The following is a 57,671-nucleotide window of genomic DNA, read 5'->3' as shown; positions in this document are numbered from 1 at the left end:
CAACATATCGTTAAACAGGCTGGGATCTGCGGCTTGATAAAGATTTTCCGCTTCGGCCAGCTGTTGATCGAGATCGGCAAAGTTACTCGCCACTTTCGACTCATCTAATCGACGTTTCAGCGAGGTATACATGGGACCTTGGGTGCCAGAATCCTTTGCTAATTCATCAAGTAATGGGGCTAAATCAGGTTTCTGCTGCTTTAACAGTGTGGTGTATTGTTTTAAGAGGTTAGCGTTACGCAACTGCCCGTCATCGATCATCGTAGTGAGCGTTGCGAGGCGTTGCTGCGTGAGTTGTTGATACTTCGCGATTTTATCCGGTCTCTCATCGCCACAACCCGTCAGCGACAGCATAACGGCTAAAAAGAGGATCGATGTGAGAACACGGGTTAGCATTCCTGCCATGTTTTCTCCAAATGGTAATGAAATAAATCTCAAATACTTGCAGGCAATAATAATCTGCTTGCCCAATATGCCTGCTGCGCAGGTTATAGTACCCTTAAATGCCACAGATAAAAGGGGATACCTTTATTTGTGTGCTACATCAGGTAGCTGCAAGTCTCGTCGAACATAACATGATGTGGCGTCAATCTATATCATTTACGACATAATATGTCGATAGCTAAATTTGTTAGGGATTATTATGACCATGCAAAAAGACAGTAATAAGTCATTGTCTATTCTCGTTAATCAAACCGCTGAGCATAACTGGCTGCGGTTAGAGGAAGTATGGTCCGAAGGACTCGTGCAATTAACACCTGTCCAGCAGCAAGAACTCAAAACGGTTCTAGGGCTCAGTGATTACGTGGCGGCCCAGTTATGCCGACATCCCGAGTGGATTAACAGGCTGTTTGCCGGCGAGTTAAGCCTGATTGAGCGTAAAAACTTTGATCTTGAGTTACACGAAGTGCTGAGTAGCGCCACAACTGAAGAGATGGCGAAAGCCAGCCTGCGACGGTTTCGTAACTACCAAATGGTGCGCTTAGCCTGGCGTGACTTTTTAGACTACGCCAGTTTAGAAGCATCCCTGCTCGATCTGTCGGCGCTTGCCGAAGCGTTAGTGATTTGCGCCCGCGATTGGCTCTATAAAGATATGTGCGCCCAATACGGCACGCCGATGGACAAAGAAGGCAATGCACAGCCATTGCTGATTTTAGGCATGGGCAAGTTAGGCGGCCGCGAGCTCAATTTCTCCTCTGATATCGACTTGATTTTCACTTTCCCTGAGCATGGTGAAACCGTCGGTGGTCGTCGCAGTTTAGACAATCAACAATTTTTTATCCGCATGGGACAAAGGCTAGTGAACTTGCTAGACCAAGTTACCGTCGATGGTTTTGTGTTCCGCGTGGATATGCGTTTGCGCCCCTACGGAGAAAGTGGGCCGCTGGTGGTGAGTTTTAGTGGCCTTGAGGATTATTACCAAGAACAGGGCCGAGATTGGGAACGCTATGCCATGGTCAAGGCGCGTGCGCTCGGACCTTGGAGCCATTTCTCCGATGAATTACACAGCCTGCTCAGACCCTTTGTGTATCGCCGCTATATCGACTTTTCAGCGATTGAATCCCTGCGAAAAATGAAGCAGCTCATCGCCCAAGAAGTGCGTCGCCGTCATTTGACCGACAATATTAAACTCGGCGCGGGCGGTATTCGTGAGGTCGAGTTCGTGGTGCAGAGTTTCCAGTTAATTCGTGGCGGCCGCGAGCCTGCGCTGCGTCAGCAGAGTTTATTCGGCGCTATCGATACGCTCTACAGCTTAGGGCAATTTGAATATTTGGCGGTCGATGAGCTTAAACACAGCTATTTACTGCTGCGCCGAGTGGAGAATTTACTGCAAGCTATAGATGATAAACAAACCCAAACCTTGCCGAATAATCCACTCGATTGGGCGCGATTGTGTCATGTGCTCGATATGGCCAACGAGGTCGATTTACGCACTCACATCGAAGCGGCGATGAGCAAAATTCATCGTCATTTTAAAGCCACCGTGGGCGGTGAAGAAGGCGAAGAAAAGGCTGAACACTGGACAACGCAGCTGTGGCATGTGCAAGATATTGATGATGCCGTCGCGTTATTGGCCGAACAGCAAATCGACGATGACAAGCTGTGCCCTATGCTCAGTAGCTGGCGTGAGACTGTCACTAAGCGTTCCATTGGTCCACGCGGGCGGGAAACCTTAGATAAATTAATGCCAAGATTATTGGAAGAGTTGATTAATCAACAGAGTCCATCGGCTGCCTTTGAGCCCGTGTCTAAGGTGCTGGAGCAGATTTTAACTCGCACCACTTACCTTGAGCTTTTATGTGAAAACCCTGGCGCACGGCAACAGTTAGTGAGCCTGTGCTGCGCCAGCCCTTGGATTGCCGCGCAGTTGGCTAAGTTTCCCATGTTGCTCGATGAGCTTATCGATCCATCGCAGCTTTATGACACAACCTCCATCGATGATTATCCTAGCGAGCTGCGCCAATACATGTTGCGTGTGCCCGAGGATGATATGGAGCAGCAGATGGAAGCGCTGCGACAATTTAAGCTGTCACAACAACTTAAAATCGCCGCCGCCGATGTCACTGGGGTTTTACCTGTGATGCAAGTGAGCGATCACTTAACCTTTTTAGCCGAAGCCATTATAGAACAAGTGGTGATGCAGGCGTGGCAACAGGTTTCCGTGCGTCACGGCGTGCCCGCTCTCCTTGAGGGCAATGACACAGGTTTTGCCGTTGTTGGTTATGGCAAGCTCGGTGGAATCGAATTAGGTTACGGCTCTGATCTCGATTTAGTTTTCCTGTGTGAAAACAAAGCAGATAACAGCCAGACCAATGGTGAACGGCCGATTGAAGTTGGCCATTTCTACCTCAAACTTGCCCAGCGTATTCTGCATTTGTTCTCTACTCGTACCACTTCGGGTGAGTTGTATGAAGTGGATATGCGTTTGCGTCCTTCTGGCGCCTCGGGTTTGATGGTTAGTGAGATAGAACGCTTTAGCGAATACCAAGCTAACGAGGCGTGGACGTGGGAACATCAAGCCTTAGTGCGCTCGCGTTTTGTTTTCGGCGACAATAGCTTAGCGGTCAAATTTAGCCGAATTCGCGCCTCGGTATTGGAAAAACCACGGGATAAAACTGAGCTGCAAAAAGCAGTACGTGAGATGCGTCAGAAGATGCGTGATCACTTGCTCAAAGCCAGCGATGGCATGTTTGATCTAAAACAGAGTCCCGGCGGTATTGCAGATATCGAGTTTATCGCCCAGTACTTAGTGCTGGCTAATGCCCATGAGTATCCTGAGCTGACGATTTGGTCTGACAATGTGCGGATTTTTGGGGTGTTGGCTGAGCTTGAACTCTTACCTATGATGAGTGCCCAGCATTTAACCCAAACCTATTGCTTACTCAGGGATGAAAATCATCGACTGACTCTGCAACAAAAGGCGGGGCAGTTACCTGTGTTAGAGGTTGAGGAACATGCCGAGCGAGTGCTCAATATCTACCGTGCTGTGCTTGAATAGTACAGTCATTTATACAGTCATTTAAAGGGAGTAAGGCTGAAACGAATATCAGCCTTAACACCGCAAGAATGCACAATTTAGGCTAGAGTTTAATGAGAGCAGTTAGCAGAGAGCACCATGCAATTACCTACTATCCCTGAAAACGAGCTGCAACGTTTGGCCACGTTACGCGCACTCAATGTGCTCGACACCGATGCCGAGGAACGTTTCGATCGTATTACTCGGCTCACGCGCAGAATTTTCTCTTTGCCGATTTGTGTTGTGACCTTAGTGGATGCCGAGCGGCAGTGGTTTAAATCTCGCCAAGGATTGGAGGTGACTGAAACACCAAGGGAAATTTCATTTTGTGGCCATGCGATCAATCAAGACGATATTTTTATCGTAAACGACGCCCTCAAAGATCCGCGCTTTAGTGACAATCCTCTGGTGACCGAGCAGCCGCATATTCGCTTCTACGCTGGCTATCCCTTAACCATTCACAGGCAATATCGAGTAGGGACCTTGTGTTTAATCGGCACTGAACCGCGGGAGTTTACGGCTGAAGATATTGAAACCTTGACGGATTTAGGCGAAATGGTGGAGGCGGAATTACTCTCTATCGCGCAAAACACCTTAGATCCTTTGACTACGATTTCGAATCGGCGTGGATTTGAGTTACTGGCCCATCAGGCGCTGGCGAGTTGTCGACGTACCGAATCTGAGGCGGCCTTACTCTTCTTCGATCTCGATTTCTTTAAGGAAGTGAATGACAACTTTGGTCACCTCAAGGGCGACCAAGTGTTATACGATTTTGCCCATATCTTGATGACCGCTTTTAGGGAGTCGGATGTGATTGCAAGGCTTGGCGGTGATGAGTTTGTGGTGCTATTAAGTTTTGTGCATAGAGATACAGTCGATCGCGTGATTGAGCGTTTTAAGCAATTACTTGAGCAATATAATCAACAGCATCCTAAGCAACATAGCTTAGCGACCAGTATTGGTATCGCCCATTGGACGCCAGATTCTGATGTGAGCTTAGAGGATCTGTTAGATTCCGCCGATAAAGCCATGTATCAGGATAAGGCCGCGCACCACAGTGATGCGCCTTAAATGATGTGCACTAAATGATGCGCCTTAAATGATGTGTGCTTAAGCAAGATGAAAAGGGAGACAATAATGTCTCCCTTTTTATTGATTTTTATTCGGCGAACAAGTACTAAACTACACCATTAAGCTGTAATGAGCATGACCCAGTGTTGATATAAAGGTAAGCCAATTAACACATTAACCGGAAACGTAATGCCGAGTGAGGCCAGCATAGCCAGTCCAATATTAGCTTCGGGTATTGCGGCTCGAATGGCCGCAGGCGCTGCGATATAAGATGCACTGGCACTTAATGCTGCTAGCACTAAAATGCTGCCAGAAGGTAAGTCCAACCATAATCCTACGGCGATACCGCACCAAGCCAATACAAAGGGCGTTACGGCGGCGAACACCAATAAGCGCCATTGTTTTAGTGGTAGCGGCAAACACACTTTGGCCGTCACTAAGCCCATTTCTAGTAAAAATAATGCCAGTAAAGTTTTGAATCCGCCTAGTAGCACAGGTGTGAGCGGCGCAAGCCCCGTTGGGCCGTAAAGCCAACCTATCACTACGCCACCCACGAGTAAGACAACGCCGCGGCTGGTTAACGCTTCGTGCAATACGCTCGATTGAGTTTCATTCTTGGGTGATGTTTCAATTGCTTTTTTGGCGCTTAAGTATCTATGTAGCCAGAGCATCACGACGATCGCCGGCAGTTCTAGCAGCACGAGATACAGGGTGGTTTCGGGCCTTAAGATCAGCCCTGATTTTTCCACCATAGCCATCACTACCGCAAAGGTTCCCGCGCTAACGGAGCCGTAATGGGCGGCAATGCTAATAGCATCAGTGTGACCAATGCGAACCAGCCGAGTTAATACTGGGTATAAGGCCAAGGGGATAATAAAGCCTAAAGCAATAACCGCTAACAGCTCAGTGATCACTAAGTTTTGGGTGTGACCGTGGAGCGCCATTCCGCCCTTTAAGCCCAAAGTGAGCATTAACAGTATGGATAGGGTTTCGTAGATCGCGGGGGGGACTTTAAGATCTGACTTCACTAGGCCAGCTAACAAGCCTAAGGCGAAAAAGGCAATGACAATATCGGGCATAAGTATCTCATTAAGTTTGATTTTTAAGCCGTACAAAACAGGCTTAATTGTCGGGTGATCCTGATGGCTGGTGATTTTGGACCTAATTGGTTATATTGAAAAATAAATTGTTTGCCACTTAGGTATAGGTAATTGTCTATGGATAAGCGTTCGTCATCGACTCAGCTTAAATTGCGGCACTTGAGTTTTCGGTTACTGCAGGTGTATGTGCAAGTGGTGCGGTTAGGTAATATTTCCGCAGCGGCAAGGGCCTTGCATTTAACCCAACCCACAGTGTCATTACAGCTTAAAAAGCTGGCCGATGTGTTAGGTGAGCCGTTACTCGAGAGTCGTGATGGCCGTATGTTACCGACCTTGATTGGCAATGAACTCTACCGCGCCGCCTGCGATACCTTGAGTCGTTTTGAGGATTTCGATGCCTTTATGCAGCAGGCCAAAGGTGGCAGCGTCGGGCATATTAATATCGGTATCGTCACTACCGCCAAATACGTGTTACCACGGATTTTAGGGGCTTTTTATCGGCAGTTTCCGCAGGTTAAAGTGACCTTAAACATAGGTAACCGTGCCCATGTGTTGGGCCGATTTGAGCGCCAAGAAGATGATTTATATCTGTTTAGTCATCCTCCTAGTGGCGATAACGTCTTATCTGCGCGGATCATTAAAAATCCGCTGCAATTGATTGCGCCAAAAGATCATTGGGCGGTGGGCCGTGAGCAAGTGAATTTTAACGATCTCAAAAATGAGCGTTTTATCGTGCGCGAGCCAGGTTCTGCCACCCGCTTGATGTTTGAGTCTTGGTGCAGCGGTCAAGGCATCACGCTTAGTGACACTATGCAAATTGAGAGCAATGAGGCGATACGCTTAAGCGTCGCGTCGGGCTTAGGCTTGTCAGTGATTTCGGCGCACACGCTGCAAGAAGGGCGCGAAAAACCGGCTATTTTGCTAGTGATGGGTTTTCCGCTCGAAAGTAACTGGTATCTGGTTGGCCGTAAAGATCGACGCTTGCCCTATGCTGCCATGCAGCTGGTGGACTTTATGGCGGCGCATTTGGCCGAGTGTATCGAGCCCGAATGGGTTGCCGCCGATATCAGTGAACTGGCTATGCACTTTAATCAGGCGCCGCAAACTCGGTCTTAGCTGAGTTCATGTTTTTGATACTGAATGATTTTATTAAGTTAGAGATGTGGTTATAGATTGAGGGTAACGTCTTTTAGCACACCTTGTGCAGTTACCCTCTGGTTCCCTTGTAAAACGAGATTTGACCTCAAATCGAAAAGCGAGGCTTTTGGCCTTAAATCGAGACGACTTTACCTGGTGACTTTATACCTTAAAGCGCGTCAGCAAGTTGTTCAGTTCAACCGCTAACCTTGATAGTTCATGTGCCGATGCACTGGTTTGCTGGGCTCCCGCGGCACTTTGGCTGGCGAGATCGCTAATGTTTACAATGTTTTTATCGACTTCACGGGCGACTTTCGCTTGTTCTTCGGCTGCGCTTGCGATGACCATATTGCTGTTGTTCATCGTACTGATTTGAGTGTTGATCGTGTTCAATGCATCCCCAGCGAGCCTTGCAACAGCGAGTGCTTGCTCCGCTTTTTGACCACTGTGCTGCATCGATAGCACAGCGGTTTCGGTGCCATGCTGGATCTTGTTGATCATGTATTCAATTTCACGGGTCGAAGACTGAGTGCGGTGGGCTAGCGCGCGCACTTCATCGGCAACCACCGCAAAACCACGGCCAGTATCGCCCGCTCGTGCCGCTTCAATGGCTGCGTTGAGGGCCAGTAAATTCGTTTGCTCGGCAATTGCGCGGATCACATCTAAAACTTTACCAATATCGACAGCTTGCATGGCTAAGGTTTGGACAATTTGCGAACTTTGCGTCACATCCTGATTCATATCGATAATGGCGGCGACGGTTTGATCTACCTGTTTTTTACCTAATTCAGTATTGCGGGCGGTTTCTTCTGAGGCCTCTGAAGCGAGGACTGCGGTATTAGCGACTTCATCCACCGCCGAACTCATCTCGGTAATTGCGGTTGCAGCCTGTTGTATTTCATCATTTTGTTGCTGTATGCCGCGGGACGCATCTTCAGTTACTGAATTGAGTTCTTCGGCGGCGGAGGCGAGCTGGTTAGAGGAGTTTGCGATGTGGGATAGGGTATCGCGCAGGTTCTGCTGCATTTTTGCTAGTGCTTGCATCAGTTGACTGGTTTCATCTTCGCCATCGGCACTAATTTTCTGTGTTAAATCACCGCTTGCGACTGTCACTGAAATGTCTACCGCTTCTTTCATTGGCTGCACAATGCTACGGGTTAATAATGTGGCCACGATAAATGCGGCAATCAAGGAGGCTATTATCACTACGCTGTTGAGTAGCTTACTTTCTTCGTAGGCTTGTGCGGTGAGTTCGCCTTGTTTGCTTGCATATTCGGTATTTAAGTCGCCAATGCCGATAAGCGTTTTAGTTATTTTATCAGCTTGTAACGTCATCACTTCATCCATGATCCGTTTAGCTTCAGTCGTGTCATTGGCCTGCAGCTTACTGATCATTTGATCTTGATTCTGTAAATACAGCTCTAAATTATGACTAAAATCCTGATAGAGGGCTTGCTCACCAGGCAAACTAATTAAAGGCTCGTAGGCCTTTTGATCCGTTTCAATGTCCTCGCGAATTTGCCTTAAGGTTTCGAGCCCTTTGTCACGCTCAGCAGCGGAGTCGGCGAGTAACAGACGAAATGTAAATACCCTAGCGCGCATCACGTTAAGATTGATGCTAGAAAGGGTGACGAGTGTAGGTAGGGTATTTTTTTCAATTTCTTCAGAGGAGGCGCGCATAGATGACATAGTTTGCAGCGACATGAGTCCCTGAAGTAACAAGACTAGGCCGAGTAAGCCAAAGGCAGTAATGAGTCGTGAGCCAATCTTAATTTGTCGTAACCACATAAGCTAGTCGTCCCTGTATTTAAATGAGTTCCGTCTAAGGTCGTTCTTACTGCTTTTGAGCTAATACTTTTTAATCACTGCTGTCGAGCCATGAAGCTTGAGCCAAATGGCTGAACTCATGCTTGCTAACGTTAAACTAACTGTTATCGCGCCGAGTCGGAACTGTGAGTTTTTGGTTTAATACACTATAGATTATATTTTCTAACTTTTTCGTTTTGGATTGTAAATTTAGCTGATTAAAAGCGACTGGCTGTAAATTAGTAAGGCTTAAACTAAGTTGTACCGTACCTTAAATATTGGCGTTAGCAAACTGTATTGCCCAATTGAGTGTGATGATGTCTGTGGTTTTATTTCGACTGTCGATTAGAGTCAGGTCAGTTTGAATAAAGGTATGAACGTGATTACTATTTTAATTTTAGATAGTTAAAGTGAATTTTTGCTGGTTTAATCAGGCTCTAATAAAGCAATTTAGGTCGTTAGCTTTATGTTTAATATCTGCATTTAAAGAGAGTATTCAAACCGTTAGTATTCTTTTTGTATAAAACCTTTGTAATCGACTGTTCCTTTAAGCGTTTTTATTTCTTGTGATCAGGATTGTTCGATAATAAATGGATAAATGAGACGTAAACGATTGGTGCTTATTTCTTGTCTCTTTTCTTATCTCTTTTCTTATTTATGCGAAGCGATAAATAATCAATTGTTTTGCGGTAATTCATGCCGGCTCATTTCTATTAATCGGCTGTAGGTACGGCGGAATTCAAAACTGAGTGCACCACCTTGGTAGAGTTCGCTAAGTGGCACGTCGCAGCTGAGATAGAGACTGACATTTTGATCGTACAACTCATCAATTAAGCTGATAAAACGTCGCGCTGGGTCATCGTTGGCGGCGTAGGAGAGTTTGCGCTCGCCCGTGGCAGCGGCTTGGTTTTCACCTGTGCCGTCCTCCGTGCCGCGGGCACGGATCCAGCCTTTCACTTCGCCGCCCAGTTTGGGAACACCGCTCACCATTAAGATCTTAAATCGACTGGCGATTTCGATGTAATCGAGTTGGGATCTCGGGCCGTCACACAGGGCATAAAAGTCGAACCAAGCAACAGCGTTGTCTGTGGGCTCTAAAGCTGCGCGGATCACAGGGATTTCACGGTTGCAGATGGTGAGGCTAGCATTGCTCATTCTGCTACCGCAGATACTAGTCCCACGAATACCAGAATCGCTAATGTCAACAGCGCTCATACTGAGTGTATTTGGCGTTAACCCATTCACTAGCTTGTCAAAAATCTGCTCAAAATCGAGTGTTCCGCTAATGCCGATATTGCGGGAAATCGAGGTACTCATTTCAGCGCTATCAATGCCAATCTCGTTGTTTAATAAAGCATTGATGGCGTGCATCCTGTGGTCTTGGTTGCCATCGAGATGCAGCATTTGCGTGTGCGTTTGCAGCAATTGGATACAAGGTAAAAATCTGTGTCTAGCTAAGCCGTTCTCATATAAGCGCTCAATAGGAATATTAGAGGTCGCGACTAGCACCACACCTTGTTCAAATAGGCACTCAAAGAGCCCTGCGAGTATCATGGCATCGCCAATGTCCGAGACAAAAAACTCATCGAAACACAGCACCTTGCACTCTTTCGCGAGATTTTTAGCAATCAGGGTTAGCGGATCGCGTTTACCCGAATGCTCACGCAGTGCATTGTGTATCCGTGCCATAAAGCGGTGGAAATGCAGTCTTAACTTGCCATCACTTGGCAAACAATCGAAAAACAAATCCATCAGAAAGGTTTTACCCCGACCGACATCACCCCACAGATACAAGCCTTTGATGGATTGTGAATGGGAGAGGCGTGCTGAATAGGCTTGTGGCATCAAGTGTTTAAATAACATATCGAGCGCCAACACCGCCTGTTGCTGCGCCGGATCGTCAACTAGATTGTCGCTCACTTTGGCGCGATACACTTCCAGTGGCGTCATCATTGGCGTTATCGATTGCGAGCTAGCGGAGTTTGAATGAGCCATGTCGGGGTCTCGTTGGCGGTTGTTTTAGGTGTTTGCTGCAGTCAGTGTGTGCTTTAGCTTTGATTAAGTGCGATATCAGTACTCGCCTTTTGAGGCATCATGCTACTCATACTTAGGTACTCGGGAGCCATATTGCAAGATGCTCAGGGTAACATAGTCGCTGGCGTGACTTAAATCCCGCTCTGAGGCTTAGGTCAAATACTAAACGAAACCAGTGCTTTATTCTCGGGGACTTTTACCTTAACATCTTTGTCACAAAAATAATGATATGGAATGAATCCTATGGCTAGCAAAGGCAATGGCATTACTTTTATCAGTGCACAAACCTCGATAGAGGGTGACATCCAGTTAGAGAGCACGGCATTAATTGCGGGTAAATTGCAGGGCAAGATTGGCTCAGCGGGACAAATTAAGATTGAACTTGGCGGCGAGATCTCCGGTGAAGTCAGCTGTGATGAGTTGCGGGTGTGCGGCGTATTTAGTGGTCGAGTCTGTTGTAATAAGTTGATTATTACCAGTTCTGGTGTGGTTGACGGTGAAGTTGCCAGCCATCAGATGGAGATTTACGAAGGCGGCCAGTTTATTGGTCAGCGGATTAAAGGTCCTGAGCTTGATGCCTTGCCTGACATGCTAAAAGCGATCGCCCCAGCGGCTCAACGCTCGGATGCGCACCTATATGCCAGTGAGAGCGGTTCATTAAGAGGCGATAATCGGGCGATTCGCCCTTGGTTGTATGTTGCTGCGGCAACTGTCGTCATCGCCTTGGGCTTTAGTTTTGGACCCGAGCCATTGCGTGAGTGGTTACCTAATGTCAGTGATAGCACGCTTAACACTGAAGTGTCCCCTGTGACTCAGGAGCTAGATGCTGCAAAGGCCGCCAATCCATTACCGACTGAACAAACGACTGCGCCAGATACCGCGAATGCCGACAATACGGCGGCGGTATCCGCAGATCCCGATCCGCTGGCTTTATCGCAGGATTCTGCGATGGAAGATTTACAGCAAATGGAACAAGGTCATGCACAGATGGCGCAGGGTGATAATGGCACCGCGCCCACCAGCGAGAATGCAGGCAATAAGCTCTGATTGCTAAGCGAAAGCTCGAATTTATTAGCTTGAATCAATTAGCTTGAATCAATTAGCTCGAACAAATAAGTACTCGCATCCTTGGGTCGAGCATTTGGTGTTTTTTGTTCGACCACAGTTATTTGCTCATCGTTGCTAATGCTTATCGCCCAATATCTTGCTCAATCCTGCTCAATATCCCTTCAAGTATTGGTCCAAGTTCCTTATGAAGCGCTTAATGGCGCTTTGCTTTTATGGATGGCTTCTATGCTTAATTTAACGTTCTAAGAGTAAATCCGTCCTATTTTTATGCTATTTCACTCATCTGTTAACATTCAGCGCCAGCTAATATTCCTGTCATATTTTCATTGAGTTATCTCTCATTCTTACCCGTTTTGTGCACTTCAAGCCGTTTCCCTTGAGTTAAGTTCATTTTGTTCGTGAACTTTATGATTTTTAGTCACCTTAAGTCCCTTAATGAAGATTAAGTGCGTTAAATATCTTTAACGAAATGTTAACGATACATTTCATCCTCTGGGCGAGGAAGTAGTCCGTCACAGACCTGACACAATTCTAATAACACAGGCATTCCCACAGGGAATGGCAGACTGCAATACAGGAGGCATTGATGCCTAGATTGACCTTACTTGCCGCGGCAACCGCTGTGGCCTTTACTGGTTTTGCGAATGCGCAAGATTTAACGCCACAAGAGCTTCAAGCACAACTCACCCAATTGACTCAAGAAGTTAACCAGCTAAAACAACAGCAGGCAGCGAATGCCACTGCGACTCCATCTAAGCCTAGCGCGCCAGCTTTTGAGATAGGTGGTCGCATTCAACTCGATTACAACCTCTTCAATGGTGCCTATAACGCCGAACATAACGGCAGTAGCGCGCAGGATATTTTCCCCCGCCGAGTCCGTACCTTTGTTGAAGGCGAATTACAGGATTGGGATTACAAGCTGTTGCTTGAATTTGCTGAAAATACCGCTGAAATCGTCATGGCTCGGATGCGTTATTCGGGTTTTGAGAATGGCCCTAAACTGCAATTTGGTAAGTTGCGTGAGGATATCAGCCTTGATGCGCTCACCAGCAGTAATCACATTGCGCTGATCGAACGTTCTAGCCTCGCCGATACTATGTCGCCGTACTTCCGCTGGGGTGTTTCTGCATATCAATATTTCCCCAGCACGGGTTTACGTTACGCCTTGGGTGTTTATAAAAACGATGCCTTTGGTAGCGATGGCAAAGATGAAACCGATGATTTGAATTATGCCCTGAGCTCGCGAGTGACTTGGTCACAGGCCAAAGAACCGGGCCAAGTGTTACATGCGGGCTTGTGGTACTCAGCGCGTCAAATGGGCGGCGATGACTTGTCTGCTAGCTTTGCCCGCGGCGAACTGCGCGAGACGAATACTCGCCTGATTAACTATGTTGCGGGTGGTGAAACGGCGGCGATTGATCGGCTAAATCAAGCGGGTTTAGAGCTGGCATTTCAACATAAGGCTTTGTTACTACAAGGCGAATACGCTCAGCGTAATTTAACGACCCAAGATCCTCTGTCAGTGCTCGATGGTGAGCGTTATCAGGCGTATTACCTGCAGGCGAGTTATTTCTTAACGGGCGAACAGCGTAGCTATTCCAAGGGCAGCGCGGTGTTTTCTCAGCCTAAGGGCGTAACCGATGCATGGGAATTGGCGGCACGTTTTTCTAGCGTGGATGCAAGCTCCGACTTCCAAGGTACTAAAGCTCAGACCTACACCTTAGGCGTGTCTTACTACTTCAATCCAAAAATCAAAGTGATGGCTAACTACATCCATTCTTCCGTCGATGGCGCAGGCACGATTGCCTTAGTCGGCAATGAAGATGTGGGCGATGCCTTCGCTGCCCGTTTGCAATACGTGTTTTAGGAGTAATGAATCATGTTGAAAATGAAATCTTTAGTCATGAGTGCGCTGTTACTGAGTGTCTCTGGCATGGCGAGTGCTGATATCCACTTTATCATCCCTGGCGGTCCAGGCGGTGGTTGGGATACTACGGCGCGCGGCGTCGGTGAAGCCTTAGTGAAGTCGAAAATAGATGGTAATGCCTCTTTTGAGAACCTTTCGGGTGGCGGTGGCGGTCGTGCGATTGCCTCTATGATCAAATCGAAAAACAAACAGGGCGATATTTTACTGGTTAACTCGACTCCGATTGTGCTCCGTGCACTTTCAGGACAAATCCCGTTTAGTTATCGTGATTTAACGCCGGTTGCAGGCATAGTCGCCGATTACGGTGCCTTTGTGGTGCGTAACGATTCACCGTTGAAAACCTGGGACGATGTGTTGGCGGCCTTTAAGGCGGACCCACAAAGATTCAATATCGCTGGCGGCTCGGCGCGCGGCAGTATGGATCACTTAGTTGCGGCGCAAGCGATTGCGGCGGCGGGCTTAGATGGCGGTCGTTTACGTTATGTTCCCTACGATGCGGGTGGTCAAGCTAAGGCTGGCTTACTCTCGGGCGAAGTCGATTTATTGTCGACGGGATTCAGTGAAGCGTTAGAAATTGCAGGCAGTGGTCAAGGGCGGATCCTTGCTATGACGGCACCTGAAATCGTTGCCGAGCATCCAGAGGTTCCGACGATTAAATCTCTCGGTTATGACATGACGTTTACTAACTGGCGCGGCTTTTTTGCGGCACCCGATACGCCTAAAGCCAAAGTTGATGAGTATGTGGCCAAGTTTGCGGCGCTGATTAAGACGCCAGAATGGGAACAAGTGCGTGCCCGTAATGGTTGGATCAATTTGTTTGAACCCCAAGCCGAATTCATTAAGTCATTGGAAGCACAGGAGCAACAGCTTAAAGCCACTATGTTGCAACTGGGCTTTATTAAGTAAGGAGTGACAGATGTTGAATCGTGATCTGATTGGTTCCTTGCTATTTGTCGCCGTGTTTACTGGATATGGCGTGCTGGCATGGCAAATTCCCTTATTGCCGTTTGAAGAATTTGAAGTCGTGACATCTTCCACTATGCCGAAGATTTATGCTGCCATGGGATTGATGTTTAGTCTGTTCTCTCTGGTTGCCGTCTTGCTAAAAGGAAACACGGTTCAACAGCGGGGGGCGCTGCTGACTAAAGCCGCCTTACAACAAACCGCGGCGCTGATTGTGCTGATGGTCTTGTATGCCGCCGGACTCGAACCGTTGGGGTTTGTTGTCGCTACCTTATTGTTTTTGGTCGCTGGATTTTGGTTGATGGGAGAGCGCCGCTTTAAGATTTTGCTGCTCGCCTCTGTGCCCGTGGTGTTGGTGTTCTGGGTGTTGATGACGCAAGTCTTAGGTATCTACTTGGCCTCAGGTTCTCTTTGGAGTTAACTATGTTCGATGCAATGTTTATTGGTCTATCGACCGCGTTTGAATTGCAAAACCTCATGTATGTGGTCTTAGGCTGCTTGGTCGGCACAGTGATCGGTATGCTGCCGGGATTAGGGCCGATCACAGCGATCGCTCTGATGATCCCTGTGACTTACAGCATTGGCCCCAGTTCAGGGATGATCTTAATGGCGGGCGTTTACTACGGCGCTATTTTTGGTGGGTCGACATCATCAATTCTGATCAACGCCCCGGGCGTGGCAGGAACGGTTGCGACGTCATTCGATGGTTATCCGATGGCGCAAAAAGGCATGGCGGGCAAAGCATTAGCGATTGCGGCCTATGCTTCGTTTACCGGCGGCACTATCGGCGCCATTATGTTGATGGTCGCGGCGCCATTATTAGCGCAAGTATCTCTGAGCTTTCAATCGGGCGATTATGTGGTCTTGATGTTCCTCGGTTTGACGGCCATTGCGGCGTTTTCGAATCGTGGCGATTTCCTCAAGGCCATGATGATGACTCACTTAGGTTTGTTGCTCTCGTCAGTGGGGATCGATCCTTTCTCGGGGATGGAACGCTTCACCTTCGGTCAGCCAGATTTACTCGATGGCATCAGTTTTCTGTTAATCGCCATGGCGACTTTTGCCCTGTCGGAAGCGTTAATGAATGTGATTAAGCCGCCTAAGTCGACCGAAAACATCAACTTTTCAGCGCAGCCGATTGGTAGCACTCGCTTAACCAAAGAGGAAGTGAAAGAGATAGCACCTGTGATTGGTCGCTCGTCGATTTTCGGTTTTTTGATTGGGGTATTACCGGGCGCAGGTGCAACGATTGCCAGCTTTATGGCCTACGGCACTGAGCGTAATTTATCCCGCGGCGCGAAACGCGATGAGTTTGGTAAGGGCTCGATTCGCGGTGTTGCGGCGCCTGAGTCGGCTAACAATGCGGCCTGTACTGGCTCATTTGTCCCGTTATTGACCTTAGGTATTCCGGGGTCGGGTACCACGGCCATCATGCTCGGTGCATTGATCGCTTATGGTATTCAACCTGGCCCTATGTTGATGCAAGAGCGTCCAGACGTGTTTTGGTCTGTGATTATCTCTATGTATTTCGGCAATATTATTCTGCTGGTGCTGAATTTACCGCTAATCCCTTATTTTGCCAAAGTGCTGGCTTTACCTAAGTCGATTCTGACTGTGATGATTTTGTTCTTCAGTTTGATTGGGGTGTATTTAGTCTCGTTTAACACCTTTGATCTGTTCTTGATGATAGGTTTTGCGATTGTCGCTGTGGTGCTACGTTTGCTGGCATTTCCGATGGCGCCGCTGCTACTGGGCTTCATCCTCGGTGATATGATTGAGCGTAACTTCCGCCGTGCTATGATCGCCTCCGATGGTTCTTTGAGCTTCCTGTGGGAACGCCCGCTGACACTGACTATCTTGATTGTGGCAATTGCGATGCTGGCTGTGCCATTGATCGGTTTTATTCGTAGTCATCGTAGTGATAAATTGGCGAAAGCCTCTTAATGTAAAGGTACGCTAATGAGACGCCCTAAGCGCTTAGAAACGTGGTTAATCAGTGGGGTGACTTGCCTGAGTTTGTTGCTGTGCGCCTTATTTGGCGGCATCAGCTATCAAATTTTGAGTCGCAGTATTACTGAGCAATCGGGCGCTAAGGCATTAGGGCTGGCCCATGCGGTCGCGACACGGGCCGATGTGATTACCGCTTTGCAGACTGGGCATTCGAGCCCACAATTGCTGGCTGCGATAGAGGGAATACGTCTAGCGTCTAAGGCCGATTTTATCGTGGTGGGCGATACCCATAAATACCGTATCGTGCACCCAGATTCAGATAAAATTGGCAAGAAGATGGAGGGCGGTGACAGCCAAGCGGCATTAGAAGGGGAGTCTTATATCTCCGAGGCGCAGGGCAGTTTAGGTCGCTCTATTCGCGGCAAAGTGCCAGTGCTTGACGAGCAAGGTCAAATTATCGGCTTGGTTTCCGTGGGCTTTTTGAGCCAGTCCGTGGGCGCGTTAATCGATAAGCGTATTCCTGAAATCATCATGACAGTCCTAGGGGTGTTATTGATGGGCGTGCTGGTGGCTTTTTGGATGGGACGGCAAGTACGGGAAATGTTGTTCGGCTTGCAACCTGCGGAAATAGGCCGTTTATTCGTCGAGCAGGACGCGATTCTTAACACAGTGCGAATGGGCGTGGTGGCATTGGATGCCGATGGCCGTATCCGCAAGTTGAATCAAAGGGCGCGGGAGATCTTAGCCTTATCTCCGACCTGCCAACCTAATACTCTGATGTTGAGTGATTTATTGCCGCAGCACGCCGATTTTCTACTGACGAACCAAAACAAAACCATCAGGGGATTCGAGTTATTTGCCAATGAGCAATGGCTGGTGATGTCGCGGGTGCCGTTTCAGGTACGGGATCAAAATGATGGCTTACTACTGACGATGCGCCCCGCCGATGAAATTGAGCGCTTGAGCCAACAACTGGCAAAAGTACAAGAGTTTGCCGAAATGCTCAGAGTGCAAACCCATGATTACTCGAATAAACTCCATACCCTAGGCGCATTATTACAGCTCAAAGCCTACGACAAAGCGGTCGAATTTATCGGTCAAGAAAGCCAAGGTTGGCAGGCTCAAATCCATTTATTACTGTCGCAAATCCATGAGCCGACGATCGCGGGATTACTCTTGGGTAAGTATCACAAGGCGAAAGAGCTCAATATTGAGTTTCAAATCAGCCCAGATAGTCAACTCAGCGATGTTCAAGACGCCATTATGCTAGAGCGGATGGTGTCGATTATGGGCAATCTTATCGATAATGCCATTGAGGCCGTGCACAGGGCGAACAATCATAAGCCCCGCCGCGTGGTCGTGACCTTAGATGAAACCGCCTCTAACCTGATTTTTGATGTGGAAGACAGTGGCGATGGGATTTCTAAAACCGAGTACAGCACAATATTCGATCCAGATTACAGCTCTAAGCAAGGGGCGCAGCACGGTGTGGGCATGTATATCGTCAATACCTACCTGTGTGCCTGCCATGGCAGCTTAGAGTTTGCCGACTCAGATTTAGGTGGCGCGCGTTTTTCTGTGTATATTCCCACTAAACCTTTACCTGAAGTAGGTACCGTTTAATGCATACCGTCATGATTGTTGCGGACCAAGTTGCGCGTGTTGCTGAGTTAACCGCACCGTATTTGTTTCCTGAACTTCTGCCTGAAATAGGTATTGTTTAATGCATACAGTGATCATCGTCGAGGATGAAGTCGAAGTCGCCCATTTGGTTGCGCAATATTTGTTCTCGACCAATCGTTATAAAGTGATTGGCATGGCCAGCGATATCAGTACCGCGCGGTCTTTATTGGGCGCCATCACGCCGGACCTCTTACTGCTAGACGTGTATTTACCCGACGGTAATGGTTTGAATTTACTGGCAGAATTACGCAGCCAAGGGATCCGCAGCGAAGTGGTATTGCTCACTGCGGCCAAGGAAGTGCAGATTTTAGAAAAAGCCATGCAGCTGGGCGTGTTCGATTTTTTGGTGAAACCTGTACTGTTGAGCCGGTTAGATCAAGCCCTGAGTCGATTCGAGAGCCGCCAGCTCAAACTTTCTGCCACGGAGGAGCTTACTCAATCCGTGGTCGATGCCTTTATGGAAGTGCCGACAGGGACGACCAAGGCTGCCGCTCGTTTGCCAAAGGGGGTCGATCAATTGACCCTACAGAAAATCCGTGAAGTGTTTGATGCTAAGCCGCAGGATAAACTCACGGCGCAAATGGTGGGTGAAAAGCTAGGCGTTAGCCGTTCTACCGCGCGGCGTTATTTAGAGTTTTTGTTGGAATGCAATGAGCTGGCGGCGGATCAGAGTTATGGTTCCATCGGTCGCCCCGAACGTTGCTACCACAGAGTGCGCTAGTCTTACTATTCAGCTTTCAGCTTTTTTGCATTCAGAATTTAGTCCACCTTGACCCTTTCAAGCTGCCACTCTGGCAGCTTAGAGGTTAAGTCTGGGATTATTCTATCGATATCGCCCCGCAAGATAATCAATGGCTCACCGCTAAATGCCCCGTTGGCTAAATGCTGCAACCTTTTTGGCGTTAGCGCCTGCAACTCTGCATTTAGCTGTTGCACATCAACTTGGGTTAATCCTGTCGCAAGTTGTTGGAGATATTGGTTTTCACGCTGAATGCTGTTGTCTTGGCTGAGTACATCCTCACCCATCAAATAGGTTTTAAGTGCATTGATTTCACCTTGGCTGGCACTTTGGGTTTTAACGAGCGCGAGGTGATCGAGTATGCCCACCACAAACGCGCCCGTATGTTCTATGGCTGTACTGCCGTAAAACTTGATGCTAGTGGACAGCGGCGCATTGGCGCACTGGCCGTAAATGCCATAGGTGAGGCCGCGTTTTTCCCGCAAATCATAATAGAGTCTGCCCGAAAAACTGCGCCCCATCAGCGCGGATAAACTGCGGCAGCTTAAGGCGATTTCCTGTGAATTGAGTTGACTCTTTTCTGACATATCGCCTAACTCACTATCAACGGTATGACCTATGGCATGATCTATGCGATAGCCTAGGCGGACTTGGGTCTGCACACTTCCCGGCGCATCGATAAGGAAAATCTTTTTGGTTTGCTTAGGTGTGGTTGTTTCTAGCTTATCTGCTTGCGGTGACGACTTAGACAAGGATTTAGGTAGCGATTTCGTCAACATAGGCCACTGTTTGATGCTGGCTTGAAGATCAAATTCGGCGTTTTTAGCCTGCATATTGGGGAGAAACAGATGCCATTGTGCTTGCGATGCCGCCTGCTGCTGGATCTGTTGCAGCTGCTTTAGGTTAAGTGAATCGAACAGCTCATCATTATTGAGTACTTTATTGTAGGGATGTTCAGGTCCGAGTAGCTTTTCGCGCCACAGTTTATCTATCTCGGCGCCACTAAAGGCATTCAAGTGTTTATTGAGCTTGAGTTGGCGGCGAATATTATCAATATCGACGGGAGCGGTTGTCGCATCAATAAAGGTATTTGGCTGCCAAAATTGCATTAGCAAGCCGTAGATATGGTTAACATCGTCGGGGCAGGTGAGGCTTAGATTTATGCTATGCAAGCTGACGCGAATACTGAAAGTTTCAAGGCACGGGTCTGCGAGATGAATGGCCAGTGCGCGTGCTTTCTCTTGCAAGGCAATCTGTAAAATATCGGGATTATTGAAGGGAGCCTGCGGACTCACCGCCGCTAAACTGACCCTGTTGCTTAGACTGTTACGGCTTAGAGCATGAGTGCTTAGACTGTTACTGCTTAGACTATTGCTGTTTAGATCATGATTGCTTTGCACTGAAGCAAGTCTATGTAACTGATAGGGTAAATTCAACTCGGTATGCACTTCATCGCTAAACATTGGATCCGTTGCGGGGATGATGATGCCGCTTTCGGGTAAATGATTGTCTAGAGGATAGGGAGTGTCAAAGCTCGCTAAGCTCGGTGGTTCAGTCGGCGTAAAGACGATTTGCGTTTGCTGGCAGGCGCTCAGTAATAACGCCGCTGCGCAGCACATTAAGCTTTGTAGTTGTTTAGGTCGTCCGTGAGTTACAGGAGTTAGGTTCATCATAATACCGCATCCTCTAGGCTGTCGCTCATTTCACCAGGCAGCCATTCCAGCAGTGTTTTTCCCCAGCGAATATACCAAGGTGGCAGTAGGTCGACCCGCACATAGTCTTGAGTAAAATACTGTTTTGCGACTCTTTGGATATCGCCAGCCGTGACTGCGTTAATCCGCTGCCACTGCGCGCTAAAGGGATGGTCTTTATCTTGAACTGAGGTCGCCGAAAGCTGCGTGGCTAGTGCTTGGGTGTCACTGAGTTGTTGTAATCGATTGTTTAACCACACTTGTTTAAGTGCGCACAGGCTGGTTTCATCCAGAGTCTCTTGCTGTGTTTGTGCGACAAGTCCCAGCACTTTTTCCACTAAGGCATCGAGTGAAGTGCGAGCTCGCGGAACCAAGACAATATTGGCAATCCCATGATTTTCTAGCTCAAAGGGCAGGGAATAACTGAGCATTTGCGCAGGATTATGCTGGCTCATTTTCGCGATTGCACTGGCGGTATTTTGAAATAAATAGCCTTCGAGCAGTTGAATCGCCGCCGCATCGGGATGATTTTTACCTACGGTATGCCAAGCGAGCAGTAATCCAGGCCAAGGCCCACGTTCATCAACTAATTCAGCATGCACTTGTTTTGGCTGGATGTTCAACTCAGTGAATCTAGGTTCAGTCGTCGCTGGTTTAGGCCAAGTCGCAAAATCTTGCTCAATCCATTGCAGGGTTTGTGGGCTTAACTTGCCGACAAGGGAAAGCTGCATCGCGTCGGGGCGATAATAAGCACGGTGAAAGGCGGTGAGACTTTCAGGTGTGGCTTGCAAGATATCTTCGCGACTACCAATAATACCGTGGCCATAGGGCGTGCCTTGCACTTGATCGAGTAAGAACGCCATCGCGCTGCGGACATAGGGCTGATTATCTATGGTTTGCGCCATTTCCTGCAGTACGGTTTCCTGCTGATTTTTAACGGTAGTGGCATTAAGGCTTGGACGGATAAAGCGGTCGGCTTCGAGATACAGCCCCAGTTCTAATGCTGGGCTTGGCAGCGTCACATAGTAATTGGTGTAGTCAAAATGTGTGCTGGCATTAAAACGTGCACCTAAGGCACTGAGCTGCTGGGCATAGGTATCGCCGGGGGCATTTTCGCTGCCCTTAAATAACATGTGCTCAAACAGATGGGCATAACCGCTTTGGCCCTCAGCTTCGTTGCGGGCGCCTAAATTAAATTGGCTGGCGATTGTGACTGTCTGTTTATCAGCCATGGGCAGTAACCGCACCGTCAAGCCATTTTCGAGTGTGTAGGTTTTTAGGTTCGCTTCGAGCGCGTATAAGGCTTGTGCATCATGCTCGGCGTTGCATTGTGCCAGCAGCGTATTGCTAAAAGCACTGGTCGCAAGGGCGATAAAAAAGGCGATGTGAGTTTTCATAAGTGCATCCTGCCGAGCATATTTTTTGAATTCGTTAAATAACTCATCGAAGCTGAATGCCGTTACCAAGTGGCGATTAACCCATCAACAGGTATCGATACCGATTGCGATGTGGTTAGCGACTGCTCGGATTTCATCGAAATCAGTTGAATAGCATTCAGTTTTTAAAAAGAACTGCTATGATGGCACAGTTCTTTTTCTGGCATAAGTACAAGATATGGTAAGCAGATCCCCGTTCGAATCCTTTCAGTGGAAAAGCGATATTTTTAACTGTGAAAGCACTGATATTGATAATTTTTATCTGCTGCTTGAGCAGGAAATGACCCGTTTGGGCATGGTTGAGAAGAATTTGGGTGAAGTTGGTAAATACAAGGTTAGCTTGTATCAGTCTCCCGCCGCTAAGTCAGGCTTACCTTCTTTATTGATCAGCGCAGGATTTCATGGCGAAGAATCTGCTGGCCCTTGGGGTTTGCTGCATTTTTTGAGTGAAGCGTCAGCAGACCTATTTGAACGGGTGAACTTGAGTTTATTGCCCCTCGTTAATCCAACCGGATTCAGCCGCGGCCATAGATTTAACAAATACGGTGAAAATCCAAATCGCGGTTTTGTATTTGAGAATGGTAAACCTAAAGCCAACGAACATACGTCGGTGGAAGGTAAGTTGTTGTTAGATCATGCGCAGTTACTGATTGCTGCTTGCCGTGACGGTATTTTAACTTGCCACGAAGATGTCTTGAGCCGTGAAGCCTATGTGTATTCTTTTGAGCCAAGCCAAGTGCCAGGACGCTTTAGCCTCGATTTGCGCGATACCTTAGGCGGTTATTTCCCGATTGCTGTGGATGGCGAGATTGATGCGTGTCCTGTGAAGGATGGCTTGATCTTCAATCACTTCGATACGTCGTTTGAAGCGTGTTTAGTGCGAAGCGGTGCCCGTGTGGGTGCTTGTACCGAAACACCAGCGCTGCAAAACTTCGACCAACGCGTATTGGCAAACAGTGCTGCTATGACTCACTTCTTAGCCCTATGTGCACCTTTATGTGATTGATCTTGTTATTCTATTAGGTGTTTAATCATCTTATAAATGATAAAAAAATACCCGCTGATAGCGGGTATTTTTTTAGGTGATATTTGCCAGTGAATTATTGATTAATTCGCATTGGCACACCGGTACGCTCATCGAGCAGCTTTTTGATCACAGAAGAATTTGTGTCAGCTTTAGCGATAAACTTGGCGATATCTCTAGGTAATGAAATCGCGACTGGCTCATTGGATTCAAACTCAGCCACAGTGCGAGACAGAGGTTGATGCACGGCTAAGTAGCGCTTACCGTCTGGCTCTTCAGTTGCTTTAATCGGCTGGTTCACGAATTGTACGCGGGTGCCCACAGGTACAGTCTTGAATAGATGCTCGATATCTTCATGGCGTAAACGCACGCAACCTTGGCTCACACGTAAACCGATACCGAAACTCGCGTTAGTACCGTGAATCGCATACAAGTTGCCTATATACAGTGCATACAGTCCCATAGGGTTGTCTGGACCCGCTGGCCATACTGCTGGCAGGATTTCACCCTTAGCAGCATATTCTTTACGAATGCGTGGCGTCGGTGTCCAAGTTGGATTGGCACGCTTACGTTGTACTGAGGTCACCCAGTTTTCTGGCGTGTCTTTACCAATCTGGCCAATACCAATAGGCAGGACTTCAACTGTCTTTTTGCCTTTTGGATAGTAGTACAAACGCATTTCGGCCACGTTGATCACTATGCCTTCACGGGGAGCGTTAGGCAGGATCAGTTGTAATGGAATTAACAGTTGGCTACCTGGTTTTGGCAGAAATGGATCTACACCTGGGTTAGCTTCGAGTAAGTTACTGAGACCGAGCTGGTATTTGGCTGCAATATCTTCGAGAGTGTGTTTACCCTCTGGAACCGTATAATACTGGTTCTCGCCAATTAGCCTGCTTTGGGCGGCTGGTAAAGGATATTCCGTTGCTAAAGCGGACAGACTAGGGAAAACCAAAGTCAATAATAAAGCTGTGGTGCGAAGCATACTCATAAGCGGATACTACGATTCCTGTTAATAAAAAAGCGTGTTTAACGCAGCTTTCTCTCTTAAAACGAGAGCGGCAATTTGACGAGCAAAATGCACTGGCGCGCGAAGCTCGCATCCTTCCTTATTTTGGACATTATTTCAACTGAAATATGATCCGTACAGCGTATTTATCGCTTAATTTTTGTTTTAACGGTTTTCCTCGGCGACTGAGATTGTCAGTATTTCGGCTTATCATTAAACCCTGTGCCTGCTTTATTGTTCTATGTGCTGCAAATCCCTGATCTAAGCAGCTGTGTTGCAACGCTTCTATGGTGATTGCTCCGTCTAAAATATTGACGTTATGCATAGTGTCTGTTTTTGATGGCGAATTAAGGGTGGCTGAATTGATTGGTTTTGCGAAACAGCGTTTGCGAGACTTTTTTTAAAGTACTTTTCTAACGGGGTGATGCTCAACCTGACAAAGTCCGCCTAGCTGAGCCGATTGTCGGATAAATGGAGTGAAAACAATTGGCTTGAGGGTGATGTTCGAATATTCGCCGTTTCAGTCGACATTGTTTTGTCTGGTGCTGAATTCACTATGATAACCCTAGTTTATACAGGTTTATGAGCTTAATTTAGCTTGAATGATTTAAGTTTACGTTTAGTTTGTTATTTTTAACTGTCTGATATTTATTTATTTTAATTTTTATAAGTCGTGTGAAAATGTTCTGCGGTTCTTTAGGTTTTACGTTAGCCTTTATCTCAAGGTTAATGCAAAGTTACATTTATGGCATTTTCTATGTAGATGATTGAAATTTAATATTTAACGCTCCAATAATTCGCTATTTTTGTGCTAATATAAAATCATAAAATTGTAAGTTGAGTCATTTTTAACCTCGGTGATTTGTCTATCGTTTAACTAAACAACCTGTATAAGGAGGCGTTTGTGGATGCAAATTCCATCAATAGTTTTTTTCTGATTGGCGCCTTGCTAACTGCAGTGAGTGTTTTACTCAGTCCCATGTCTTCCCGTTTGGGTATCCCGATTCTTTTGATCTTCCTCGCCGTGGGTATTTTGGCCGGTGAAGATGGCCCTGGCGGAATATTGTTTGATGATTATTCCACCGCTTATTTAGTCAGTAACTTAGCGCTAGCTATCATCTTACTCGATGGTGGAATGCGTACCCGTGTCGCCAGTTTTAGGGTGGCGCTGTGGCCTGCTTTATCGCTAGCGACCTTTGGCGTCGCTATCACAACCAGTATCACTGGCATGATGGCCGCATGGCTATTTGACTTGCATTGGTTGCAAGGTTTGCTGGTGGGCGCGATTGTGGGCTCGACCGATGCCGCTGCGGTATTTTCTTTATTGAAAGGGCGCAGTCTCAACGAGCGGGTTGGAGCAACCTTAGAAATTGAGTCCGGCAGTAACGACCCTATGGCGGTGTTTTTAACCGTGACGCTGATTGCGATTCTCGCCAATGTGGACACTGAGATGTCCTTCAGCTTTATGTTTATCAGCTTTATTAAGCAATTTGGTCTGGGTATTTGCTTAGGTTTAGGCGGCGGCTGGATGCTGTGGAAGCTGGTTAATTTGAGCAAATTAGCCGACGGCCTGTACTCTATTTTAGTCTTAAGCGGTGGTCTGATTATTTATGCTGCGTCTAACAAACTCGGCGGCAGTGGCATTTTATCGATTTACTTAGTCGGGCTTTTCCTCGGCAATAAGCCGACCCGTGGTCGCCATGCGATTTTAAACGTACTGGATGGCATGACTTGGGTCAGCCAAATCGGTATGTTCTTGGTATTAGGGTTATTGCTTACCCCTTCAGATTTAGTCGATATCCTGATCCCAGGTTTTGCACTGGCATTTGGGATGATTCTATTCGCTCGTCCTGTCGCTGTGTGGATCAGCCTATTGCCCTTTAAGAGCTTCAGCAGTCGCGACCGCTGGTTTATTTCGTGGGTAGGACTACGCGGCGCAGTGCCTATCATCTTGGCGGTATTCCCTATGATGGCGGGCTTGCCGGGTGCTCAGTTGTATTTCAACTTAGCCTTCTTCGTCGTATTAGTATCGTTACTGGTTCAAGGTGCGTCTTTGACCACTGCGGCGCGTTTAGCTAAGGTGGAACTGCCCCCAAAGCCGTTGCCCGTTTCGCGTTCGGGAGTTGAAATTTACCCGAGCAGCGAATGGGAAGTGTTTGTCTATCGTTTGAGTGAAAGTAAGTGGTGCATTGGTGAGCCGCTAAAACGCTTAGCTATGCCTGATGGAACACGGATTGCGGCGGTATTTAGGAATGACACTTTACTGCATCCGTCGGGCAGTACTCGCCTCGAAGCGGGAGATATACTCTGTGTGCTGGGTCAGGAGAAAAGTTTAGAAGCCTTGAGTAACCTCTTTAGCCAAGCGCCTGAAAATAAAGAAGTGCAACGTTTCTTCGGTGATTTCTTTATTGAAACAGATGTTAAGCTTGCGGATCTCGCACCAATTTATGGCTTGAGTTTAGATAATCTCGCCGACGATATGACAGTCGCCGATCTGGTGGTGTCACAGCTTGGTGCAAATCCAGTGCTGGGCGATCAGTTCCAATGGCAGTCGTTGCATTGGGTGGTGGCGGGGCTGTATGAAGGCAAAGTTACTAACGTGGGTATTCGTTTACCGACCGAGCATTCGCTGTAATCCCATGCGCTAGATGCTTCTTGCCATCGAAAGTCACCATAAAAAATGCCAGCTTATTTGCTGGCATTTTTGTACTCAAAGCTAATTGAGTTTATTGATATAAAGATTTGTCCGTTGGATCGGGACGGGTCTTAAAGCGGCGATGTAACCACATATATTGGGCGCGGTTTTTATCTATGATGGATTCGATAATCTTGTTACCGCGAATAGCATCGGCTAATTCATCTTCACCGGGGAAATTATCCAGCGGTGGCATCACTTCAATCCGATAGCCCTCATCACCTTCGGTACGTTCTACAAAAAAGGGTAAGACTTTGGCTTTGCCGAGTTTGGCTAACGTGGTGGCACCCGTAATCGTTGCCGCATCTGGCATAGCATAAAACGGGATAAATACCGCGCTTGATCGGCCAAAGTCTTGATCGGCCGTGTACCAAATCACATCGGGATTACGCAGGCAGCGCACCATTTGGCGCAAGTCGCGTTTAGAAACAAGCCCTTTATTCGAGCGTAAACGGCCTTTAACTTGGAGGTATTCCATCACAGGATTGTTGTGTGGGCGATAAACCCCCACGCCGGGTTGGAATTGGCCGAAGATACGTGCGCCCATTTCCAGCGGTAAACAATGCACTGCAAACAGGATAACACCGTGGCCAGCATCGAGGGTGTCTTTCACGTGTTCTTTGCCTGTGATGCTCATGTGCTGCTGCACTTTTTCATCGGACCACCACCATGCATTGATGGTATCGAAAATGGCTTTGCCCGTTTCTTCAAAGTTACGCGTGAGTAGTGCTTCTCGCTGTGCTTCTGACATTTCAGGGAAACATAGGGCCAAGTTACGGCGCGCCGTATGAGTGCGACTGCCAGCAAATTTCATCACTAAGCGCCCTAAACCTTTACCCAGTTTCATCTGCCAAGAGAGCGGTAGAAGCTGAGTTAAGCGCATTAAAAATACGCCAAACCACATGGGCCAATGCTTAGGATGATATAAAGAAGATGAAAACTCGGCTTTCTCGACCACAAAAATACTCACTACTTTTGAAAATTACTGCTTATTCTAACTCAATTTTTACTGAAAATTAGGTACAATCACGGTTTAATTTCTGCATAAAGATAAGAGCACTATGAAGGTTTCTCTGCCAGCATTTGAAAAAGCCAGAGTGTTAGTCGTCGGCGATGTGATGTTAGACCGCTATTGGGTTGGCCCAACGGGACGTATTTCCCCTGAAGCCCCCGTACCTGTGGTGAAGATTAATCAAGTCGAAGACAGACCCGGCGGCGCGGCCAACGTGGCGCTCAATATCGCGACCTTAGGTGGTCAAGTCCTACTTGCTGGGCTCGTCGGTCAAGACGATACCGCCCATGCCTTAACGCTTGGCGTGCAAACCTTAGGGGTTGAACCCCAATGGTTAACCATTGCTGACAAGCCAACCATCACTAAGTTACGGGTGTTATCACGTAACCAGCAGTTGATCCGACTCGATTTCGAAGAAGCCTTCGACAAGGCCGATAGTGTGCGTTTGCTCAAGCAATCTGAGGCTTTACTCGATTCCGTCGATGTGGTGGTGTTGTCTGACTATGCGAAGGGCGCTATCGATCAGCCGCGAGATTTTATTGCTTTAGCGCGTTCAAAAGGTGTGATGGTGTTAGTCGATCCTAAGGGCAGTGACTTTGGCCGTTATCAGGGCGCGTCATTGATTACCCCGAATATGAGCGAGTTTGAAGCCGTTGTTGGCACTGTGACCTCAGAAGCGGATCTGCTGGAAAAAGCCCGTGGCTTACTTAAGCAACATCATTTCGATGCCATCTTAGTCACCCGCTCTGAAAAGGGCATGACCTTAGTGACCGCCAATGCGCCCGAGCTGCACATTCCTACCGTTGCCCGTGAAGTCTATGACGTGACGGGTGCTGGCGATACTGTGATTTCTGCCTTAGCAACCTCATTAGCTGCGGGCGCCGATTTACCGCAGGCTTGCGCAATTGCGAATACCGCCGCTGGCGTAGTGGTCGGTAAACTCGGCACTTCTACCGTGAGCCGCATTGAGCTTATTGAAGCGTTAGCTTTGCATCATGGAGAATCGGGTTTTGGAGTGGTAAGTGAAGATCAACTCGCCTATGCATTAGAGCAAGCCAAACTGCGCGGTGAGCGTGTGGTGATGACCAATGGTTGCTTTGATATTTTGCATGCGGGCCACGTGAGTTATCTCAAACAAGCCAAAGCCTTAGGCGATCGTTTGATTGTTGCTGTAAACGATGATGCCTCGGTTAAACGCCTAAAGGGTGAGGGGCGTCCGGTCAATCAGGTGGATCGTCGTATGGCCGTGTTAGCGGGTTTAGCCTCTGTCGATTGGGTGGTGCCTTTTAGTGAAGATACGCCGCAGCGCATCATTACTCGATTGCTGCCAAATCTACTGGTTAAAGGCGGCGACTATAAGCTTGAAGATATCGCAGGCGGCGATGAAGTGATTGCCGCTGGCGGTCAAGTGCAAGTGCTGGGATTTGAGGATGGCATTTCGACCACGGCTATTATTCAAAATATCATGGCGAATCAGTGAGCTTAGTTGCTCTGGTATTCGCATCTAGCCTGTCTTGGACGCCCATCGCCGATAAGCAGGCTTTGATTTGCCCTTTACCAGAGCTTGGCGCTTGCTTGGCATTATTGCCTAAGCAAGTGTTGGCGCAGCTGCCCGCTACGTTAGATCAATTTAGGCGCGATTTAGGCCAGCGAGGCGCCATGGTCATGCCCGTCGATGACAATAAGATTGCGGGCCTAGTCTTAGTCAACGAGTTGCAGTCGCCGCAAGTGCAGTTAGCCAGTGTCGATCTCGTGACCTATCAATTACCTTTGCTCGAACAGCCGCAATTAACCCTATGGCATGAGCTCGGTCATTTGGAGAACCTCGCCCTACAAGGCACAGTATTACCGACTCAATTGAGCGCATATCAGCATGAATGGCTAGCCGATATCTATCTGGTTTGGCGTATCGCGCGGGAGCGAGGTGATTTTACCTTGGCATGGCAGCAATACCATAGACGCAATCTCGATGCGTTAACAAGTCCGCAATACTTGTCGCATTGGAGTTCGCCTATGCTGATACAAGTGTTGCACCACTATAAGGTGGCTCACGTGGCGAGTTTTGCCGATTATCGGGATTTTTTGGCGGATTTTTATCCTAAAGCCGAGCAATTAGCGCCGAGGTTATTAGGCGAGTATTCGAGCTTAATGCAACGCACTTTTGGCGCGAGTGTGTTGCAACCCCTTCCTGAATATCTATTTTGGCGAAAAGCCGAACTTGGACATTATCTACAACCCACCTTCGTTTTACTCATGGGCGAGGAAAAAGCGCATAACTGGTTGGTACAAAATTCAATGTTATGAAGGTGTTAATGAACTCTATGTTTAAGCCTGTTTTAAACTGAACCCTAGCTGAACAAAAGCGAAATACGCTGGTTGCAGCCGAGTGAACAGCAGTAATCCCTGAGCGGCTTTGGTAAGCTTTCTCCCTAAAAATAAGAGGGGAGACTTTACTATGGCTAAGCGCTCGCGAGTACAAACTGAGCAAACCATAAATCAGATTATGGATGAAGCGTTAAGACAAATTTTGACTATCGGCTTTGAGACTATGTCTTATACCACGTTATCTGAAGCAACGGGGATTAGCCGCACAGGTATTAGCCACCATTTTCCACGCAAGAGCGATTTTCTCGTTCGCTTAGATAGCCGTATTGGTAATCTATTTGTTGCGGCTCTGGATTTTTCTAGCCAAGAGGCATTAGAAACATCATGGATGCAGGCTATGCAGGAAGAGCATTACCGCGCAGTATTGAGACTGTTCTTTAGTCTTTGCGGTGGTGCCAACAATGAAATCACTCTCTTTAGAGCTGTGAGCACAGCACGTCAACAAGCGATTGCTGAGTTAGGCTTAGCGGGTGATCGCACGATCAACCATTTAATAGGCCGTACTGCTATGATGTTGTTGTCCAATTTTGATGTGGCAAAAGCAGCATAAAAGACTGATCAACAAATATAAAAATGGAGCCCGATGGCTCCTTTTTTATGGGGGGAAATCGTGATTTTTACTGAGGAAACTCATCCTTTTGTCATGTAAGATAGGCCCTTTATTGCGTTATACCGCTTTTTACTCTTGATTTGACAGGATACACATATGGACATGAACCCTAGCCCTAATGCCGCCGATGCTCCCAAACGTAACATCAAGCTCGATAATACAGAGCTCATCAAAACCAGTTTTTGGGTGAGTCAGGTCTTTATGATCATTGCGACGGTTGTCGGGGTGTATTTGGCCGCGCAGGAAGGTTTATCGCAGGCGATTAAGTTCGATAACTTAAGTAATATGCAAAACAACTATCATCTGCGCCATGCGCTCTATGATGAAGTGAGTGATAACGTGGCCACTTTGAGCCGTTATGTCGACACGGTTGAAACGGTGAGCGGTAATAGCTTAGTGAAAATGCGCCCGCAAATGGGACTGTTTGTTTGGGATAATATGCGCTATTCAGCCAATGCCCTAGAGACGCCGAGTCATATCTTGTCCGATATTCGTCGTTTTTATTTAGAGTCTGAGCAGATCATCAGTAATATTGAAACCCGCCACTACAGTGTTTCCTACGGCAAGGGCCTGCTACAAAATTTACTGAGTAAGATCCAAGAAGATACTTTGCCGAAGCTTAAAACGAATTATGAAACCCTGTCAAAAGAGCTTAACGATAACGACATTGCCGTAGACTAACGTATCTTGGCTTAGCTCCTCCCTAAACATCAGGGGTCATTCTTATCCCTGATGTTTGAATTCATTGATGAATTCAGTGTTGCTGACACCACCTCTGCATGATCTGTTTTAGTACCCCATTATTTTATGGCACTTAAGCTAATGATGAATTTAACCAGTCTTTCTCCTTCGGCATTTGTCATCAAAACCTTGTTGAGTTAGCTTAATTCCTGTCGATAGGCTTGAGTTAGTTTTTGCTGCTGTAAATAGATGCGAATCGCCAAGAAGGTTAATGTGGCAGCAATAGCAGCGCTGATGATGTGGTGAAACACTAAGTGACTTATCAGAAATGTGGGCAAGTCTTCTAAGCTGTCGATAAGGAAAAGCTTAGTGATTAAGCCGATATAGACCAGAAGATGCAGAGCCGCAGCTGTGATGAAAAGGCGTCTAAATTTCCCAATCAGTTTGATATCCAAATTGAAATGAAACCAGCGACAAAACAGATACCCACTGAGGCCGATGGCAATCGATATCCAGCCAAGTCCGAGTAATGAGGTTTTGATTAATACGCCAGACAGGATAAACAGTCCAAGTAGCATTCACTCTTTCCTTCAAATAGCGTTAGATTCTACTTCGCATTTTGACCTGCGAAAGCGATGGGGATTGTGGGCATGTAAAGCCTCACATCCTATGGGCGCGGAGACTATCTTAAAAGGCTTAAAGAAATGTGAAATGAAAAGGGAGCCTAAGCTCCCTTTTTATCATTGAAACAGTGTGTTTCGCCTAAGCGATTGCCACTCTGCTGAAATTACATCAGACTCAAAGTGCTTTTAAAATCGCTTCGACACTGGCTTTTGCATCCCCAAACAGCATTTGGGTATTTTCTTTGAAGAACAGTGGGTTTTGCACGCCGGCATAACCTGTGTTCATCGAGCGCTTAAAGCCGATAACGTTTTGTGCTTTCCATACTTCGAGCACAGGCATGCCTGCGATTGGGCTACCTGGATCTTCCATTGCCGCAGGGTTAACCGTGTCGTTCGCACCAATGACGAGTACTACGTCAGTGTCGTTAAAGTCGTCGTTGATTTCGTCCATTTCAAGCACGATATCGTAGGGGACTTTCGCTTCCGCCAGCAGTACGTTCATGTGGCCGGGTAAACGGCCTGCAACGGGGTGAATGCCGAAGCGGACTTTCACGCCAAGATCGCGCAGTCTTTTGGTGATTTCAGCGACAGGATATTGCGCCTGCGCCACTGCCATTCCGTAACCTGGGGTGATGATGACAGAGGTGGCATTTTTCAGCATATCCGCCACATCTTCGGCGTTGGTTTCACGGTATTCGCCCATTTCTTCATCGGCAGTCGAGGCCACGCCATCTGTGCCAAAGCCACCAGCTATTACAGAAATAAACGAGCGATTCATCGCCTTACACATAATGTAAGACAGAATTGCACCCGATGAACCCACTAATGCACCAACGACAATCAAGAGGTCGTTTGACAACATAAAGCCCGCTGCCGCCGCTGCCCAACCTGAGTAGGAGTTAAGCATAGACACCACCACTGGCATATCTGCGCCGCCAATCGATGCGACTAAATGCCAGCCAAAGGCGAAGGCAATCAAGGTCATCAATAGCAGTGCTGGCATAGTGCCGCCAGTTTGGACGAAGTACACCAACAGGGCGAAAGACACGAGCACTGCCACTAGGTTCAACTTGTGGCGATGTGGCAGCATCAAAGGTTTAGATGAAATCACGCCGCGTAACTTACAAAAGGCCACGATAGAACCTGTGAAGGTGACCGCACCGATGAAGATCCCGAGGAAAACTTCGACCAAGTGAATGTTAAGCATGGCGCCAGTGAGATGTTCTTTGCTGGCGGCTTTGGCCGCTTCGCTGAGGGCATCGTGCACAGCGGCGAGGGTCGTATTAATATCGCCACCGACAGCTACGACGACTTGCGACACTTCCTGTGGGTGTAAGTCGATAAAGCTGTTAAAGCCAACCAATACCGCGGCCATACCAACAAAACTGTGCAAGATGGCAACCAGTTCAGGCATTTCAGTCATTTCGACTTTTAATGCTAAACGGATACCAATCGCGCCGCCAATCACCATGGCGATTAAGATCCACGCAATACCGTTAGTATCAGGGTTGAAAATGGTAGCCAGTAGGGCGATTGCCATACCTAAGATACCGAATAAATTGCCGTGTTTTGCCGTCTCTTGCTTCGACAGTCCCGCGAGACTGAAGATGAAGAGAATGGCGGCAATAATGTAAGCTGCTGTTACCAGTCCTTGAGACACGTTAAACCCCCTTAATCCTTACGGAACATCTTCAGCATGCGCTGAGTGACGGTGAAGCCACCGAAGATGTTAATACTGGCGATCAGCACGGCGATAAACGCCAGTACAGTGACCAAAGTTGAACCCTGACCGATTTGCAGTAGGGCGCCGACCACGATAATGCCCGAAATCGCGTTAGTGACTGACATCAAAGGCGTATGCAGTGAGTGGGATACGTTCCACACAACATAATAACCCACGACGCAGGACAGCAAGAATACCGTGAAATGGGACAGGAACTCTGGCGGTGCAACCGATGCCACGGCTGCAAATCCAGCAACGCCTAAGCCGGCGAGCACGTATTTGAGCTTAGATGGCGCTTTCGGGGTGGTGTCTTTAGGCGCGATTTTCGCGGCAGGTTTTGCCGGCGCTGCAGAAACCGAAATCGGTGGTGGCGGGAAGGTCACTTCACCTTCTTTAATCACAGTCATGTTGCGCATGACCACATCATCGAAGTTGATGCTGGCAGTACCGTCTTTCTCTTTACACATTAACTTCATCAGGTTGACTAAGTTAGTGCCGTAAAGCTGTGACGATTGCGCCGGTAGACGACCGGGTAGGTCGGTATAACCAATCACTTTTACGCCGTTCGGAGTGACAAACAGCTCGCCCGATTGCGTGTATTCGCAGTTACCGCCAGTTGCAGCGGCTAAATCGACGATCACTGAGCCGCTCTTCATGCTATCGACCATAGCTTTAGTGATGAGCTTAGGCGCAGGACGGCCGGGGATCAGCGCCGTAGTGATGATGATATCGACTTCTTTGGCTTGCTCAGCAAACAGCGCCATTTCGGCAGCAATAAATTCATCCGACATGGTTTTAGCATAACCATCGGATGAGCCACCTTCTTCGTTACCAAAATCCAGTTTAAGGAACTGGCCGCCCATGGATTCGATTTGCTCCGCCACTTCTAAGCGCGTATCGAAGGCGCGCACTATGGCGCCAAGCGAACCAGCAGTACCAATGGCAGCAAGACCTGCCACACCGGCACCAATCACTAGCACTTTAGCGGGCGGCACTTTACCGGCAGCGGTAATTTGACCGGTAAAGAAACGGCCAAATTGATGCGCGGCTTCAACAACGGCACGATAACCGCCAATGTTGGCCATAGAGGAGAGAGCATCGAGTGACTGGGCACGGGAGATGCGTGGCACCATGTCCATCGCCATCACGTTGATTTTGCGTTTAGATAACTTCTCAACCAGCTCAGGGTTTTGTGCGGGCCAAATAAAGCTGACGACAGTTGCTCCGTCTTGGATTTGTTCGATTTCGGCGTCGCTTGGCGCATTGACCTTAAAAATCAGATCGGCTTGCCAAACGTCAGTTGTCACCTTCGCGCCTGCAGCTTCAAAGGCTGCATCATCGAAACTTGACAGTTGACCCGCATTGGCCTCAATAACAACTTCAAAGCCGAGTTTTTTAAGCTGCTCGACGGTGGCTGGAGTCGCGGCGACCCTAGTTTCACCGGCGAGACTTTCTCTCGGTATTCCAATCTGCATGACTACTCCCTGATGGTTTATATAATCGTTCCGCCTGCTGTGCTTCCTTCATCGTACTCAACTGCAAAATCTGTCATCGCCAGCGATTACTCGGCTGGTGATTCGAGTCAGTTCGGGCATTCAATCTAGGATGGACACTTTTTGTTTTAAAAACAAACTATTCTGTGGGCAACAGAAATTTCTGTTCGACAGGCTCATGACCATTGTGGCAATACTTTAGCTTGGCACAAGTGCATATTTCTCAAGCAGGCCGTTTCTGCACTGGTCGGATCAAAAACTTTTAACCAGTGCACACTTTTGTAGCTTAAATTTTGCACTTTGTATATTCCAAAATGGAATTAAAAATCCGATTTTATTCTTTTTTGCTTTTCTTAAACCGCGATAAGCTTGTGGACATTACACTGTCATAGGGCCGTCTCATGTTGTTAAAAGAACTTTCATCGCTGGCTTCGCCATTGTCTCAAGGACAAGTCGAGAAGCTAAAACAACTCACTTCTGAGTTAAGTGCTGTGCAACTGGCTTGGGTGAGTGGCTATCTTGCTGCCACCGCCAATGCTGGCCAACTAGCTCCCGCCACCGAAGCGCAAACTGCTCAAACAGTGACGATTCTTTATGGCAGTCAAACGGGTAATGGCCGTGGTGTCGCCAAAGCGCTCGCCGATAAAGCACAGGCGCAAGGTTATGCGGTCAATCTGGCTTCAATGGGCGAATACAATGTTCGCCAACTGAAACAAGAAACTGTGCTCTTGCTGGTGGTCAGCACTCATGGTGAAGGTGAAGCGCCGGATGACGCGATTGAATTACATAAGTTTTTAGCATCGAAACGTGCGCCTAAGTTAGACAATCTACATTACTCAGTACTTGCGCTGGGGGATTCAAGTTATGAATTCTTCTGCCAAACCGGTAAAGACTTTAGTACTCGTTTAGCGCTACTGGGTGCTAAGTCATTGTTACCTTTGATTGAATGCGATGTGGACTATGAAGCCGCCGCGGGCCAGTGGCACGCCGATGTATTAGAGGCCGTTAAGCCGCTTATCGAAACCTCGTCCGCCAGTGTGGTATCTATCGGTACCGCTAAAACGATTGGCGAAAGCGAGTTTACTAAGCAAAACCCCTATAGCGCTGAAGTGCTAGCGAGCCAAAAAATTACCGGCCGCGGTTCAGACCGAGATGTGCGCCACGTTGAAATTGACCTTGGCGACTCAGGCTTAAGCTATCAAGCGGGTGATGCCCTCGGTGTGTGGTTTAGCAATAATGAAGTGTTAGTCGATGAAGTCTTAGCGGGTCTGTCATTGGCCGCCGATGAGTTAGTAACCCTAGGCACAGAATCTTTGACCCTTAAGCAAGCTTTGCTTGAGAAGAAAGAGCTGACTCAGTTGTATCCTGAATTAGTCAAAGCATGGGCCGAACTGAGCGGCAGTGCTGAACTGTTGGCATTGAGCGAAGATAAAGAACAAGTGCGTCAGTTTATCCTTAAGCATCAATTTGCGGATTTAGTCGCCCAGTATCCGTTAACAAATAGCGCTGTCACGTTAAGCGCGGCAAGATTGCTTGAGTTACTGCGCCCATTAACCCCAAGACTTTACTCTATCGCCTCAAGCCAAAGTGAAGTGGAAACCGAAGTCCATTTAACCGTGGCGTTAGTGGAAGATGAGCGTCACGGCGCGGCCCGTTTTGGCGGCGCGTCACACTTCTTAGCCTCTGCGCAGGAAGGCACTCAGGTTAAGGTTTATGTTGAGCCTAATAAGCATTTCCGTTTACCCGAGAATCCAGAAACACCGGTCATTATGGTTGGCCCAGGCACAGGTGTTGCGCCGTTCCGTGCCTTTATGCAGGAGCGCGTAGCACAAGGGATCCAAGGCGATAGCTGGTTATTCTTCGGCAATCCACACTTTGAGCAGGATTTCTTGTATCAAACTGAGTGGCAACAGTATTTGAAAAATGGTGATTTAAGCCGTATCGACGTGGCGTTCTCACGCGATCAAGCCCATAAAGTTTATGTGCAGCACCGTATTAAAGAACAAGGCCAAGCCCTGTGGCAATGGTTGCAAAACGGCGCGCATCTGTACATTTGTGGTGATGCTGAACGTATGGCAAAAGATGTTCACCAAGCCTTGATTGAGGTAGCAGTCGAAGTCGGTGGTTTGAATCCCGAAGCTGCTGAAGCCTATTTTGAAACACTGCGCAGCGATAAGCGTTACCAAAAAGACGTGTATTAATCTCAACCGTTGCGCATATAAGAAACGCATAAGAATAGCCAAAGCTGCACACGTGATGACCAGTGCAGTCAGCGAACCGAATTTGAAGAGGCAGTTGCCATGAGTGAGCAAAAGTTAGCGTTAAACGAATACCTAAAGACCGACAGTGATTACCTGCGCGGTACGATCAAAGAAGGCTTAGATTCTGCGGTAACCGGCAGTTTCAGTGACGGCGATCAGCAGCTGATCAAATTCCACGGCTTCTATCAGCAGGATGACCGCGATTTACGTAACGAACGTAAAGAGCAAAAACTCGAACCTTTATACAGCTTTATGTTGCGTGCCCGTGTACCTGGCGGTATTTGTTCTCCACAGCAATGGTTAGGTGTAGATAAAATTGCGTCGACCTTAACCAGCTCAAACAGCATACGTTTAACGACCCGTCAAACCTTCCAATACCACGGTATTCCTAAGCGTAACTTGAAGACCATTATTCAAGACTTAGATCGTGAAGCGCTGGATTCGATTGCCGCTTGTGGTGACGTTAACCGTAACGTGATGTGTAACCCCAATCCGGTGGAATCGAAACTGCACGAGCAGGCCTATGCGGTGGCGAAACAACTGTCTGATCATCTGCTGCCACACACGCGTGCTTATGCCGAAATTTGGTTAGACGAAGAAAAGTTACTCTCAACCGAAGATGAAACCGTTGAACCTGTATATGGCAAAACTTATCTGCCACGTAAGTTCAAAATGGCGGTTGCGGTTCCTCCCGATAACGATGTTGACGTTTACACTAACGATTTAGGCTTTATCGCGGTTGCTGAAAACGGCGAGCTGGTTGGCTTTAACTTAACGGCGGGCGGCGGCATGGGCTCGACCCACGGCGAAGTGGAAACCTTCCCACGTCTGGCTGACGACTTTGGTTTTATTAAAACTGAAGACGTAATGAAGTTTGCTGAAGCTGTCATGACAGTGCAACGCGACTGGGGTAATCGTGTTAACCGTAAACGCTCACGCCTTAAATACACTATCGTCGACCATGGCTATGAGCAGTTTAAAGCCGAAGTCGAACTGCGCGCTGGGGTGAAGTTTGAGCCTAAGCGTGATGTAGTGATTGGCGATCGCGGCGATCGTTATGGTTGGGTTGAAGGTGTTGACGGGAAATGGCATTTAACCTTATTTATCGAAAGCGGCCGCATTAAAGATTTACCGGGTCAAACCCTGCAAACGGGACTGCGTGAAATAGCTAAGATCCACAAAGGCGATTTCCGCATGACCTCGAATCAAAACATGATCATCGCAGGTGTAGCGGTAGAAGATAAAGCCACGATTGAAGGCTTAGCCCGTAAACACGGACTACTGGGCCAAGTGTTGACGCAAACCCGCGGTCATTCGATTGCCTGTGTGGCCTTGCCGACGTGTCCATTAGCAATGGCGGAAGCTGAGCGTTACTTCCCTGAGTTTATCGATCATATCGATGCGCTGCAGGCAAAACACGGCATCAGTGAGCAAGCGATTGTGGTGCGGATGACGGGTTGTCCAAACGGTTGTGCACGTCCATTTGCCGCTGAAATTGGGCTTGTAGGTAAAGCGCCAGGCCGTTACAACTTGTACTTAGGCGCAAGCTTTGAAGGGACTCGTCTGAACAAGATGCACAGAGAAAATATCCAAGAGGCGGAAATTCTCGCCGAATTGGATACCCTGTTTGGCCGCTACGCCGTTGAGCGTGATGCAGGCGAAACCTTTGGTAACTTCACCGTCCGCGTAGGCGTTGTGAAGGCGGTGATTGATGCCGCTAAGGATTTTCATGGTTGATCTTGAGCAAAAAACCAGTGATACAGTGCCGACTGTGGTCAGCACGGCCGAGTTAACGGCGCTATTGAGTGCGCCTAAGGCCGAGCAAGCGATAGAGCTTGAACGCATAAATCAGTTCTTAGCTGGATTAAGCGCACAAGAGCGAGTGTTGTGGGGCTTAACTTATTTGCCCGGTAATCATGCACTGTCGTCAAGTTTTGGTATTCAAGCCGCAGTGATGCTGCATATGGTGAGCCAGGCACAGGCGAATATTCCGGTTATCCTCACGGATACAGGGTATTTGTTCCCTGAAACCTATCAGTTTATCGATGAGCTGACACAGCGTTTATCACTGAATGTAAAAGTATATCAAGCAGTGATGACAGCTGCATGGCAAGAGGCACGCTTTGGTAAGTTGTGGGAGCAAGGGTTAGACGGGCTAGAGCAATACAACCGTTTAAACAAAGTTGAGCCTATGCAACGCGCCTTAGCCGAGCTTGACGTCGGTACTTGGTTTGCAGGGCTGAGACGTAGCCAAGCCAGCACTCGTGAGGCGCTGCCGATACTGGCGATTCATGGCACTCGCTTTAAGTTACTGCCGATTATCGAGTGGTCGAATAAAGATGTGCACCTATATTTGACTCAATTTGACTTGCCGTACCACCCACTTTGGGATCAAGGCTATGTTTCTGTTGGTGATACCCATTCGAGTAAACCACTTGAATTAGGGATGACAGAGGAAGAAACGCGCTTTAATGGGCTGAAACGTGAGTGTGGCCTGCATTACGATATCTAGTCATCTTATTGATTTAAAATATTAAACGCCTCAATTGCCATTGGGGCGTTTTATATTTCTGTATGATAAGCGTTATCTTTGGTTGAATTTAATACTCTGGATTGACGATAAAGCGAATCGATGTCATTTAAGCGTCATTTCACTGAGATATATTGATATTCATAGGGTTAGTGTTAGTGGCTCTTTAAAGTATAAAAATGTTGTACATTTTTACTCACAGAGTTATGCACATTGGTTAAGCCTGAACTATATTTTGAAGTTCCCGTAGATGGTTTTGAGGGATTTTACTGTGAAATTGACATGATTCATGTCTTTTCCGAGGTTAAGTGGTTGTATATCGGTATTTATGGGCTGGGTTTGCTGTGTATTGATATCATTCGACTGGATGCAGTGAAATCGTTAAAAACCTGACTCGCAGCTGCGAGTAACAAGCTGTTTGATTGACTTGCTAGCCCTCGTTAATCAGTCATTGCAACCTCGGTCAGCTGTCGTCAAAGCTGCCGAGGTCAAGTTAAGTTAAGCCCTCGCCATATTCAATAGTGATTTGTTATTGTGGTTATTTCTCTGCCTATCTTTGATTATCGAGTAAGATATCCTTGGTATTTCCTCCATTGTCGTAGCATGATCGGCCCGCAACTTCCTTAGTGCTTTAAACGGTTTTCTAATAAGCCTTGGACGTTGTAAAGAATGCCTAATGGATTAGCTTAACTGGATATCAGAAACGAGAGTGCGCGGATGAGATGGTGTAAATGACGGCTCCTTTATATGCGATGCGAGATCATGTCAGGCGTCCTAGTGCCAATAAGTCGAGTAGTCCTGCTCCTCAGAGGCGTAAGCGTGGCTTTCGTCGTTTATTGTCTTGGCTATTCAAGGGATTAGTATGGGCATTAATTGGCTCAATCTTATTGGTTATTCTACTCAGATTCGTTAATCCACCCATGTGGACTTGGCGGATTGAACGCGCCTTATTTCCACCTGCACCTATGGGGGAAGTTATGCATCAGTGGCGCGATTTAGCGCACATTTCTCCTGAGTTACAATTGGCGGTGATCGCCGCAGAAGATCAACGTTTTGCCGAGCATACGGGATTCGATTTAGCCGCGATAAGCTCGGCGCTGAAATACAATCAGAAAGGCACTAAAGTTCGCGGAGCCAGCACCTTAAGTCAGCAGGCGGCGAAAAACCTGTTTATGTGGTCTAGCCGCAGTTTTTTTCGTAAGGGATTAGAAGCTTGGTTTACCTTAATGATGGAACTGACTTGGGATAAGTCGCGCATCCTTGAAGTGTATTTAAATATCGTCGAATTTGGTCCAGGTATTTACGGCGCCGAAGCGGCATCAAAGCATTATTTTGGAAAGTCTGCGGCAAAACTCACCCAATATGAGGCTTCATTACTCGCAGCTATCTTACCCAATCCTTGGCGTTATAAAGTGTCACCTCCGTCGTCCTATGTGCAGCAGCGTTCCGCTTGGATCCGCAAACAAATGCGCCAGTTAGGTGACGTCACGCTTAAAAAAGTCCACGAAGCGGGATGAAGGTCTGACGTGTGAGTTTTGCCCAGATGCATTTATGTGTCATTGGGCACTTTGTTAATCGTCGACGACTTAAAGATCTTTTATTACTGAATTGAAATAAGATTGGAAACCTGTTGAATTAAGGTTAACGCTGATGCGTTTTAACGGTTTGATTCCCTATCCTGTTCGCTTCTGTATCGGTTTAATGTTAAATTATCGGGCAAAATTTATACCTTAGTTTTCTGATTTTGCATTATCTGCGTAAGGGATATGTAAGAGCGGATAAATATTCAAATACCTAGGGATTACTTTAGGTATTGATTTCATAAAATTGAATTGTCATTAAATGGAGTTTCTTAAATGAAAAAGATTGTGATTGCCGCGGCAATTATTGCAGCTGGTGCGGGTGGTTATTGGTATACGCAGAATGGTGCTGGCTCTAGTGCCTCTGCAAATCCTTTGCTCGACTATGTGCCTGCTGATACGCCGATATTTTCGGGTCAGCTAAAACCCTTCCCGTTGAAAGCGTATTTACAGTCTATTTCTGGAAATTATCAGCAATATCCAAGTAACGCGCTTGCCGAATTTGGTGAGCTGGATAGCCCTATGGGTAAGTTCTTCGTCAGCATTTATCAGCAGTATATGGATGGCATTAAAGATCCAGCCTTACTGTTGAAAACCTTTGGTTTTCCTGATGAAATTAAACCATATTTCTATACTCTAGGTGCTTTGCCTGTATTCAAGATTGACGTCAATCAAGCGGATGCATTTTGGGCTGCATTAGATAAAGCCGAAAAAGACAGTGGCGTGACCCACGAAATGCGTAAAGTGGGTGATGTTGATTATCGCGCTTATGCATTATCGGATGAAGCTTCAACTGAAAAAGCTGATCTGTTATTTGCCCAAAAAGATGGCATATTAACGATTACTTTCAGCACTTCTATTACCGAGCCTGAATTATTAGAAATGGCATTCGGTATTAAGAAGGCGCCGCAGTCATTAGCCGCTTCTGGCATATTGGACGATATTATTAAGACCCATGGTTTTAAAGATGACAGCATCAGCTTTATCAACCATGTGGAAATTGTAAAGGCGTTGACCTCAGCCGATAGCAATATGTTATCTAAGCAATTGACGAAGTTTTTTGCTAATGAAAGCGTCGGTGAAGATCCATTAGCGCAAATTAGAACACCTGAATGTCGCACCGAATTAACCGCCATTGCTGCTAATTGGCCGCGCACGGTTGCGGGTTTAACCGCGTTTTCTGTGACAGAAAAAGAAAGCCATATGGCGGCCTCATTTGTGGTTGAAACTAAGAATCAACCAATTCTTGCGGCAATGCAAAAGATGCGTGGCTTTATTCCTGCACATCTGGCGGATATCGACAGCACTATCTTCTCTATGGGCATAGGCTTAGATGTCAACGAAGTTGCACCTTCATTAACGGCTATTTGGGATGATCTGCAAAAGCCGCAATTGACCTGTGCGCCACTGGCAGAGTTGCAAGCAGAGTTGAGCCAACAGAGCCCAGCTATGCTAGGCATGTTCACAGGCATGGCGAACGGTGTGAAAGGCATGAGCGTTTCATTGCTCGACTTTAAAATGAGCACACAAGATCAAGAGCCTAAGTTAGAAAGCTTAGATGCGTTAGTCAGCCTCAGCGCCGAAAACCCATCTATGTTGTTCAATATGGTGAAGCCTTTTGCACCTATGTTGGCCGAATTGCAATTAGCCGATAACGGCGATGCCACTGACTTATCACCCATATTGATGTTGCCTCCTGAGTTAGGTGTTAAGCCTATGCTCGCGATTAAAGGTCAGCATTTAGTGGTGTATAGCGGTGATAAAGGTCTGGCGTTGGCAAACAAATTAGCGGGCGAGAAACTGTCTGCGAATGGCATGTACAGCTTATCTGCTGACTACGGCAAGATGTTCACTCCAATGCTGACGTTGTTAGAAATGAGCGGCGAGCCAATCCCTGAAGAAATGAAAATGCTTAAAGATTACAACATGCGAGTTCAAATGAGCTTTGATGTGAATAAGCAAGGTTTGGTTATAGGTTCAGTTGCCAATTCTAAAGCGACTGAAAAGAAATAATTCTAGAATCCATTCTTTAGCTAACTGATATCAGTTAACGAATCAATGTTTGAAATGAGCCAGCAGATTGCTGGCTCTTTTTTTGATTCAATTCAGCTTAGCTTGAGCTAGCTTAGTGGGTTGTGATGTTTGAATTATCTGAGTTTTTGGTTTAGCGGAACGCACTAAACTCACTAATCCTTGCCATTGAATATCACTGTTTTGGGGAAGCCAAATATCGGGCTCAGTCCCAGCACCTGACAAGAGTTTTCCCTGTGCGTCATAGGTCAATGAACTACTGAATCTTATGTCTAATTCACTGTTTGGCAGTTTAAAATGGTACTGTCGAGCAAAGTCGCCCGAGGTTTTTTCACCAATCAAATTCGCCCTAGACCAAGATTTAGTGCGATAGGCAATCCACTCACATTCTTGGCGGCATTTGGGACTCACGAGCAGTGCTAAGCGATTTCGCCCTTCAGGAGTCACCGCAGGTTTAGTGCGAACGTACCAAGGGCTGAATTTATCTTCATCGACTGAGGGTAAGTTGCGGGTGAGGGATTTTAGTCGAGGCACACTGTATTCGAGCGCATCTAAAGGCTTAAAGTTGAGTGGCTGCAGATAGTCATTTCTCAGTTCCGGTGAGCGGCGATAGTGTGCAAATCCCATCACGTTCGGCGCTAAAGTGTTATTTAAATCAGTATCTTGATATCGCGATAATAGGGTCAATAACTTTGGGCTAAAACCACTAGCATCACGTAAGTCGATGATCAGTAATGGATGCGTCATACCCTTGAGCAGTTCTTGCTGTAGATCTCTATTCAATTCAAAGGCGTACAGATCGCTGATCTTCAGTTTGACCGTAGTATTATTAACCGTCTCTAATTGATGTGGAACGTCTTGAAATTCGGTGCGCTCAAACTGAGATAACTGATTAATGAATTCAAAAACACTCATATCTTGTGTCTGATCTTCTTGATTATTTTCCACTAATTGAGTCTGCGGTTCGTGGCTTGGCAGGGCGAGGGTCACCTGCTGGGTTTGCAGATCATCATTAATCAGCGTAATGAGCACATAGGGCTTGATGCTGAGGCCTAAATCTTCACGCAATAGGTTAAGTTTTTTCAGCCAAGGTAACTGCATTTCTTGGCTCTGTTTTGCAGGTTCAGGTAAATAGGCTTGGCTGGCTGCTACCCATTTACTCATAGGTAAACCGTCGATATGAGTCACAAAGGGAAAGTCGTTGTTGATTGGACTATTACTGCTATCTAAGGCTAACCACTGGTCGTTAAGTGGTCGTAAGGTTAACGGGAGTTCGCCGCTTTGAGCGTTGAAGTTGTGTACTTGAGCACCGGGATCTTTGAGGCTATTGAGTAGTTTAGTGATTTCAGCGGCAAAGCGGTCATTGGGAGTGATGTCTTGGTACTGCTCGACAATCAGGCTCGCCATATATTTGAGTTGCGGACTGGCTTTGTCGGGCGTTAACGCATAAAACGCCGAGTGTTGCTCGATTTGATCCAATAAGGCATAGAGATCTTGGCGTACCTCTTGCGCATTAAGCATAGGTGCAGTGTTATCTTTTGGCACAGCAAAAAACGCGAGCTTAAGTAAGCTCGCGAAAATAATGACACTGAGTAGCACGACTATGCTGCGGTAGCTAAAACTCATATTCCTCCATGATGTTAAGGCGTAGCTTCAGGGCACAAAAAGGTGTGCGACTATCGGCTTAAATGCCATTCGGATCAATGTAAATCGTCCCGCTGAGTCATAAACTCAGGTCCATCTGAGCAATTTAGCAGCAGGTTTTGTAGATTAGCAGCAAATTATGGCTGATTTTTGTACTCTGTCACTTTTATATTTGCTACAGAATATCGTTGAGCGAAATCCCGATACCAATACGTTGGTTGTGATAGTTGTAATCGATTAGGCTCTCGCCATAGCCATTAAAGTATTGAGTATAAAGGCGTAAGTTGCCGACGATAGGATAACTCCAGGTTACTTCTGCTGAACCTCTGTCGATATCTTCTAGGTTTGTTTTAAGGGTTAAGGTGAATCTATGTTCATCGATACCATAGACACCAATAAACTCAGCTCTGCCTATGTAGTCATCAATATTGGGATTATCGTCACCGCGAGCTTGATGCGGATCGGTTTTTTCATCCTCAGGAATACGCCACCAGACTTTGGTTGAAAAGGCGAGTGGACCGGCATCAAAAATCATAGTGGCATAGAGTCGATTCCAGCTGCGAGAAAGCGGTCCTGATTTACCATTTGATTGATGCACAGCACCAACGCCCCAAAAGGAATTGGTCACACTGCCGATTTTCCAATCGTTATTAAACAGCATAAAGACTTCAGGCTCGTGATTGGTTTCACGGAACGGAGATGAGGTGTCTTTGTTATAAACCTGCCAATAGGATTGATTGGTATAGGCAAAGAATAAATGACCATTATCACCAAAGACATTGTACCAAATAGGGAATTTGAAACTGATTTGAAACTTAGCCTCGAACTCATCCAAAGTGTAGGGATTGATGAGGGCATCTTCAGCGAACGGTGCCATGTTGGGATCTGGGCTATAGGTCGCAGGTAAAATGTAATTCACTTTATGGGGTGTAATCACAAAAGGCAGTTCTGCCGTGGCAAGTTCATCTTTGACTCTTCCTTCTACTAATGATTCTTCGGCATTTATACTCGTACAAGCTAATAGCCCAGCCATTGCAATACCTGAATAAAGTCGTTTCATCGGCCCTCCTTGATGTGCTTATTTGTGTATTTGTCAGTCGTACTCAACAAAGATAGTTATGCCCAGCTTAACATTAGAAAGTGAATTTATGGTTATGGAAAAATTCTGCGTCATTTGGTGACAATTTATCTTGTTAGTGAGGTTTTCGCCCTGTTAGGGCTGGTTTGGGTAGAATTTTTGGCAATAACATAGTGCCAGAATCACACACTTAGCTGAGCGGTGTTCGTTTTATACAACAGATGAATCCATATTAAGTTATTTAAATTCAACTGGTTATTGGTGTTTTGTGGCGTTTTTGATTTTGAAACTCAATATTTTTCCACTTTAAATCGACGTCAGTGATTTCTTTTATATCTAAATGATATAAAAACTAATAATTATCTATTTATTATGGAATATAAGACGCGCTATATTTCTACTGACTAAAGTGATCTTGGGGATACTGATGGAAATTTTATCTTTACCGGGCCAAGCGGCCAAAGGCAAAGTCTGGCTGGTGGGTGCAGGTCCTGGTGACGTTGAGTTATTGACGTTAAAGGCATGGCGCATCCTTAAAACTGCAGATGCTGTGCTATACGACGCTTTAGTCAGTCAAGATATCCTAGCTCTTATTCCTAAAGACGCTGAAAAGATTGCCGTAGGTAAACGTGCGGGTAAGCATAGCGCTGCACAGGACGAGATTAATCAGTTACTCGTTACTAAAGCCTACACCCGTAAAAATGTGGTGCGTCTTAAGGGCGGCGATCCTTTTATTTTCGGTCGCGGTGGCGAAGAGTTGCAAACCTTAGTCGAAGCGGGGGTTGAGTTTGAGGTCGTCCCCGGTATTACCGCCGCCAGCGGCACATCGGCCTATGCGGGAATTCCCCTGACCCACAGAGACCATGCCCAAGGCGTCACTTTTATCACCGGTCATTGTCAGTTAGAGAGTCGCCCTATGGATTGGCAAGGTTATGCTAATCCTAACAATACCTTAGTCGTGTATATGGGGATTCTTAACGCCGGCATTATTCGCCAAGGTTTAGTCGATGCGGGCCGAAGCCCTGACACTCCCGTCGCGATAGTGTCAAAGGCGACCACTAAAGAGCAACGTCGTTTTATCGGCCGTTTAGGTGAGCTCGAACAGCTTGCCGCCGATCCTGAATTACAAATGCCAGCCTTGATGATCATAGGTGAAGTGGTTGCGCTGAGTGACACTTTGCATTGGTTCAACCCTGAAGCGGTTGAATCGACTCAAGCCAGTGATGAGCAGACTCAATCGGTTAGAGTCTCGGCCGCCGCGTCGATAAGCTAAGCCGCAAACAGTTAAAGATACTTAGCAGTTAAAGATACTAAGAGTTAAAGATGCTAAGTAGTTAAAGATATTAAGAAAATTAAGCTAACCCATGCTGTAGTGATGCAGCGAATTTAAGGTAAACGGAGAATAGTATGGCCGGGCGTGAATTAAGCCACTTACAACAACTGGAAGCCGAGAGCATCCAGATCATTCGTGAAGTTGCAGCCGAATTCGATAATCCTGTGATGTTGTATTCCATCGGGAAAGATTCTTCCGTTATGTTGCACTTAGCGCGTAAAGCCTTTTATCCGGGCAAGATCCCGTTTCCGTTGCTGCATGTCGATACGGGTTGGAAATTCAAAGAGATGATCGCGTTTCGTGATGCCCAGGCAAAGAAATTTGGCTTTGAGTTACTGACGCACATCAACCCAGAAGGGTTGGCGCAGGGGATTAACCCTTTCGACCATGGCAGTGCGAAACACACTGACATCATGAAAACCCAAGGTTTAAAGCAAGCACTTAATCAATACGGTTTTGATGCCGCTTTCGGTGGGGCTCGCCGCGATGAAGAAAAATCTCGCGCCAAAGAGCGTGTGTATTCGTTCCGCGACCGTCACCACAGATGGGACCCTAAAAACCAACGTCCAGAATTGTGGCGCACCTATAACGGCGCTGTGAACAAGGGCGAAAGTATTCGCGTGTTCCCGTTATCTAACTGGACTGAGCTGGATATTTGGCAATATATCTATCAAGAAAACATTGAGTTAGTGCCTTTGTATTTTGCGGCTAAACGTCAAGTTGTTGAGCGTGGTGGTCAGTTAATCATGGCCGATGACGAGCGGATGAAGTTAGCCGAAGGCGAGCAGTTTAAAGAAGAATTGGTGCGTTTTAGAACCTTAGGTTGCTACCCACTTACTGCCGCCATGCATTCTGAGGCCGACAGCCTAGAGAAGATTATTGAAGAAATGCTGTTAACCCGTTCAAGCGAGCGTCAGGGTCGATTGATCGACTCAGATCAAAGTGCCTCGATGGAGCAGAAGAAGCGTCAAGGCTACTTCTAATCTCGGCAAGGTTAACCCTATTTCGCGAAGGTGGCGCAAGTAAAGCGCGACCTTCAGCCAAGCAGATCAAGAGTGAGAATAAGATGGACAAAGCGGTCAATAAAACCAATCTCATGGCGGCAGAAATTACCCTCCATGGTGTGAAAGAATATCTAGCCCTGCAGCAACACAAAGGCTTACTGCGCTTTTTAACCTGTGGCAGTGTGGATGACGGCAAAAGTACCTTAATCGGCCGCCTGTTACACGACAGCGCCCAGATCTATGAAGATCAATTGGCGAGCCTAAAGAGCGACAGCGCTAAGATGGGCACCACAGGTGAAGCTATCGACTTAGCCTTGCTGGTGGATGGTCTGCAAGCTGAGCGCGAGCAGGGCATCACTATCGATGTGGCTTACCGTTACTTTTCAAGTGATAAGCGTAAGTTCATCATCGCCGATACGCCAGGGCATGAGCAGTACACGCGCAACATGGCAACGGGTGCATCGACCTGTGATTTGGCGGTGATCTTAGTCGATGCCCGCTACGGCGTGCAGACTCAGACTAAACGCCATGCGTTTATCGCGTCATTACTGGGGATTCGTCACTTCGTTGTTGCCGTGAACAAGATGGATTTGCTTGGGTTTGACGAGCAAGTATTCAATCGCATTCGTGCTGACTTTACCGATTTCGTTAAAGATTTCGGTAACCTCGATATCCACTTTGTGCCGTTATCGGCACTTAATGGTGACAACGTGGTTGAGCGCAGTACGCAAAGCGACTGGTATCAAGGTGGTACTCTGCTGGAACTGCTAGAAACCATTGATACTCAACGTGAACTCAGCTCATTGCCAGTGCGTTTCCCTGTGCAATATGTGTCGCGTCCTAACTTAGATTTTCGCGGTTTTGCAGGCACTTTAGCCTCTGGCATTATCAATGTCGGCGACGAGTTAGTCGCTTTGCCATCGGGCAAACGCAGCAAGGTTGAACGCATTGTGACCTTCGATGGTGACATACAAGAAGCGGTTGCTGGCCAAGCTGTGACCATCACGCTGGAAGATGAAATTGATATTTCCCGTGGCGATTTACTGGCAAGACCGGATTCAGCACCCGCCGTCGCTAACGTGATCAGCGCCGACATAGTGTGGATGGATGAAAAGCCATTGCAACTCGGCCAGTTATACGACATCAAAGTGGCCGGTAAGAAGACGCAAGCCTCTGTGACTGGCATCGATTATGTGGTTGATGTTAATACTTTAGCGCGCAGCGCGACGGATACGCTTGGGTTAAACGCGATTGCTCGCGTGACCTTAGAGCTGACCGAAGACATAGTGTTCGATGCGTATTCATTAGTGCGTGATACGGGCGGAATGATCTTAATCGATCGCCTGAGCAATGCGACGGTTGCCGCAGTGATGGTGGTGTCGGGTCAGCATGTTAACAAGCAAACAGCATCACAATTTAGTGCCTTTGAAGTTGAGTTTAATGCCTTAGTGCGTAAACACTACCCACATTGGCAAGCGATAGATATCTCTAAGCTTGGAGCTTAATTTGTGAGTGACTTGTGGCTGTTAGCGATTATTTTGTTAGGTCTTGTGGCTGGCTTAATTAGCGGCCGTATCAATCCAGCGGTATTGTTTTTATTTGCATTTTTGCTCTGTTATTTGCTTGGCATGGTTGCGCTCGATACCGCATTAACAAGCTTTACAAATATTGGCTTAGTCACACTTGTCCTGTTGGTGTTGGCCGCGACGGCGTTAGAAAAAACCTCCCTGCTGGGGAAGTTGAGTCAAGTCATAGGCAATAGTTCTTTGCCTACGACAATGGCAAAACTCGGGTTATCTACTGCCTTGCTGTCGTCCTTTACCAATAACACGGCTGTGGTGGCGTCGCTTATTGGGGTTGTGCGTCGCAATCAAGCGCACGCACCTGCTAAGTTATTATTACCGTTGAATTATGCGGCAATTTTAGGTGGCACACTGACCCTGATTGGCACCTCGACCAACCTGATTGTGAACTCCTTTGTGGAGAACGCCGGCTTGCCCGCCTTAGGGTTCTTCGAGTTCACACCGGTCGCGGTTGTGATCGTCGTCGCTGGTATGTTGTTATTGATCTTACTAGCGAACATTTTACCAGATAGACGGGAAGAGTCGGGTGAAGAGGCGCTGCCTTATTTGCTCGAAGCCCATGTGGCAAAAGGCTCGTCCTTAGTCGGTCGCAGTGTGGTCGATAACAAACTCAGGGCGCTGAAGAAGTTATATCTGGTTGAATTAGAACGCAGCGGCATTTGTATTTGCCCTGTGCCGCCCCAGTTAGTGCTGCAAGCGGACGACGTGCTGCGCTTCAGTGGCGCGGTGGAATCGGTTGAGTTATTGCATCAATTCGATGGTTTAGATTGGTTTGGTAAGCATCAAGCCAAGGGACAAAATTTAGTTGAAGCAGTGCTCGCGCCATCATCCAGTTTAGTCGGCAGTTCGTTGAAAGAATCGCTTTTTCGTGAGCAATTCGATGCGGCCGTGATGGCCATTCGCCGCGGCAATCATCCGCTGAAGGGCGGGCTTGGTGACATTATTCTTCAACCCGGCGATGTGTTGTTATTGACGCCAGGCGATGGTTTTAGTAATAGCGCAAAATTGAGTTCAGAATTTGCGGCGATCAGCGGCTTAGATTTGAATGTGCGGTTAGACAGTCGCCGTGGTCGTTGGGTATTGCTCGGCTTTGCGGTCACGATCGTTTTGAGTGTCACCGGTGTATTGCCATTGGCTAAAGGTTTAGTGCTCCTGCTGCTGAGTTATTTTGTTATTGGCGCTGTTACTTTAGCTGAGCTTAAACGCCGTTTTCCATTGGAACTAGTGGTGATAGTGGGGAGTGCGTTAGGGCTAGCCAACTTGATGATGAGCACTGGCCTTGCGGACAGTTTAGCCCAAGGATTACTCTCGGTTATTAATGGTTATGGGGTGTTTGGCGCCTTTATTGGTGTGTATTTAATGACTTTATTGTTGACTGAACTGGTCACCAATAATGCCGCCGCGGCGCTAGCTTTCCCTATCGCTTACGCGATTGCGCTTAATTACGGTGTCGATGCCAGACCCTTTATTATGGCCGTGGTCTTTGGTGCCAGCGCGAGTTTTATTTCGCCCTACGGCTATCAAACTAATTTGATGGTATTTAATGCGGGTAATTATCGCTTCAGTGACTTCGTCCGCCTAGGATTGCCGTTATCTGTGCTGTATTCCCTGATAGTGATATTTATGGTGCCGATCATCTTTCCATTTTAGTGATTAGCTTGAGTTTATTGCCCTTGTGTTAGCCGTTTGACAGCATAAGGATTGAGGAGTTTTTATGACAAATATCGTGTGGCATCAACATCCTGTAGATCAAGCTGCCAGAGCCGAGCAGAAAGGCCAAAATCCCGTATTACTCTGGTTTACAGGGCTATCTGGTGCGGGCAAGTCGACATTGGCGGGTGCATTAGAGCGGGCGTTATTTGAGGCGGGATTCCACACTTATTTGCTCGATGGCGACAATGTGCGTCATGGCCTGTGTAAAGACTTAGGGTTTACGGTTGAAGACCGTGACGAAAACTTGCGCCGTGTCGGCGAAGTGGCTAAATTGATGGTGGATGCGGGGCTTGTGGTGTTATCGGCCTTTATCTCCCCGACCCGTGAGGAGCGCGATAGCATTCGTGCCCGTTTCCCTGCCAGTCAGTTCATTGAAGTGCACGTGTCGACGCCATTAAGTGTGTGCGAGCAGCGTGATCCTAAGGGGTTATATGTGAAAGCACGCAGTGGTGAAATCAGTAATTTCACTGGTATTTCATCACCCTATGAAGCGCCATTAGCGGCCGAATTAACCATAGATACCAGCAAAGGCGATTTAGCGACTCAAGTGCGCGCCTTAATCGATTATCTAACGGCAATCAATGTTATCAATGCCGATAAGGCTAAAGCGCTAGCTTAACATTTAGCCCTTATCTTACTTAAAAGGAGCCTTTAGGCTCCTTTATTATTTCTGGGTTTGGCTGGTTATGTTGTTGATTTATATTTTATTTTTATGGGGGTGTTATTCTATTTTAAAATCCTTAGCGAACAAGAGTTGCAGTGCCTTGAGGTATTCTTGATCCGGTTTAGGTTGCACGAGTTGGGCGAGTTCATCACCAATCGGTGTTAAGCGATAATAACTAAAAAGCAGATTACCGCTCTTGGGCGTAAGCTTCATTTGTATGCCTTGCAGGGCAAATTGAATGGGGGTTTTATTGTTGAGTAAACCAGTTTCGAACTCGCTGCTGTGCAGTATTCCCGCATCGACTAAGGTCAGAATGCTCGAGTAGGGTAGGCCAAACTGGGATAAACCTAAATTGACTGAGGTTGTTTTACGGAAATATTGGCCAATCCCACCCGACAAGCGGTAGCCACTGATGAGTTTTAGACGCTGTTCGCTATTGACCTTAGCAGCCATGCCAAGGGCCTTTTCAAGAATTTGTGCTTCCCTGTGGGTCAATTGCTTAAGTAGCGCTAAGGTGCGCAGACTGAAGTTACCGGGATTGACTATCTCGCTCGATAATATTCGTGCCCACAAGTCTTGCATTCTACGGTTATGGATTTGCTCCGCCATTAAAAAGAATTGATGGCTCCAGTCGGGATCGAGATCGACTCCAGTCACATCCGACGGCGTATAGCTGAGGGCTAAGGCAAAAATGGTTTCCACATTAGCTTGATACTGGCTCGATAACTTGCGGGATCTATGTTGGGCGCGTTCGGCGATGGAAGCATTCGCGGGGCGATATTCTTGCTCACTGGCTAAACCTAGTTGACGGCCGAGCAGCAGGGCTTTTTTGCGAGCAGATGCCTCGGATGTTGACTCGCCATCTTCTGCCAACAGTAAAATATCTGAATCCTTCATCGCGTTAATCCTTGAGCCTACATTGGGGTTAGGTGAGGGCATAGCCCCCACCTTTATCTGTCTAACTTGTTTGTCTAGTTTGAGCATTTAACTTGAACATCTTGTTTGAATAGCTCGCTTGTGTGCCTAGCTTAGATGGCGATCACTTAAGCGTTCAGTTCTGGACTCAACATTGAGCTAAGCTGATTCCTTGGCTCGTTATTATGCCGCTTTATTCGACCGCTTTAGCGATGGATTTAGCTTTTTTGCTTGTCCAAGACCATAAGGTTTCATTACCCGCTTCAGGGTGGCGCGGTACATTGAGCGCCAGAATTAACGAACATACGGCAAAGCCTGCGCCTATGTAAAATACCAAGGCGGGATCGGTTAACCATAATAAGCCCAAAAGCACAGGAATAATCACAGCGGCAATGTGATTAATAGTAAAACTGACCGACATAGTGGCGGCAATATCTTTGCTGTCGGCGATTTTTTGAAAATAGGTTTTCATCGCGATAGCCATAGCAAACAGTAAATGGTCGATCACATACAGCGCTGCCGCCATGTGTGCTTGCTCGACTAAGGCGTAACTGATGAAGACTATGATGAGTCCGACGTATTCCACTGTCAGCGCATTACGCTCACCAATTCGGCCAATAAACCGCCCAATCGCAGGCGCAAACAGCAGATTGACGACATAGTTTATTAAGAACAGCGCGGTAATTTCACTCACGCTATAACCAAACTTTTCGACCATCATAAAGCCCGCAAACACCATAAAAATTTGCCGTCTCGCACCCGAGAAAAAGGTCAGCAGGTAATAGAGCCAATAGCGCTTACGCAGGATGATTTTTTTATGTTGGACTTCCGTGGTCTCAAATTTTGGATAATACCAAGCCATAGTTAGCACCATGACTAGACCTAACGCACCAATAATCAGATACATGTGTTGATAGTCTAGTTTCAACCAGGTCATCACCAGCCAAATACTGGCGTAGCCCACTAAGGCCGCGGCCGAGCGCCACGCCAGTGCTTTCCCCATAAAACCCGCAGTATCTTTTTTATCGACCCACTGCAGCGTCAGTGATTGGTTGATGGTTTCAAAATAGTGAAATCCAACAGACATCAATACCGTCGTCAGATACAGGCCTATGACTTGAGGAAAGAAACCTGTCACTGCTACGCCAATGCATAACAAGGCCAGAGAAAGCAGGGCGAAGGCTTGTTCTCGAATGAGTAAAAGCACAAAAATGGCGGTAAAAGCCAAAAAACCCGGGATCTCGCGCAGGCTTTGTAACATGCCGATTTCAGCACCAGTGAACTGAGCTTTTTCAATCACGAAGTTATTGAGCAGTGCCTGCCAAACGGCAAACACGAGCGACATTACAAAGGTCATCCATAGCAAGAGTGCTTTAGGATCTTTGGTTTGAATGGATTTCATGGATATGGACTCAGGCGATAAGTGTGCAAATGCTAATGCTTTTTTGGCTAATAGGCTAGATCACTTAACGCTTAAAGAGTGTGTGGTTTATGAATCAATATAGCGATTTCTTTGAATAAAAATACGGCCGTCAGATCCGCTATACAATCAGATACTAATGTAATTTGTTTGTAAATTTAATTGTAAATTCTAATGCAAATCATTCTCAATTGATCTATTTTGTTCGCGCATTTACGGGGAAGCTGTTACACAGCGCGGAGAAAGAAATGAGAGCAGAGTTAAAGTTGAGTTCACTGGCCATCTTGGTCACTGCGTTCATAGGTGGGGTTAATTGCACTGCACAGGCAGCGACGGACCCTGCGATTTTAGAGCAGGCTATCGCAAGGCAAGAGGCTCAATTACAAGAATTAAAGCAGCAGTTATCAGAATTAGCTGCGCAACAGAAACAGCAGCAAGTTCAGCAGGCAGACTATCAAACTAAGACCAATACCGCGGTAGATAGTGTTGAAACCGCCGCCGATAAACTTAGCAAGTTTTCATTTCAATCCTACGGTACCGCCGTTTATACCAGTGATGAGTACTTTGATAACGTCCAAGACACCACACCAGAGCGCCGTAATCGTTTCGATTTAGAGCGCGTTGTCACTGAGTTCGGCTATCAATTTACCGATGCTTGGAGCATGGAAGTCGAAATAGAGTATGAACATGGCGGCACAGGCGTCGCCTTAGAATACGATGGTTTTGATGAGTTCGGTGAATTTGAAACTGAAGTCGAAGCTGGCGGTGAGGTGATGATTGAAAAGGCCGAGCTGCGTTATCGTCCGTCTAAAGCCTTTGGTATTAAATTTGGTAATATCCATGTTCCTATTGGCTTGACCAGTATGCTGCACAAACCAAATCAATATCTTACCGTGATGCGTCATCGAAGCGAAGCCGCCATGATCCCCGCCGTTTGGAATGAAAACGGTATCGGTATATATGGTGAAATGGCTGATTTCCACTATCAGGCCCAAATTATCAGTGGTCTCAATTCAGAATATTTTAGAACCTATGATTGGGCAGCGTCGGGTCATCAAAAACGATTCGAGCATGTTAATGGTGACGATTTAGCATTTGCAGGACGTTTAGATTACGGCAACTTTAAGAAAGGTTCCGCCGTTGGTGTCGCTTACTACTATGGTAATACCAGTGGTAATCGTCACAAGAGTAATAAAATCAATGTGGATGGCACAGTTAGCATAGTGTCCGTCGCAGCAGCTTATGTTGAAGGTCCTTGGATCTTACGCGGTCAGTATCTCTACGGTACCTTGAGCGACAGCGATGCCATTACTCAAGCAAATAAGACAACGCCAGGCTTAAGGCCTGGTAACTTCGCACAGTTAGGATCGCAGTCACAGGCTTTCTTTGTTGAAGCTGGCATCGATTTGAATCATTTCACCTCTCTTCCGTTAACCGTATTTGCCAACATAGATTATTCCAATCCTTTGATGGAAGTCGAAACAGGCACGGCGACTAAGCGTTTTGAAAATACTTGGACCAGTGTCGGCATTAACTATTTCCCTATCCCACAGATAGTGATTAAAGCGGAAGCAGGCTTACAACAAGTGGCTGTCGCGAGCATTCCAGATACTAATTTCTTCGCCCTTGGCGTGGGTTATCAATTTTCGCTCTAGTCACATTCATTTTTGATGGAACAAATAGGACATTAAGCACTATGACATTACGTAAAACGGCAATAGCCATCGCCCTTATGAGTACCTTAGCTGCCTGTGGTGGTTCTGGATCGGATGATTCAACGCCCACAACACCAACTACACCGGATAATCGCTTTAGTTACGCCGCCACTGAGATGATCATTAACTTGACCGATGACGTTATCGTGGCTGGTTATGCGGACTTAGCCGCGAAAGCGGAAGCACTTTTACTGGCGACTCAGAAGCTAACTAACTCAACAGCACAAGCGGATTTAGACGCAGCTCAAGCTGCGTGGAAAGCGGCACGTTTACCTTGGGAACAAGGTGAATCACATATTTTTGGCCCAGTTGACTCACTTAGCATCGATCCACATCTTGATAGCTGGCCACTCAATACGACCGATCTACAAACACAGCTAAATACTAACTCAGGTTTTGATGCTGAGACGATTAAGGGCTGGAACGATGATGTACAAGGTTTTCATACCATTGAATTTTTATTATTCGGCGATGGTGTGAATGGTAATACTAAACCTATCAGTCAGTTAACAGCAAAAGAACGTGAGTATCTCATTGCACTGGCCGAAGTGTTCCGTGATTACACTAAGCAGCTCGACGATGCTTGGCAGATAAACCACAATCCGCAAGATACTGCCGCTAAATCCTATGCTGAGTTGCTGAAGCATCCCGGTGTAGCAGGCAATACTATTTACTCATCGCAATTGGCTGTAGTTGAAGAGTTGATCAATGGCATGATCGCGATTGTCGATGAGGTCGGTAACGGTAAGATTGCTGATCCCTTTGGTGATTCCCTTGCCACCGCTGATACTTCAAAGGTGGAGTCGCAATATTCTTGGAACTC

At 47.1% G+C, this 57,671-nt stretch carries 43 protein-coding genes (2 of these 43 running past the window's edge); 28 read left to right on the top strand and 15 right to left on the bottom strand.

The genetic code is table 11. The annotated features are described in order from the left end of the window. A protein-coding gene (locus Q4Q50_RS08405) for a hypothetical protein (protein ID WP_259512845.1) crosses the window boundary here: on the bottom strand, nucleotides 1-405 show its 5' portion. Its footprint begins 570 nt before the window's first position; 405 of the gene's 975 nt are visible here — the first part of the coding sequence; its start codon is at nucleotides 403-405; the stop codon falls past the left edge of the window. A 238-nt stretch (nucleotides 406-643) separates the two neighbouring features. Between Q4Q50_RS08405 and glnE the strand changes: the two genes are divergently transcribed. Both glnE and Q4Q50_RS08395 read left to right on the top strand, forming a co-directional pair. Further along, nucleotides 644-3,499, top strand: coding sequence for a bifunctional [glutamate--ammonia ligase]-adenylyl-L-tyrosine phosphorylase/[glutamate--ammonia-ligase] adenylyltransferase (gene glnE, locus Q4Q50_RS08400; protein WP_311899031.1), 2,856 nt, complete (start codon nucleotides 644-646; stop codon nucleotides 3,497-3,499). Between the two features lie 117 nt (nucleotides 3,500-3,616). Beyond that, complete coding sequence (locus Q4Q50_RS08395; RefSeq protein WP_012586901.1) at nucleotides 3,617-4,588, top strand: GGDEF domain-containing protein; 972 nt, start codon at nucleotides 3,617-3,619, stop codon at nucleotides 4,586-4,588. Nucleotides 4,589-4,707: 119 nt separating this feature from the next. On the opposite strand, the gene Q4Q50_RS08390 is transcribed toward Q4Q50_RS08395, so the two are convergent. Then, nucleotides 4,708-5,667 carry a sodium-dependent bicarbonate transport family permease gene (locus Q4Q50_RS08390; protein ID WP_107402568.1) on the bottom strand — a complete coding sequence of 320 codons (960 nt, stop codon included), beginning with the start codon at nucleotides 5,665-5,667 and terminating at the stop codon, nucleotides 4,708-4,710. Nucleotides 5,668-5,805: 138 nt separating this feature from the next. On the opposite strand from Q4Q50_RS08390, the gene Q4Q50_RS08385 reads away from it, so the two are divergent. Continuing rightward, nucleotides 5,806-6,804, top strand: a complete 999-nt coding sequence (locus tag Q4Q50_RS08385; protein WP_311899030.1) for a LysR family transcriptional regulator — start codon at nucleotides 5,806-5,808, stop codon at nucleotides 6,802-6,804. Between the two features lie 183 nt (nucleotides 6,805-6,987). Here the strand turns inward: Q4Q50_RS08385 and Q4Q50_RS08380 are convergent, their stop codons facing one another. Together Q4Q50_RS08380 and zapE are read right to left on the bottom strand one after the other, a co-directional pair. Then, nucleotides 6,988-8,613, bottom strand: coding sequence for a methyl-accepting chemotaxis protein (locus Q4Q50_RS08380; RefSeq protein WP_311899029.1), 1,626 nt, complete (start codon nucleotides 8,611-8,613; stop codon nucleotides 6,988-6,990). 693 nt (nucleotides 8,614-9,306) lie between these two features. Further along, nucleotides 9,307-10,626: a cell division protein ZapE gene (gene zapE / locus Q4Q50_RS08375; RefSeq protein ID WP_311899028.1), complete on the bottom strand. Its 1,320-nt coding sequence runs from the start codon at nucleotides 10,624-10,626 to the stop codon at nucleotides 9,307-9,309. Nucleotides 10,627-10,908: 282 nt separating this feature from the next. On the opposite strand from zapE, the gene Q4Q50_RS08370 reads away from it, so the two are divergent. The 7 genes from Q4Q50_RS08370 to Q4Q50_RS08340 all read left to right on the top strand — a co-directional run bounded on the left by Q4Q50_RS08370 (nucleotide 10,909) and on the right by Q4Q50_RS08340 (nucleotide 18,977). Further along, nucleotides 10,909-11,712, top strand: coding sequence for a bactofilin family protein (locus Q4Q50_RS08370; RefSeq protein WP_311899027.1), 804 nt, complete (start codon nucleotides 10,909-10,911; stop codon nucleotides 11,710-11,712). Nucleotides 11,713-12,319: 607 nt separating this feature from the next. Further along, nucleotides 12,320-13,600 (top strand): OprO/OprP family phosphate-selective porin, encoded by a 1,281-nt coding sequence (locus Q4Q50_RS08365; RefSeq protein ID WP_311899026.1) that lies wholly within the window; start codon nucleotides 12,320-12,322, stop codon nucleotides 13,598-13,600. A gap of 12 nt (nucleotides 13,601-13,612) precedes the next feature. Further along, nucleotides 13,613-14,566 (top strand): tripartite tricarboxylate transporter substrate binding protein, encoded by a 954-nt coding sequence (locus Q4Q50_RS08360; protein WP_259574594.1) that lies wholly within the window; start codon nucleotides 13,613-13,615, stop codon nucleotides 14,564-14,566. 10 nt (nucleotides 14,567-14,576) lie between these two features. Continuing rightward, complete coding sequence (locus Q4Q50_RS08355) at nucleotides 14,577-15,044, top strand: tripartite tricarboxylate transporter TctB family protein (RefSeq protein WP_006082912.1); 468 nt, start codon at nucleotides 14,577-14,579, stop codon at nucleotides 15,042-15,044. 2 nt (nucleotides 15,045-15,046) lie between these two features. Beyond that, nucleotides 15,047-16,567 (top strand): tripartite tricarboxylate transporter permease, encoded by a 1,521-nt coding sequence (locus tag Q4Q50_RS08350; RefSeq protein ID WP_011623841.1) that lies wholly within the window; start codon nucleotides 15,047-15,049, stop codon nucleotides 16,565-16,567. A 15-nt stretch (nucleotides 16,568-16,582) separates the two neighbouring features. After that, entirely contained in the window at nucleotides 16,583-18,196 is a 1,614-nt protein-coding gene (locus Q4Q50_RS08345; RefSeq protein ID WP_012088375.1) for an ATP-binding protein, read from the top strand. Between the two features lie 100 nt (nucleotides 18,197-18,296). Beyond that, complete coding sequence (locus Q4Q50_RS08340) at nucleotides 18,297-18,977, top strand: response regulator (RefSeq protein ID WP_012088376.1); 681 nt, start codon at nucleotides 18,297-18,299, stop codon at nucleotides 18,975-18,977. A gap of 38 nt (nucleotides 18,978-19,015) precedes the next feature. Here the strand turns inward: Q4Q50_RS08340 and Q4Q50_RS08335 are convergent, their stop codons facing one another. Together Q4Q50_RS08335 and Q4Q50_RS08330 are read right to left on the bottom strand one after the other, a co-directional pair. After that, nucleotides 19,016-20,668 carry a M16 family metallopeptidase gene (locus tag Q4Q50_RS08335; RefSeq protein WP_311899025.1) on the bottom strand — a complete coding sequence of 551 codons (1,653 nt, stop codon included), beginning with the start codon at nucleotides 20,666-20,668 and terminating at the stop codon, nucleotides 19,016-19,018. Next, nucleotides 20,665-22,083, bottom strand: coding sequence for a M16 family metallopeptidase (locus Q4Q50_RS08330; protein WP_311899024.1), 1,419 nt, complete (start codon nucleotides 22,081-22,083; stop codon nucleotides 20,665-20,667). The genes Q4Q50_RS08335 and Q4Q50_RS08330 overlap by 4 nt, the downstream gene beginning before the upstream one ends. Nucleotides 22,084-22,300: 217 nt before the next feature. Here Q4Q50_RS08330 and Q4Q50_RS08325 point away from each other — a divergent pair, with 217 nt between their 5' ends. Continuing rightward, nucleotides 22,301-23,128: an N-acetyl-ornithine deacetylase gene (locus Q4Q50_RS08325; protein ID WP_006082905.1), complete on the top strand. Its 828-nt coding sequence runs from the start codon at nucleotides 22,301-22,303 to the stop codon at nucleotides 23,126-23,128. Between the two features lie 94 nt (nucleotides 23,129-23,222). On the opposite strand, the gene Q4Q50_RS08320 is transcribed toward Q4Q50_RS08325, so the two are convergent. Beyond that, nucleotides 23,223-24,137, bottom strand: a complete 915-nt coding sequence (locus Q4Q50_RS08320) for a L,D-transpeptidase family protein (protein WP_006085940.1) — start codon at nucleotides 24,135-24,137, stop codon at nucleotides 23,223-23,225. Nucleotides 24,138-25,059: 922 nt separating this feature from the next. Here Q4Q50_RS08320 and Q4Q50_RS08315 point away from each other — a divergent pair. Then, nucleotides 25,060-26,790 carry a potassium/proton antiporter gene (locus Q4Q50_RS08315; RefSeq protein WP_006082903.1) on the top strand — a complete coding sequence of 577 codons (1,731 nt, stop codon included), beginning with the start codon at nucleotides 25,060-25,062 and terminating at the stop codon, nucleotides 26,788-26,790. A 91-nt stretch (nucleotides 26,791-26,881) separates the two neighbouring features. On the opposite strand, the gene Q4Q50_RS08310 is transcribed toward Q4Q50_RS08315, so the two are convergent. Beyond that, a complete protein-coding gene (locus Q4Q50_RS08310; RefSeq protein WP_311899023.1) occupies nucleotides 26,882-27,808 on the bottom strand; it encodes an LpxL/LpxP family Kdo(2)-lipid IV(A) lauroyl/palmitoleoyl acyltransferase in 927 nt (308 codons plus the stop codon). Nucleotides 27,809-27,911: 103 nt separating this feature from the next. Between Q4Q50_RS08310 and hldE the strand changes: the two genes are divergently transcribed. From hldE to Q4Q50_RS08290, 4 genes are all read left to right on the top strand, one after another. Then, nucleotides 27,912-29,342: a bifunctional D-glycero-beta-D-manno-heptose-7-phosphate kinase/D-glycero-beta-D-manno-heptose 1-phosphate adenylyltransferase HldE gene (gene hldE / locus Q4Q50_RS08305; protein ID WP_311899022.1), complete on the top strand. Its 1,431-nt coding sequence runs from the start codon at nucleotides 27,912-27,914 to the stop codon at nucleotides 29,340-29,342. Next, a complete protein-coding gene (locus tag Q4Q50_RS08300) occupies nucleotides 29,339-30,166 on the top strand; it encodes a hypothetical protein (protein WP_311899021.1) in 828 nt (275 codons plus the stop codon). Before hldE ends, Q4Q50_RS08300 begins: the two co-directional genes overlap by 4 nt. A 151-nt stretch (nucleotides 30,167-30,317) precedes the next feature. Next, complete coding sequence (locus Q4Q50_RS08295; protein ID WP_106649592.1) at nucleotides 30,318-30,797, top strand: TetR family transcriptional regulator; 480 nt, start codon at nucleotides 30,318-30,320, stop codon at nucleotides 30,795-30,797. A 156-nt stretch (nucleotides 30,798-30,953) separates the two neighbouring features. Continuing rightward, complete coding sequence (locus Q4Q50_RS08290; protein WP_220592125.1) at nucleotides 30,954-31,538, top strand: hypothetical protein; 585 nt, start codon at nucleotides 30,954-30,956, stop codon at nucleotides 31,536-31,538. Nucleotides 31,539-31,735: 197 nt separating this feature from the next. On the opposite strand, the gene Q4Q50_RS08285 is transcribed toward Q4Q50_RS08290, so the two are convergent. The 3 genes from Q4Q50_RS08285 to Q4Q50_RS08275 form a co-directional block, all read right to left on the bottom strand. Then, entirely contained in the window at nucleotides 31,736-32,116 is a 381-nt protein-coding gene (locus Q4Q50_RS08285; RefSeq protein ID WP_311899020.1) for a hypothetical protein, read from the bottom strand. Between the two features lie 220 nt (nucleotides 32,117-32,336). Continuing rightward, nucleotides 32,337-33,821, bottom strand: coding sequence for a Re/Si-specific NAD(P)(+) transhydrogenase subunit beta (gene pntB, locus Q4Q50_RS08280; RefSeq protein WP_311899019.1), 1,485 nt, complete (start codon nucleotides 33,819-33,821; stop codon nucleotides 32,337-32,339). 11 nt (nucleotides 33,822-33,832) lie between these two features. Then, on the bottom strand, nucleotides 33,833-35,359 hold the full coding sequence (locus Q4Q50_RS08275; protein ID WP_311899018.1) for a Re/Si-specific NAD(P)(+) transhydrogenase subunit alpha: 1,527 nt from the start codon (nucleotides 35,357-35,359) through the stop codon (nucleotides 33,833-33,835). 419 nt (nucleotides 35,360-35,778) lie between these two features. On the opposite strand from Q4Q50_RS08275, the gene Q4Q50_RS08270 reads away from it, so the two are divergent. The 5 genes from Q4Q50_RS08270 (at nucleotide 35,779) to Q4Q50_RS08250 (ending at nucleotide 43,761) form a co-directional block, all read left to right on the top strand. Continuing rightward, nucleotides 35,779-37,578, top strand: a complete 1,800-nt coding sequence (locus Q4Q50_RS08270; RefSeq protein WP_311899017.1) for an assimilatory sulfite reductase (NADPH) flavoprotein subunit — start codon at nucleotides 35,779-35,781, stop codon at nucleotides 37,576-37,578. 99 nt (nucleotides 37,579-37,677) lie between these two features. Next, nucleotides 37,678-39,375: an assimilatory sulfite reductase (NADPH) hemoprotein subunit gene (gene cysI, locus Q4Q50_RS08265; protein WP_311899016.1), complete on the top strand. Its 1,698-nt coding sequence runs from the start codon at nucleotides 37,678-37,680 to the stop codon at nucleotides 39,373-39,375. Next, complete coding sequence (locus tag Q4Q50_RS08260; RefSeq protein ID WP_311899044.1) at nucleotides 39,368-40,150, top strand: phosphoadenylyl-sulfate reductase; 783 nt, start codon at nucleotides 39,368-39,370, stop codon at nucleotides 40,148-40,150. Before cysI ends, Q4Q50_RS08260 begins: the two co-directional genes overlap by 8 nt. Before the next feature lie 749 nt (nucleotides 40,151-40,899). Next, nucleotides 40,900-41,685: a monofunctional biosynthetic peptidoglycan transglycosylase gene (gene mtgA / locus Q4Q50_RS08255; RefSeq protein ID WP_311899015.1), complete on the top strand. Its 786-nt coding sequence runs from the start codon at nucleotides 40,900-40,902 to the stop codon at nucleotides 41,683-41,685. Between the two features lie 339 nt (nucleotides 41,686-42,024). Beyond that, nucleotides 42,025-43,761 (top strand): hypothetical protein, encoded by a 1,737-nt coding sequence (locus Q4Q50_RS08250; RefSeq protein WP_311899014.1) that lies wholly within the window; start codon nucleotides 42,025-42,027, stop codon nucleotides 43,759-43,761. Between the two features lie 87 nt (nucleotides 43,762-43,848). Here the strand turns inward: Q4Q50_RS08250 and Q4Q50_RS08245 are convergent, their stop codons facing one another. Together Q4Q50_RS08245 and Q4Q50_RS08240 are read right to left on the bottom strand one after the other, a co-directional pair. After that, nucleotides 43,849-45,405 carry a S41 family peptidase gene (locus Q4Q50_RS08245; RefSeq protein ID WP_311899013.1) on the bottom strand — a complete coding sequence of 519 codons (1,557 nt, stop codon included), beginning with the start codon at nucleotides 45,403-45,405 and terminating at the stop codon, nucleotides 43,849-43,851. A 193-nt stretch (nucleotides 45,406-45,598) separates the two neighbouring features. Continuing rightward, complete coding sequence (locus Q4Q50_RS08240) at nucleotides 45,599-46,483, bottom strand: phospholipase A (protein WP_311899012.1); 885 nt, start codon at nucleotides 46,481-46,483, stop codon at nucleotides 45,599-45,601. Nucleotides 46,484-46,928: 445 nt separating this feature from the next. On the opposite strand from Q4Q50_RS08240, the gene cobA reads away from it, so the two are divergent. From cobA to cysC, 5 genes are all read left to right on the top strand, one after another. Beyond that, complete coding sequence (gene cobA / locus Q4Q50_RS08235; RefSeq protein ID WP_259520724.1) at nucleotides 46,929-47,774, top strand: uroporphyrinogen-III C-methyltransferase; 846 nt, start codon at nucleotides 46,929-46,931, stop codon at nucleotides 47,772-47,774. A 134-nt stretch (nucleotides 47,775-47,908) separates the two neighbouring features. Beyond that, on the top strand, nucleotides 47,909-48,817 hold the full coding sequence (gene cysD, locus Q4Q50_RS08230) for a sulfate adenylyltransferase subunit CysD (RefSeq protein ID WP_012586925.1): 909 nt from the start codon (nucleotides 47,909-47,911) through the stop codon (nucleotides 48,815-48,817). Between the two features lie 83 nt (nucleotides 48,818-48,900). After that, nucleotides 48,901-50,343: a sulfate adenylyltransferase subunit CysN gene (gene cysN, locus Q4Q50_RS08225; RefSeq protein ID WP_071940117.1), complete on the top strand. Its 1,443-nt coding sequence runs from the start codon at nucleotides 48,901-48,903 to the stop codon at nucleotides 50,341-50,343. 3 nt (nucleotides 50,344-50,346) lie between these two features. Further along, on the top strand, nucleotides 50,347-52,071 hold the full coding sequence (locus tag Q4Q50_RS08220) for an SLC13 family permease (RefSeq protein ID WP_311899011.1): 1,725 nt from the start codon (nucleotides 50,347-50,349) through the stop codon (nucleotides 52,069-52,071). Between the two features lie 64 nt (nucleotides 52,072-52,135). Beyond that, nucleotides 52,136-52,753 carry an adenylyl-sulfate kinase gene (gene cysC, locus Q4Q50_RS08215; protein ID WP_006082881.1) on the top strand — a complete coding sequence of 206 codons (618 nt, stop codon included), beginning with the start codon at nucleotides 52,136-52,138 and terminating at the stop codon, nucleotides 52,751-52,753. 102 nt (nucleotides 52,754-52,855) lie between these two features. Here cysC and Q4Q50_RS08210 read toward each other — a convergent pair whose 3' ends face one another. Both Q4Q50_RS08210 and Q4Q50_RS08205 read right to left on the bottom strand, forming a co-directional pair. Then, nucleotides 52,856-53,695 carry a TIGR03899 family protein gene (locus Q4Q50_RS08210; protein ID WP_041411022.1) on the bottom strand — a complete coding sequence of 280 codons (840 nt, stop codon included), beginning with the start codon at nucleotides 53,693-53,695 and terminating at the stop codon, nucleotides 52,856-52,858. A gap of 211 nt (nucleotides 53,696-53,906) precedes the next feature. Further along, a complete protein-coding gene (locus tag Q4Q50_RS08205) occupies nucleotides 53,907-55,115 on the bottom strand; it encodes an MFS transporter (protein ID WP_311899010.1) in 1,209 nt (402 codons plus the stop codon). A gap of 266 nt (nucleotides 55,116-55,381) precedes the next feature. Here Q4Q50_RS08205 and Q4Q50_RS08200 point away from each other — a divergent pair, with 266 nt between their 5' ends. Beyond that, a complete protein-coding gene (locus tag Q4Q50_RS08200) occupies nucleotides 55,382-56,788 on the top strand; it encodes a porin family protein (protein ID WP_311899009.1) in 1,407 nt (468 codons plus the stop codon). A 41-nt stretch (nucleotides 56,789-56,829) separates the two neighbouring features. Continuing rightward, nucleotides 56,830-57,671: the 5' portion of an imelysin family protein gene (locus Q4Q50_RS08195; protein ID WP_311899008.1), read on the top strand. It continues 319 nt past the right edge of the window; 842 of the gene's 1,161 nt are visible here — the first part of the coding sequence; it begins with the start codon at nucleotides 56,830-56,832; the stop codon falls past the right edge of the window.

It is taken from the genome of Shewanella scandinavica (assembly GCF_031932065.1).
Classification (GTDB): domain Bacteria; phylum Pseudomonadota; class Gammaproteobacteria; order Enterobacterales; family Shewanellaceae; genus Shewanella; species Shewanella baltica.
The sequence above is the reverse complement of the archived record's forward strand: the minus strand, read 5'-3'. Positions and strand labels throughout refer to the sequence as shown.

Bases quoted from the DNA above. Each gene is read 5' to 3' on its own strand.
- glnE (WP_311899031.1), top strand. From the start codon at position 644: ATGACCATGCAAAAAGACAGTAATAAGTCATTGTCTATTCTCGTTAAT.
- Q4Q50_RS08395 (WP_012586901.1), top strand. From the start codon at position 3,617: ATGCAATTACCTACTATCCCTGAAAACGAGCTGCAACGTTTGGCCACG.
- Q4Q50_RS08390 (WP_107402568.1), bottom strand. From the start codon at position 5,667: ATGCCCGATATTGTCATTGCCTTTTTCGCCTTAGGCTTGTTAGCTGGC.
- Q4Q50_RS08385 (WP_311899030.1), top strand. From the start codon at position 5,806: ATGGATAAGCGTTCGTCATCGACTCAGCTTAAATTGCGGCACTTGAGT.
- Q4Q50_RS08380 (WP_311899029.1), bottom strand. From the start codon at position 8,613: ATGTGGTTACGACAAATTAAGATTGGCTCACGACTCATTACTGCCTTT.
- zapE (WP_311899028.1), bottom strand. From the start codon at position 10,626: ATGGCTCATTCAAACTCCGCTAGCTCGCAATCGATAACGCCAATGATG.
- Q4Q50_RS08370 (WP_311899027.1), top strand. From the start codon at position 10,909: ATGGCTAGCAAAGGCAATGGCATTACTTTTATCAGTGCACAAACCTCG.
- Q4Q50_RS08365 (WP_311899026.1), top strand. From the start codon at position 12,320: ATGCCTAGATTGACCTTACTTGCCGCGGCAACCGCTGTGGCCTTTACT.
- Q4Q50_RS08360 (WP_259574594.1), top strand. From the start codon at position 13,613: ATGTTGAAAATGAAATCTTTAGTCATGAGTGCGCTGTTACTGAGTGTC.
- Q4Q50_RS08355 (WP_006082912.1), top strand. From the start codon at position 14,577: ATGTTGAATCGTGATCTGATTGGTTCCTTGCTATTTGTCGCCGTGTTT.
- Q4Q50_RS08350 (WP_011623841.1), top strand. From the start codon at position 15,047: ATGTTCGATGCAATGTTTATTGGTCTATCGACCGCGTTTGAATTGCAA.
- Q4Q50_RS08345 (WP_012088375.1), top strand. From the start codon at position 16,583: ATGAGACGCCCTAAGCGCTTAGAAACGTGGTTAATCAGTGGGGTGACT.
- Q4Q50_RS08340 (WP_012088376.1), top strand. From the start codon at position 18,297: ATGCATACAGTGATCATCGTCGAGGATGAAGTCGAAGTCGCCCATTTG.
- Q4Q50_RS08335 (WP_311899025.1), bottom strand. From the start codon at position 20,668: ATGATGAACCTAACTCCTGTAACTCACGGACGACCTAAACAACTACAA.
- Q4Q50_RS08330 (WP_311899024.1), bottom strand. From the start codon at position 22,083: ATGAAAACTCACATCGCCTTTTTTATCGCCCTTGCGACCAGTGCTTTT.
- Q4Q50_RS08325 (WP_006082905.1), top strand. From the start codon at position 22,301: ATGGTAAGCAGATCCCCGTTCGAATCCTTTCAGTGGAAAAGCGATATT.
- Q4Q50_RS08320 (WP_006085940.1), bottom strand. From the start codon at position 24,137: ATGAGTATGCTTCGCACCACAGCTTTATTATTGACTTTGGTTTTCCCT.
- hldE (WP_311899022.1), top strand. From the start codon at position 27,912: ATGAAGGTTTCTCTGCCAGCATTTGAAAAAGCCAGAGTGTTAGTCGTC.
- Q4Q50_RS08295 (WP_106649592.1), top strand. From the start codon at position 30,318: ATGGCTAAGCGCTCGCGAGTACAAACTGAGCAAACCATAAATCAGATT.
- Q4Q50_RS08290 (WP_220592125.1), top strand. From the start codon at position 30,954: ATGGACATGAACCCTAGCCCTAATGCCGCCGATGCTCCCAAACGTAAC.
- Q4Q50_RS08285 (WP_311899020.1), bottom strand. From the start codon at position 32,116: ATGCTACTTGGACTGTTTATCCTGTCTGGCGTATTAATCAAAACCTCA.
- Q4Q50_RS08275 (WP_311899018.1), bottom strand. From the start codon at position 35,359: ATGCAGATTGGAATACCGAGAGAAAGTCTCGCCGGTGAAACTAGGGTC.
- Q4Q50_RS08270 (WP_311899017.1), top strand. From the start codon at position 35,779: ATGTTGTTAAAAGAACTTTCATCGCTGGCTTCGCCATTGTCTCAAGGA.
- cysI (WP_311899016.1), top strand. From the start codon at position 37,678: ATGAGTGAGCAAAAGTTAGCGTTAAACGAATACCTAAAGACCGACAGT.
- Q4Q50_RS08260 (WP_311899044.1), top strand. From the start codon at position 39,368: ATGGTTGATCTTGAGCAAAAAACCAGTGATACAGTGCCGACTGTGGTC.
- mtgA (WP_311899015.1), top strand. From the start codon at position 40,900: ATGACGGCTCCTTTATATGCGATGCGAGATCATGTCAGGCGTCCTAGT.
- Q4Q50_RS08250 (WP_311899014.1), top strand. From the start codon at position 42,025: ATGAAAAAGATTGTGATTGCCGCGGCAATTATTGCAGCTGGTGCGGGT.
- Q4Q50_RS08245 (WP_311899013.1), bottom strand. From the start codon at position 45,405: ATGAGTTTTAGCTACCGCAGCATAGTCGTGCTACTCAGTGTCATTATT.
- Q4Q50_RS08240 (WP_311899012.1), bottom strand. From the start codon at position 46,483: ATGAAACGACTTTATTCAGGTATTGCAATGGCTGGGCTATTAGCTTGT.
- cobA (WP_259520724.1), top strand. From the start codon at position 46,929: ATGGAAATTTTATCTTTACCGGGCCAAGCGGCCAAAGGCAAAGTCTGG.
- cysD (WP_012586925.1), top strand. From the start codon at position 47,909: ATGGCCGGGCGTGAATTAAGCCACTTACAACAACTGGAAGCCGAGAGC.
- cysN (WP_071940117.1), top strand. From the start codon at position 48,901: ATGGACAAAGCGGTCAATAAAACCAATCTCATGGCGGCAGAAATTACC.
- cysC (WP_006082881.1), top strand. From the start codon at position 52,136: ATGACAAATATCGTGTGGCATCAACATCCTGTAGATCAAGCTGCCAGA.
- Q4Q50_RS08210 (WP_041411022.1), bottom strand. From the start codon at position 53,695: ATGAAGGATTCAGATATTTTACTGTTGGCAGAAGATGGCGAGTCAACA.
- Q4Q50_RS08205 (WP_311899010.1), bottom strand. From the start codon at position 55,115: ATGAAATCCATTCAAACCAAAGATCCTAAAGCACTCTTGCTATGGATG.
- Q4Q50_RS08200 (WP_311899009.1), top strand. From the start codon at position 55,382: ATGAGAGCAGAGTTAAAGTTGAGTTCACTGGCCATCTTGGTCACTGCG.